Source organism: Trichocoleus sp. DQ-U1 (genome assembly GCF_039961925.1).
In the GTDB taxonomy this organism is placed as follows: Bacteria; Cyanobacteriota; Cyanobacteriia; order Cyanobacteriales; family FACHB-T130; genus FACHB-T130.
On the sequence record NZ_JAMPKB010000005.1, the window covers coordinates 57,672 to 115,342 of the forward strand.

The following is a 57,671-nucleotide window of genomic DNA, read 5'->3' on the forward strand; positions in this document are numbered from 1 at the left end:
TTCAAGTCCCGGATTGAGCGGAGAGTTCAGGATTTGGTCTAGCATTCACGCAAGCTTCAAACTGGAACTATCAAACTAAAAGCAAAAATTAACTGGCTAAATTGTGCCAAAATGATTGCTGTCTTAATTAAGCTTAACCTTTGTCGGGAAAAATTAGTCGAAAATTCCATTAAGCAAGCCAAACAATGGAGCTAGAATTTTTACGCGGCTGTGTTGCATCTTGTTACAAGATGTTTATATTGGGCATAATTTAGCCGAAATTGTTGAACTATAAACCTGAAATAAGGAGTTGGTAAACGATGTCGATATCCGATACCCAAGTGTATATTGCTTTAGTTGTGGCGCTGTTTGCTGGCATCATGGCATTCCGGCTATCAACGGAACTGTACAAGTAGATGTCACCCCTTGCTAGGGACTAGCCGCTGATGGCAAGAGAGAGTGAGGGAATGACAGGGCTTTAGTACACATCGGCTCCCCTTCTCCCGCTCCCTCTTCCCCTGGTTTCTAGTCCTTAGCATCCAATCCCTAGCTTCTTAATTCACTTGCAGCAACTCTAGGCAGGGGTACCTCCCTTAAAGCCTTTGACATCTATCGACAGACATAGTGGCGCTTGCGTCCAGAGTGGTATCCTGACACCATGAATGCTATTGAACCCTCACAACCTCATCAGCAACCGGCACCGAACAGCCGGATAGTTCCTCGGACGCGGCGACAACCGCGACGCCATCCTAACCGAGCGATTGCAATAGAAACGACAGCTAAATTAGCAGTAAATGTAGTGCTTTCATCGGCAGCGATCGCCGCTCTCGTGCAACTTTTGCCTTATCACCTGTCCCAGCAAGCAAAGCTAGGAGAAATCCGACAAGAAGTGAAGCGCACAGAAAAACGAGTCAATCGTTTAAGTAATAACTTCAGCCGCTACTTCGATCCCCAGCAAGCCAAAAGCGTGATGCAGGAACAAAGCCATCGAGTTGACCCTTCTCAGCGTCCAGTTGTGTGGCTGGATAACAATACGACTGATGAGTAAAAATTCAAAATATTTTGAATTTTGAATTTTTTTGAATTTTAAATGGTTCCTCAAGCGCTGATAGGTTTCAGCAGTTGGTTCATCCAATTTTCGACTTGCAAGCGCAAGCGTCCGGCAGAACCAAAAGGGGCAAGCACAGCCAAAGCGTTTTGATAATCAGCGATCGCGCAGTTCCAGTCGCCATGCAGATGATGGGTACGACCCCGCTCTGCGTAGATATTCCCTTGTAGCTGACCTAATCTCAGCACTAGGTCAAAATTCTCTAACGCCAAGTCGTAAAGTCCCAGATCCCGAAAGGTGATCCCTTGGTTGATCCAAGCCCGAACGTTGCCAGGGTTGAGATCCAGGGTCATCTCGTAGTCCGCAATCGCTTCTGCCAACTGTCCTAAAGAAGCGTAGTAGTTGGCGCGATTGTTGTAAACACTGTCCAAGTGGGGATCGAGTTCCAACGCCGTGTTATAGTCGGCGATCGCTTGCTCCTTTTGACCGTTCTGGAAATAAATCAACCCCCGGTTGTTATAGTCAGTGGCACTGCTGGGGTTCAGTTCGATGAGAGTCGTCAGGATAGCGATCGCGCCGTTGCGATCGCCATGCTGAGCTTTTTCCTTTGCTAAAGCTCGTAGGGAGCGCAGGGATTGGTTCTGGTGTCCTCCAGATACCGAGGTGACTAGATTAAAACGCCTTGGAACTGTGCCGGTGGTCAATGAAACCGGCGAACCGTTTTGGTGTTTTGCCTGGTCTTGAAAATTGATTGCGCGAGCGTTCATAATCATCCTCAAGGGTACCTTGGACTTCTCTGGAATCTACTTTAGCGGCTTCCTATTCGTTGCCGGGGTGTTCTGTGTCACTGCTTAAAGCGTCTTCCAGCACTGGAGCGATCTCCTATACCTTCAGTTCGGTTTGGATGTCCTTTAGGAAATCTACAGCCCCAATCCAGAGCATTACTGAAACTATCTGTAGAGACTCCCTAAATCTCGTATTTACCCGTCTAGGAGAACTGACGACTGTGAAGCTTGCAGGATTGGCATAGAAAAAAATTATGGATTTTGAGCGGGGGATGCGAGGGGTGAAAATCCTACAACCATGCAAAGGTACAAAAGAGCAGGGAAAATTGAAGCGATGCTCCCCATTACACCTCTCCCCACTGCCCCAACTGAATGGATGCTGGTAGAATGCAAGCGATACTTACGCGCTCCCGTCGGTGTTTGGCAATCGTTCCTTAAAACGGTCTTATGACAACTGCAACTTCTTATCCCAATGCTCCCGATCTCAGCGAAAATGACTACCTGCTACTTGGCTTAGCCACTTGTTTCTTCAAGGAAGATGGCGAAGTCCAAGAAGTCAACATTATTGAACCCATCCCCTCAGCTGCTCTGGAAGCACTTCTGAAAGGGATTCCGACCTCCTACAAGATGGCTGTTGCGACCACAATGGGTGCAGTGATCGTCGGCGATAACCTCTACAAGCCAGCAGATTTTCCAGAAGAGGCGCAATTTAGCGATGAGTTCACTTTTCGGGCGATCGCATCTGTTCGCACCTATAAGAACAAACCAGAGGCCAAATCTCATATTCCTCTGGGCACTACCCGCAATGACTTTAACTATTCCGTCGAACGCAAGCGAGTACTGAATGCTCAGCGCGTTGTCCGCAAAGAAGACAACGTGAAACAACACTCTCACACCCATAAAGTCCTTTAGGATATCTGCGATGTTGAAACTGTATGGCGGTGCCCGTAGTCGGGCATCCATTGTTAAGTGGTATCTTGAAGAGTTGGGCGTTCCTTACGAATTCGTCCAGCTCGATATGCAGGCAGGCGCTCATCTCCAACCAGAGTTTCTGGCAATTAACCCGATCGGAAAAGTCCCGGCAATTGTTGATGGAGATTTTAAACTCTGGGAGTCAGGGGCGATTCTGCTGTATCTCGCCCAAAAGTACGGCAAGATGCCAGCCACTCTGGAGGAACAAGCACAAACCACCCAATGGGTAATATTTGGCAATGCCACTTTGGGACCAGGGATTTTTGTGGAAGCAAGCCGGGAACGCGAAACGCCTAAGTTGCTGACACCGCTGAATGAAATTTTGGCAGGGCAACCATTTTTATTAGGCGAGGAATTAACGGTCGTCGATGTAGCAGTAGGGTCGATTCTGGCTTATATACCCATGATGCTGAAGCTCGACCTGAGCGAATATCCAGCAGTTGTTACCTATATCCAGCGACTCTCGGAACGTCCTGCCTTTCAGAAAGCAATGGGATCGCAGGGTTAAAAAAGTTTTAGGGATCGGCCTTGTGCCTACCCTGAATCATAAAAGGGCACCCATGTGGGTGCCCTTTCAATTTTTTGGCAGTTCAGGTTTAGCGGAAACCCACAGATGCTTGCCAAACGAAAGCCAACAACAAGAAGAACACGGGGATGATCGGGAGAACGTCTACCAGGGGGTCAAAGAAGGAATAAGCTTCCGGCAGTTTTGCCAACAGCAGTGCTGCTTCCATATTTAAAATCCACCTTTCCAACACAGTTTTAAGAATTGACAAGTATCTTAACATGACTCGGCTGTTAGCTGGACGCGATTTCAGCCTACATGGAAAATTTACTTTTACTAAACGGTGGCGATCGCTCTTGACGATCCTCGACCGCTAAAATTCCCCAAAATTGCGATCGCTATCTCTAAAAAAGCCAACTCGCTCCGAAAAACGTTTACGCTCATGCTTAAAGTTTTTTAATTTTTAATTATTCTGTTGGAGTGTCTAGCCAGTGACCAAATTCCGTGACAAACCGATCGCCTAAAATTGCTTCCCGGATTCGTTGGGTAAACCGAATCAATTCAGTAATGTTGTGAATTGAGAGTAAGGTGTAACCGAGGATTTCTCGCGTTCGCACTAAATGACACAAGTAAGCGCGACTGAAGTTCTGGCAGGTGTAGCAAGGACAACTCGCATCCAGGGAACTGAAATCTTCTCTGTACTGAGCGTTTTTCAAATTCCAGCGTTCTCCCTGTACCATCACAGTACCGTGACGCGCCCAGCGAGTGGGTATCACACAGTCAAATAAATCGATACCCGCAGCGATCGCTTGTGCCATTTCTCGATAAGTGCCCACACCCATCAGGTAACGAGGCTTTTCGGCGGGTAACACTGGCGCAGTCGCCCGCACAATCTGGTGAATCAGTTCCGCCGGTTCTCCCACGCTGACGCCGCCAATCGCGTATCCTGGCAAATTTAACTCCGCTAATGACTCAGCAGCCGCAACTCGCAAATCCAGGTAAACGCCACCTTGAACAATCCCAAACAAAGCTTGCTCATTCGGACGTTGGTTAGCATTTATACATCGTTCCAGCCACCGATAAGTCCGCTCTGTTGCCGCCATGACTTCTGAGCGCTCCGCTGGATAAGGCGGACACTCATCAAATGCCATAATGACATCTGCTCCCAGTTCGTTCTGAATTTGGATTGACCGCTCCGGCGTTAGATGAATCATCCGCCCATCGCGGGGAGAGCGAAAAGTTACACCCTCTTCAGTAATTTTCCGCAACTCGCTCAAGCTAAACACCTGGAAGCCGCCAGAATCTGTCAGCATCGGCTTCTTCCAGCCCATAAAGCGGTGCAGCCCACCTGCACCCGCCACACTTGCTTCTCCAGGTTGCAAGTGGAGGTGAAAGGTATTCGCCAAAACCATTTGGGCACCCGTTGCCTCCAGCTGATCGATTGTCACAGATTTGACAGTCGCCAGCGTCCCTACCGGCATAAACTTAGGTGTTTCTACTAAGCCATGTGGTGTCAAAAAAGTCCCGGCTCGTGCCTGCGTATGGCGACAACGCGCCTGACATTGAAACGAAAATCCCACTTACTTTAGCTGCGAGTCCTACTAACAATAGTCTTTAGTCTTTAGTTTTTAGATGATTAGTCGATTTTTATTGACTAATGACTGATGACTAACGACTTCCTAACTAAAGATTACTTAGAATAAGCAATCGTCGTCGTCAAGTTGGACATCCCACTTAGCAGACAGAACTTGTGTCACCATTGCTTCTAAAGCAGCGGCGTTAATGATCGGCGTGCTTTGCTCTTGGAGTGGGCTAGAAAGTGGTATCAAACGTAACTGACGATGATCTTGAATCAAGTCAAAATAAGATTCCTGTTCGCTCGACTGGTGCAGTTGCAGATAATCAAAACTATGGACGTTAAGATAGATTGCCTGGTTAGCAATCATCGTAGACCGCTGTGGTTCAGCAAATACGTCCAGTACGCATCCTTCGCCCTCGCTCTGAACTTTGCCATCGAGGGTGTGGATGTAGCGAACGCGACCTAGATCGGTCAACAGTCGTCGCATATCTTGTTTATTAACAATAATGCCGCTGTCAATAATACATGGAGCCGGTAAGTGGGGCGGAGATTGGTCATAAGTCATGGGAACAGCCTCTGGTTCAAACAAGCCCGATCTTGCCTGGTCGCTGCGTAGATGCAACAGAATAATGCGATATACACTACTTAGGGAAGTAGGTAGCTTTCGTAACCTAATGGTATACGCGCTTTGGGCAAGAATCCGAATCCTTACGGCATACGCATTCGACGGTTATGGCGAACGCGAACACTCAGCAAAGCGCGAGGAGCCTAACGGCATACGCCTATGGCAATCGGAACTGCTACGAGACAATCTTAGCCCAACATTTCTCCCCTGTTCATACGCTAATCTGCTGAATTTGTTATCGAAAAGTCATTAAGTTTGTTTGTGGTGCAAATTTTCTCATTTTGGAAAGGATTTCTGGGTGCGATCGCGTTTTACACCTGTATTCCGATTCCATCTGGATGGACATTAGAATTTCGCGGCATTGCGCGTTGGGCACCTTTGGTGGGTTTATTTATTGGAGGGTTACTCGCTCTTCTGGATACTTGTTTTCAACTGCTGGGTGTCCCAATGCTGACTTGCTCTGCAATGGTCGTTGTTGCTTGGATTGCCCTCACCGGGGGTCTGCATCTGGATGGGGCTATGGATACAGCAGATGGACTGGCAGTGCAGGATTTTTCTTCGGACAAGCTACGCGAACGGCAGCGGCGTTTAAAGGTGATGGCAGATAGCGTCACGGGTGCGTTTGGGGCGATGGCAGCGATCGCGCTGCTGTTATTAAAAACATCTGCTCTGAGTGATTTAGAATCTTATCGGTGGTCGGCGCTAATGGTAGCGGCTGGATGGGGGCGCTGGGGACAAGTGGTAGCGATCGCTTGCTATCCTTACCTCAAAGCGGAGGGTAAAGGTGCCTTCCATAAAGAATCCATTCGGACGCCTCAAGACATCCTGCTGGGATTGCTGGTGCTATTTGCCCTGATGGGATTACAGATCGTCCTATCGCCGACTCGGTGGCCCGCAGCGGTGGGAACAGCCGCCGCAGGATGCGCGATCGCGTTTTTAACAGGAGTCTGGTTTCACCGCCAGCTAGGCGGTCATACCGGCGATACCTACGGGGCAGTTGTAGAGTGGACAGAAGCTTTGTTATTGTGCGCGATCGCTAGCCTCTACTCTCACTTTTCGCCCTAGGTCTCTGTAGCAACTTGCCAACCCTCACATAGAAATTCCAATTTCAGCCAACCGCGTCACAAAGCTTGAATCCAAATTGAGGTTTTTTCGAGATTCCAAGTAGCCTTGTAAAAATTCCTGCCACTGCCTCAACTGCCCAAGCCACTGTAAATCGTTTCGTCAGATTGGATGATTTAGCCTTAACCACATCCCTAATTGTCAAAGCGACATTCATCTTCAACGATGACATTTAATAAGTGACTGTCTAGGAAAGCGGGTAATCGGACTCGAACCGACGACATTCACCTTGGGAAGGTGACGTTCTACCACTGAACTATACCCGCATTTCAGGTTAACCATCAGCAGACTGCGGAAACCTAACTTCTATTATACGACTTCTAGAGCGCCAGCATCCAGTAGTTGGAAAACTGGCGCGATACATCTTAGCGTTGAGTCGTGATTATGGAGCCTGGACTAGATAAGGTGAAGGAATCGCCTGAGCACGACCGGCATTCACCAGCGCCTGGTAGACAAAAGCGGCGACTTCAGCCCTAGTGGCGTCACGGCTGGGATTGAGCTGAGTCAGCGTCGGATAATTCACCACCAGCTGTTTCTGAGTTGCGCCAGCGATCGCTGTGCTGGCCCAGCTAGGAATCTGGGTGGCATCGTTGTAAACAGACAGCACATTTGTATCCTCAGAGCGCAACTTCAAACCACTCGCTAAAGAAACTAAAACCTGCACTCTGGGAATGCGCTGTTCGGCTCTAAAAACTTGACCCGGATACCCAGACAAAAAGCCTCCCCGGTAAGCGCTTTGAATCGCTTGATAAGCCCAATAATTAGTTTTGACATCGACAAAATTAATCCCAGGCTGTATCTGTGCTGGTGAAAAAGCCTTGTTGATAATCGCGGCAAACTGAGCGCGGGTGACAGGTTCGTTGGGGCGGAAAGTCCCATCAGGGAAACCAGCAATTACATCTTTAGCAACTAAAGCTTCGATATAGGCTTGCGCCCAGTTCCCTTGAACATCGGCAAAACCACCGCTAGGTATCGACGTCGCCACAAAATCCACGCGCCCGGAAATCTTCTTAGAATCAATATCGTTGCCGACCGCGATGATAGTATTCGTGCGCGTTAGGTTGGCAACATCGAAACGAACATTGTTGCGAATCCGATTTTGCCCAGGATTCTCTTGAGTCCCTAAATTGGGCTGGGCATCTCCGCTTGCTACGACTCCATACCGCGTGTTTGCCTCAATAATGTTGTTACGCAGGACTGGGGCAGCGGAGTTGGAGGCGACGATTCCATCAACGTTTTGGACAATACGGTTGTCTGCGAGCAAAGGCGATGCCGTCTCAGTTAAAACAATACCATTCCCCGTCTCTTGAAACAGATTGTTGCGGACTTCTCCTTGCGCTGTCTTAGCGACTGAAATGCCATTCCCCTTATTTCTGGTAAAGACGTTGCTTTCAATTTTGGGGGTAGCTGTCCCGGTGACGAAAACTCCTTCCCGGTCATTGCTCGAAAAGGTGTTGTTGCTGACTGTTGCATTGGTAGATTCAATCCACAGTCCAGTTCCCCGACGATTCGGGTTAGTGATGGTCAATCCTCTGACTTCACTGTCTTTCTCTGCTCGTATTGCAATGTTCTGACCGGAAAAGGTAGGACTAACATAGCCGCCGCCGCCAATAATCGCTACAGTCTGCCCTTTGCTTTGCTCGTCGCCGCGCAGAATGACGCCTTGTTTGACCAGGAGGGGGAAAACTTCACCCGTGTCAGCCGTGTAGGAACCTGGAGCTAATTGTACGACTGTGCCAGAGCGGGCTTGCTGGAGGGCGTAGGTGATAGTGCGATAGGGTGTGTTTTCACTGGTGCCAGCACTGGCAGTATCGTTGCCCGTGGATTGGTTGACGTAGACAACGTTCGCGCTTGCAGGAAGTTGAGCTATCTGCGTTGATGGCGGGGTAAGGGCAGCCGCAGGAAGTGCCATGACCCCGCCAGACCAAAGTAATAAAGCGCTTAGCAGGGACGCCCGGACGGGTACGACACCAGCGAAACGTTTGGCGAAACGGATGCTAGAAGAATGGGAGAAACGATCGGGAAAACCCTGGGGTGTCATACGTTTGATGCTTTTGATGTGCATTATTAACTGTACGATTTAGTAACTTAGAGACTCACCAATTGGGATATTTTTTTACGCTGGAAGCTATACATACTTGGTGTATGCACTTGCGTCGCTAATATTAATATTCACAATTACGTTTGATGACAAGTTGCGAATATTATCAGTTCCCAACATGGCAACTTGCCCCTGCAAAGAAAATTCAGGCGATGTAAACCCTGAAATGCTCATAGGGCTGAGGTTTTATAAATTTAAGAGCGTTTTGGCTTAGGCTAATCCAGGCGAGAGGGATGATTCAAAAGCAGTTGTTACTTGAGCAGGAGGATGCAACCCATCGGCATCCAGTATCGTCAAAGTAGAGATAGCACAGTTGTGCTATTTCTAAGCTGTTTTCAGGTTCCTTATGCGCTCTCTACTGCTGCGATCGCTACCTTTCGTGTTCTCTTTAGCCGCCGCTACGGGTATTTTGTTTAGCCCCTCTCGTGCGGATGCTGCCAATACAGTCGTGCTGAAGTACCGCTTTCTAAGGGAATCGGTATCTGTTCCCGAACTCACAACTTTTGCTGAAACGGGTGAAATTTCGCCAGCGCTACGTGCTTATTTGGCTATGGCAGGAAGAAAACCTGAGGATTTGCGAAAAACCCTAACGCAAGAAGTTAAGGTGAATGCCCTCATTTTAGATCGGGTACTCAATAACCAGATTGGGGAATTAGTCTTGGGTCAAGTCAGTGACGTGGTTCATACTCCCGGAAATGGCGCAAACATTCAGTCTTTGCGAGGAGCTGTGATGAGTTCAGCGCTTCCAGACAATCAGATTACCTTGATTGAAATTTTAGAAAATTACCCAACCTCAGAAGTTCATGTGGAGGGCGATCGCCTTGCTGAGGTTTTTGGCAAACTCAAGCGATTGGGACAGGGATTGCCCAATCTAAGTGATTTAATCAGGCTTGGTCAGTAGCGGTTGGTCATCAGTCATTCGTTCCTCACTACTAAACGAATGACTGATGCCAAATGAATGACTAATAAGCAAGGGTTTCTAGAGTTTCGCGCAGATATCGGCGAACCCGATAATCAAGATTGAACTCCTGAAGGCGGTCGTTATCCAACGGGTGTTCTATTTCCCAGCGCTGAAACCCAGAACTGGATGCGATCGCTTGCTTGAGGCTTTCCCAGATTTTGGTATTACCGGGGAATTGGCTGGTTGATGAAGCAGGAAACCTGATCATATGCACCTTAAATTAAGGGAACAAGGAGTTTTCAGCTATCAGCCTTCAGCAATTCTATTTTAGATTTTGATTTTAAATTGTGAATTTACAACCCACTCTAAAATCTAATCTCTAAATCTAATCTTTAAAATTGACTGCCCGCTGATGACTATTTAACAAATTTCTATGTCTATTCTTAGGATAACGCAGTTAGGTTGGCGGGATTTGTGCTGTCAGTAACATCTCGCTAGTCAACCAGCCAAAACTTTTTGGGGTACGCCAGTTGCTGAAAGCTTTTCTACATAGACACCCATGTGCTGAAAAACCAAGAACCTTGAAGAAAAATCTCTTTTTTAGATTAGTCGGAGGACGCTGGGGCTTCTATTCCTGCATTTATTAGTTCTACAGAGTTGGCTGATATCGCCGATGTCTCGGAAATTTCCGAAGGTAAGATTTGATTGACCTGTAGTCCCGGAATTGTAAATTGTTGCGGAATTTCTTCTGCTGAACAGGGTTGCGTAGCAGAAAATGCTGCTTCATTAGTCAAAAGGACTCGCGCCACGCTCAGTGGTATCTGCAAGAACAAATTGCTTGCCAGAAATGTCAATGCCGCTACTAGAAGTCCAGCGAACCGCCACTCCGGGGGAAGCGGTGTAACAGTTGCCACTAGCGGTGCTGCCTGATAGATTAGCCACAATACCCACAGCATGAAACCAGCTGCTAGAACGGCTACTAATTGGTTTGTAGGTGACTTGAACTGTGACAACAGGCGTCGCTGGTTAAGCGTCAGTTGACTTGGCTTCAGGGCCACTGCCAGGATGCTAAAAATGTTAAAAGGACGGCTCAACTGCATCCACAGTATGGGTGCAATACCTACAGTTGCAACCAAAAAAAGTTCCAACGACACCGGCAACACGGGATCGCCAACTGCCAAACCCAGCCAGCATAGTTCCAACCAAATGGGAACTGTCGCCAGACCAGCAAGATGAATCCACAAGAACGGTTCCAACCAAAAAGAGCGCATATTACAAGTAGTAAAAAGGCAAAAAGAAAAATAAAAGGCAAAAGTCAGAAGAAAGGCAAAGGAGATTATTTCCTTTTTTCTTTCTTTTGACTTCTGCCTTTTGACTTTTGCCTTAATTTGGCGAGAGAGTACGGCGCTTGCTTACCATTTGGTAGGCTTCGATAATGTCGCCTTCTACCCAGGCATTGAAACGATCGACTCCGATGCCGCATTCGTATCCAGCATTGACTTCCTTGGCATCTTCCTTCATCCGCTTGAGGGAATCTAAGACGCCATCATGAACTATCTGACTGTTGCGGCGTACCCGCACTCGGCAGTTACGAACCACTTTACCCGACAGCACATAGCAACCAGCGACGGAGCCACGACCGACTGGGAAGACAGCCCGGACTTCAACTTGACCCAGAGGCTCTTCCACCTGCTCCGGTTCTAGCAGACCTTCCATTGCGCCTTGAATATCATCTAACAGTTTGTAGATGATGTTGTATTCGCGCACATCGACTCCTGCTTGATCCGCTGCTTGCCGCGCACCACTGGCAAGGGTGGTATTAAATCCAACAATTACAGCGCCACTGGCAGCCGCTAAGTCAACGTCTGTCTCGGTGACTTCTCCAGGAGCCGCTAACAGCACCCGAACTTGTACCTCATTTTGTGGCAGCTGTCCGAGCGCGCCCAGAAGAGCTTCTACGGAACCTTGAACGTCTGCCTTCAGAATCAAGTTGAGTTCTTTGAGATCGCCTTCCTGCGCTTGAGCTGAGAGGGTATTCAAAGTGACTCGGCGGGATGCCATGACCTGTTGCAGGCGTGACTGGCGTTGCTCGTCGGCTCTGACACTTGCGATCGCGCGACCTTCTTTTTCGTTTGGATAGACCTCAAACTCATCGCCAGCCGCTGGGACATCACTCAAGCCCAACACTTCCACCGCGAACGATGGTGCCGCTGCCGTTACCCGATCTCCCCGGTCGTCGATCATCGCCCGGACTTTGCCCAATACTGAGCCAACTACCAGGACATCACCGACTCGCAATGTACCATTCTGCACCAGCAAAGTAGCAACTGGGCCTCTCGATTTATCTAGATTGGCTTCAATCACCGTACCCTTAGCTGCCCGGTCTGGATTAGCAGAGAGTTCTAAAACTTCCGCTTGGATCAAAATCATTTCCAGAAGGGTATCCAAGTTTTCCCCTTTGATGGCACTCACGGGAACCATGATGGTATCGCCGCCCCATTCTTCGGGTTGCAGACCGTACTGGGTCAACTCTTGCTTCACGCGGTCTTGCTGGGCATCCGGTTTATCAACTTTGTTGATCGCCACAACAATTGGCACCTCAGCGGCTTTCGCGTGGCTAATTGCTTCAATTGTCTGAGGTTGGACGCCATCATCGGCGGCAACTACCAGAATAGCGATGTCGGTGACTCGCGTTCCCCTCGCCCGCATTGCTGTAAAGGCTTCGTGACCGGGAGTGTCCAGGAACACAACTTGCTGAGTTTTTCCTTCATATTCCACATCCACATGGTAGGCACCAATGTGCTGAGTAATTCCCCCAGCTTCTCCCTGCGCTACCTTGGTTTTGCGGATGGAATCGAGCAGAGTTGTTTTCCCGTGGTCTACGTGACCCATAATCGTCACCACTGGCGGACGGCGTTGCAGGTGATCGAGGTCTTCCTCTGTCACCATCTCCGTTACTTTTGTCGCCGCAGCTTGTTCTTCTTGCGTCTCCACTTCTACGCCCAGTTCTTTCGCCACCATTGTGATGGTTGGGATATCTAGGGTTTGGGTGATATTGATCGCAAAGCCTTTAAAGAACAGAGTTTTGATAATCTCTGTTTCCTGAACTGCTAAGGCCGTAGCCAGTTCTTGAACGGTCATACTGCCCGTTAACACTAGATTTTCCGGACGTTCTGCTTTAGCAGCAGGTTCGCGACGGCGATCGCGATCGTTGCTTTGCCCTTCGCCGCGCTGCATTTGAGGCTTCCGCTTCTCTCTTTCCGCTGCCACCACGACTGGGCTGGCTGGACGAGCTTTCTGCTGCTTGGGAGGACGAGCTACAGATAGACTCACCTGTAATGCTGCTGGCAATTCCTCTAAATCCGTGTCAAAGTCTTCGTCATCATCAATGAGGGGTTGAACCCGACGCTTGGCTTTAGCACCTGCCTTGCCTGCTTTATCTGGGTTTTCTTCTTCCTCATCTTCCCACTCAGGTTTTCGCTTATTGGGACCAACGAGACGGGGGGGATTCGGTTTTCTTGCCTCTTCTCCCAGAGTATCGGGCGTTCCCAAACCTTCATCATTTTCGTCCCGTAGTAGCTTCGAGCGACTGGAACCAGGTTCTAGTTGCGTGTCACCAGCACCGCCTGGACGTCTACCAACAGGCATGGAAGGTCGCACCGGCCTTTGGGGAGGCGAGTGCAGTTCTGGAACTCGGGGTGGAGCCGGGGGGGCAGGTCGCTCCGTTCTGACGGGGGCAGGAGGAGCCGAGGCGTTAGTTCTTTCGGGTGCCCCGCTCGCTGGTCCTACTCTTTGGGGTGCGCTGACAGGCGAGCTAGTAGCTGTTTCTACCTTGGCACGTTTTAATACAGGCCGCTCCACATTACTTGGCGCAGGACGCTCCCCTGCTTGTCGCATGGGAGGTTCAACCAGATGGGGAGCTGGTTCAACAGCTTTCGGAGCTGGAATAGGAGGAGCCTCTACTGGGTCTACCTGTAGTTTTTCTGCTTCTACTACTTCTACTACAGGAGGATTATCCCGCTGGCTAGGACGCACTGGTTTATTCAGACTTGTCGGCTTCATGGGTGATGGCGTCTGCTGTCTTACTGGTGGTTGGGGAGGAATCGCGACCTGTTCTCCCGGCTGTTGTGGTGCGTTAGAACCAGACCCAGATTTATGCTGACGAATCTCCAGAATTTGCGGCTTGTTTTCTAGCCGGGGTCGCACCGATTGAGCGGCTGGCGGTGCTGTTTTACGTTGATCCATTGGAGCCCGCGCACGTGAAGCTGGTCGGGCTGCTGCCTGTTTTTCTGCCGCCGAGCGAATACTCTCCGCCTCCGATTCAGTTATTGTGCTGCTGTGGCTCTTGACTGCAATATTGAGCCGCTCACAAATTCCTAGAATATCCTTATTCTCCAAATCCAATTCCCGCGATAACTCGTAAATTCTTACTTTGCCGTTGTTCATCCAGTCTTTCCCCTCGAATCCTACCAGTTTTTACACCATAACCATCTGCTTGAACGACAACTTGTTGATCATTTGCTTACTGCCTAATGGGTGTGAAGCTTTAACTTGCTGCCTATACTTCTACTAATGATATCCAAGCTACTTATGGGAAGTCTGTTTATCACCAAGTAAATTCCCTATCCCTAAGGATAGTGAAACACTTCTATTTCTAATTTTGCACAAATCTTTACAATTTGGGGCACGTCGCTTTTTTTGGGCTTCTTTCCTACAATATCTCATTCGGACGGCTGTTTTAGGTCTGATGCGGATGGGAGGCAACGTTCTTGAGGGCTGGATTCGCTTCTTGACAAGGAGCGATCGCAGCCTTCAAGTTTAGTAGCTAGGCGCTGCCACAGGGTTTGGTACAGTGCTTCTGGAACAGGTACTTTGAGCACTCTGCCCAGCCTATTTTTTTTTTGAGCTGCTACCAGACAACTTTCTTGGGGACAAAGATAGGCAGATCGCCCCATCCCCCGATCTAATTGTAACTGCTGGGACGGATAGACTCTGACAATTCGCCAAAACGCCGATTTTGGCGCGACTTGGCGGCAACTCACACAACGGCGGTAGTTTGGTTCCATCTCAAGCAATGGGGAGTGTAGATTTTGGATTGAAGATTTAATCTCAAATCTAAACTTCCGTGGTTTCTACCTCATCTACCTCTACATCATCAAAATCATCACTGTCCTGCTGCCAGCTAGGAACGGCTGCGGATCTTTCCAGTTCTTCGAGTTCATCGTCTGCATCGTCATACTCAGCTTCCTCCTGGGCTTGCCGAGCGGCTGCGATCGCTGCCATGTTCCGAGATTCCGCTTCGTAATCGTACTTGGCAATATCTTTAATATCAATTTTCCAACCAGTCAGACGGGCTGCTAGACGGACATTCTGACCTTCTTTACCAATCGCCAAACTTAGTTGATCCTCCGCCACCAAAACATGAGCCTGACGAGCATCTGGGTTAATCAGACGCACCTCATCCACTCGTGCGGGCGAGAGAGCATTGGAAATATAAGTAGATGGGTCGGGCGACCAACGAATTACATCAATTTTTTCGCCACGTAATTCATTCACTACCACTTGAATCCGCGATCCTCTGGCACCAATACAAGCTCCGACGGGGTCCACATCGCGCTCCAGGGTATCGACCGCGATTTTAGTTCGCGGACCAACGTGACGAGACGGAGGATTTGCTTCCCGCGCCACTGCTACAATCCGCACCACCTCATCCTCAATCTCTGGGACTTCGTTGGCAAAGAGATAAACGACTAAACCTGCGGCAGCTCTAGACACTAGCAATTGTGGCCCCCGCGCTGGGCCTTCGCGTACTTTTTTGAGAAATACCTTGAAGGTTGCATTGGCACGGTAATTATCGTTGGGTAGCTGTTCCCGTTTCGGTAAGTCGGCTTCTACTTCTGGCTGACTAAACCCACTACTGACAGCTAAAATCACGGATTGCCGCTCAAATCTCAGTACCCGCGCCTGCAAAACGGTTCCTTCCAGTTCTTGGAACTCTTCTGCGACGAGTTTGCGCTGCTGATCTCGCAGTTTTTGCGATAGCACTTGCTTGGTCTGAATTGCTGCCATGCGACCGAACTCAGTTTGATCGGGGGTTACATCTAAAACCACCGTGTCGCCAATCGCTGCTTCAGGCGCGACTTTCTGCACTTCTTCTAGACCAATTTCATGATCGCCACTACTCACCTTTTCAACGATGGTCTTGGTCGCCAAAACGCGGAAGCCTTCTTCTCCTTCTTGTTCTAGGTCGAGTTCGACTTCAAAGTTTTGAAAGTACTCTTCATCAAAATGATGCTTGTCGAGGTTCTGGGTACGACGATATCGCTCGTATCCTTTCAATAAAGCTTCTCGTAGGGCTGCTTGTACGGCACTTTTGGGTAAATTGCGCTCTACACTAATTTTATCGATTAGCTCTTTAAGTCCGCGTAGACTAACCATTGACATAAAAAAACCTCGCTAATTGCTATTGGTAATTAGTAACTGGTAATTGGTAATCGGTCAGTGGTCAAGAGGCAACTTCCTTGCGAACCACTGAGGACTAACTACTAAGCTGACAGCTCAATTACCGTTTTTCATCCAGCTGCACTCGGCTGACCATTTGGCGGGGAATGGCGATCGCTCGACCTTTCTGGTTGAGGTAAACACCCTCTTCATCCCGACGAATCAGTTGCCCTGTCCACTCTTGCTGACCTTCGTAGGGTTCGGATGTGGTGACAATTACGGGAAATCCCTTGAAGGAGATGAATTCCCGATCTGTCGTCAACTGACGCGAAATACCGGGACTAGAAATTTCCAGGACATAGGCATCAGGAATGAAATCCGCTGCATCCAAAGCAGCCTCCAATGCCCGACTCATTCGTTCGCAGTCATCCAGCCCTGTGTCAGCGTTGCAATTCCGGATGTCCACGCGTAGCACGGGTGGGCGTTGGTTGGTGTGAAAAACCGCCCCGACTACTTCCAAGTCCAAGGCTTCTGCCACTGGCGCTGCTAAATCAATAATTTGTGGAATCAGGGGATGAGTCATTGGAAAACTCCAATAAAAAAAGTGGGTGCTGCCCCACTTCCTGCGAACACTATATTCCAAGAAGTCTCTGGACGAATCCTGATGGATTCGCCTTCCTAACTTTGAGTTTAACTCAAGCGGTATGCCAGTGGCGAGTCGTCAACCGAGCGCTGAGGGAAGATAAGAAAAAAGAGATAGGCACCGATGCTCGGTGCCTGAAGGGCTAGGAAAATTGGACTGAGGATTATTAACGTAGGCGCGTGCAAGCGCGGGATGAAGACTCTGTAGAAGAACAATTTTTCTTCTGGGTGGCGGCGCGATCGCGATCGGAAACTCTCTAGAAACATCTATGAAAGAATGCTAGAAATTGAGATTGGTAGAGAATGTCTGAAAAATTGGTTATGACACTCCTTATCTATCGGGAATTTGGCGTTTTTGCGACAATCTATCAAAATTTGTGGCAGGTAGTTTACTAAATAAATAATCCTTCCCAGATGCCAATACTACTGTTCAAACATCTTCGTATCCAAGCTCAACAGTCTCGGTCTTGTCCTAGCACAAGCCAAGACTAAATTTGAATCCTAAATAAGGAGTTCAAGTTAGAGATGGATATCAGCAATTGACATACAAATTCAAATTATTGCTTGACAATCTGACGGATCGCCCGTGTTTCTTCTAACACTTGCTCCAAATCTTGCTTGGACAAGCGTTGGACGTAGTTGAGTTTCATTTCCTCCAACATATCGAAAAGTAAAGATTGAATTTTCTGAGCAGTCTGCTGTCTTTGCACCTCCGATCCTAAGGCTTCAGTGAAGTGTTCTATCAGCTGTTTGGAAAGTTCTGCGCCAACCGGATCGTCTTCCAGAGAGGCGGTGAGGGTGTTGTAGGCTGCAAGAGAGATTTCTTTGACCAGTTTTTCAGTTATCTGCGTGGGGATGGTACCCACTCCAGGTACTTGCTGGAGTCCCCGATAGAAGGGAGATTGGCTGAGGATCTTTTCAATGTTGTGCTGTAGAATTGCCTCTAAATCTGGCTGAATTTTTGGTAACACTTGATTGACAGTTACTTTCATCAATAAGGTAGCGATCGCTTCCACTTCATTTACATTGTTGATGTCAACATAAGGACGAGCCTCCCGTCCTGATAACCACCGAGTCAGTTCTCCACCACGAATTGACCCTTGTAGCTGGTTGATTACCCGGATCACGATGACTTCTGCCAATTCTTCTGCAAAGTTTGCCGCAAATCCTCGGTTAATTTGCACTCGTATTGATTCTAAGTTTAATAATTGTGCTTGGTGTAGGCGCATGAAAACTGAAATGACGCGCAGCCACCGCCAAAAAGGTAGCAGCAAGAAAATATCATACCAGCGCCACATCATTGCTTCGAGCCAAGTGAGACTATGATGACGTCGGTGGATATAGTAGGTACGAAGCAGAAACTCAATGCCAAAGGGAATGATAAACCAGAGATCGATTTTCCAGAAGTAGTCAACGAAATTACCTGTTTCCCCAACTGGGCGAAAATAATTTCTTGCCATCAAAGGCTGAATTTCTTGGTTATAAAAGGTAATTTCTTTTTCCACGCCAGCTTGGGATAAATAAGGCAGACTCCAAAAGGTGCTAAAAGATTGTTTGGCAGAGACGTTGCCAACGCGCTGACGCATCCGATTTTTGATTTTTTCCAGAGTCCCTGTCTTATTCGCCTCTGCAAATGGGTTTGTCTCAATCATTTCCACACTTTGTTGGCGCAGTTCCTCCAGTAAAGTTGCCACCTCTGGCGACTGCAATCCTTCTGTCTGTTGCAGCTGTGCTTTGAGTTTTTCTACTGTCTCTAGGTACTGCTGGGTTTCTCGATGGGGTTCAATACCTTTGATGGGGTCATAGATTCGGGTAATGCTGCGAAATTCCCGCAGGTAGAAATCGCGCAGCGGAATGTAAGTTAAGTCGAACAGCGCTAAGCCCAAGTTAGCCACTGCCAAAAGTGCCATCACACGTTCAAACCACAAGTTCCGGCGGGATTGGGGAGTCTTTGCCAATTTTTGAGGTGACATGGAAAGGAAGATGAGGTAATTGGTAATCGGGAATTGGTAATGGAAAAAAAGGGAATGGCGAAAAAGCTGCTACCTACTACCTAGCTAGCATCCATCACAATTTTCAATTACCAATTATCAGCTTGACAGACCCTCTGAAGCTTCAGTCATATTTGATACCACTAATTGTTCACCAATTGCTGATGTTGCCTTCAAAATAGAAGGATTCTATTGGATATCAGCACGCTGAAAGGTCGAACCCGGTAGTGCACGCGACGCGATCGCGATTGGCGGTTGTAGCGATCGCTTGCGAAAAATAAACGGTAGAATGCCCAATTCAGCTTAAACTGTAACTGTTCAAATCGCTATCGCGCTTAATCAGTGAGTGAGTGAGGAGATTGAGCTATGTGGAATAGGTTTGGAATGCCTTTAGCTGCGGTGATAACCATAACCGCCAGCTTAGTTAGTTATCAAGTAGCTATAGCCGAACGCAGCCGCGATTACACGCCAAGGGAATTTCGTTCCTTGTTGCGCGGCTTTGGGTATAACGTCACGATTGGAGATACTCTGACGGATGAAGCCACGATAAGGGCTATCCGCGAGTTTCAGCAGGGATATAAGCTAACACCTGTTGATGCTACAGCGGGGCCGAAGACACAGGATTATGCCGCAAATATCGTTAGAATTCTTCAGGCAAACTTGAATCTTGTCGTTAAGCCAAATCCGCCCCTTCCCCGTAACCAGTTTTATGGTCCGCGCACTGAAGATGCTATCAGGCAGTTTCAGAGACAATTTAATTTGCCGGTAACTGGCATTGCTACGTTACCAGTTCGTCAGAGACTCGACCAAGAAGCAAGAAGAATCCTCGGATTTGAACAGCAATCGCCAGCGCCAGCGACAACACCAACACCCCAATCAGCGCCAGAACCAACACTAGCGCCATCGCCATCACCGAGTCCCGCGCCAACGCCCCGCGCCACCCCAACGCCGAGTCCGAGTCCATCGCCATCCCCAAGACCGGCTCCGAGTCCTAGCCCATCGCCAAGACCAACGCCGAGTCCGAGTCCATCCCCGGCTCCCAGCCCAAGTCCATCGCCTTCAAGCTGATAAATCTTTAAGGTGCTGTGGGTCTAAATCGCATAGCGATCGCGCTGAGTTGGGAATAGATAATGGATCGCTAGTGAGCAGTCATTATTTAAACGGTTAATGACTGCTCACTACTGACAATTATCCAGACTCAACTTCTGGGAAAATTCAATCTCAGGGCAGCTTAAGACTTTGCATTCTCTGGGATCGGTCTGCCCTTTGGCTCTGGGGGTAAAATTGGGGGACGTTCGTAGGGCATGGGAATGTACTGCACACTTGGACGTCCTCCTTGGGGCTGCGGATAGAAATCCATCAAGTTATAGATTGACATCGGCAGCCCTACCGTGATCGGCATACCGAGTTCTGTAGCTTCCTCGACTGTAATCGGATAGTCATGGGTGACGCGCCCTGTAGTGATAGCGTCCACAATCCGTTCGATGTTTTCGGGAGCAATTTTCGGTTGGGGAATATTGTCTTTCAAGAGGGTTCGGACAAAGCGCTGCACCTGATCCATCGCTTTGCGCGAGAGGTCTGCCATGATGATCGTGTTGTCGTCGATTTCGCTAATTGGCTTCTGTTCGATGACTTTGAGGACACTCGCCGCTGCCATATTTCCCAACTGGGGATCGACTGGACCTAAGACAGCGTTGGCATCCATGACGATTTCATCAGATGCTAAAGCTAACATGGTGCCGCCACTCATGGCGTAGTGGGGTACAAACACGGTGACTTTGGAAGGGTGGCGAATTAACGCTCGAGCAATCTGCTCGGTTGCTAGCACCAAACCACCTGGGGTATGCAAGATTAGATCGATGGGAACTTCGGGAGGTGTGAGGCGAATTGCCCGTAGCACCTGTTCTGAATCTTCAATGCTAATGTAGCGCGAGATGGGAATTCCTAAGAAACTAATCGATTCTTGCCGGTGAATTAGCAAAATCACTCGACTATTGCGCGATCGCTCGAAATTCCGCAAGGCTTGCACTCGCTGAAAAGCCAAGCGGCGTTGTTGGAAGGCGGGCAAGATCGAGCTGACAGCCAGAAATACCCAGAAGAGGTCAAAGAAACTAAAGCTCATTATTCCCTAGCAAGAACGCAGTATTCCCCCTTATTCTTCCAATATCTAGAAAATTGAAACTCTATCTGTAGAGCAAACTATTTCAAAGATGAAAATGGGGAGTCGATTGTTGGTCGCTTCCCCGCTTTCCAGTTCCAGACGCGATAGATTGCGCCTGGAACCAGCTGCTTTTCTCGCTTAATGGCGGGCGATGCCCTCTTGACGGGCGGCGGCTTGCACGGCACCAGCGACGGCATTGACAACGCGCGGGTCGAACACAGAGGGAATGATGTTTTCCCGGTCGAGGTCGGAGGGTTTGACTAAAGAAGCGATCGCGTAAGCGGCTTCTAGATACATCGTGGTGGTAATGGTCTGTGCACGACAATCGAGCGCCCCGCGAAAAACGCCAGGGAAGGCGAGGACGTTGTTAATTTGATTCGGGTAGTCGCTGCGTCCGGTTGCCATGACCGCGACATCTTCTGTGACTAATTCCGGCTGAATTTCAGGAATAGGATTCGCCATTGCAAAGACAATCGGATCTTTTGCCATCGAACGCACCATTTCCGGCGTTACAACTCCAGGCGCACTGACGCCTAAAAAGACATCCGATCCCTGCATCGCATCTGCCAAGTTACCGCTGGCTTCGACAGCAAATTCTTGCTTTTCCGGGGTGAGGTCGGTACGTTGGCTGGAGAGAATGCCTTTGGAATCGCACATCCAGATGGATTGTGCGCCCGCTTTCTTGAGCAAACGAGCGATCGCTACCCCAGCAGCACCCGCCCCATTAATCACAATTCGGACATCCGCTAAGGATTTTTTCACTAACTTGAGGGCGTTAATCAATGCGGCAAGGCTAACAATTGCGGTGCCATGTTGATCGTCGTGAAACACCGGAATATCGAGTTCCTGCCGCAGTCGCGCTTCAATCTCGAAACAACGAGGGGCAGCAATATCTTCCAGGTTAACGCCGCCGAAGACTGGGGCAAGATTTTTTACCGTGCGGATAATTTCATCCGTGTCTTGGGTATCCAGGCAAATCGGAAAGGCATCAATCCCGGCAAATTCTTTAAACAACATCGCTTTGCCTTCCATTACCGGCAACGATGCGGCTGCGCCCAAGTTGCCCAATCCCAGTACGGCGCTACCATCGGTAACAATCGCAACCGTGTTTTGTTTAATCGTGAGAGTGTGAACCTGTTCCGGGTCAGATGCGATCGCCATACAGATGCGACCGACGCCGGGAGTGTAAGCCATTGCTAAATCGGCTTGACTTTTCAGCGGAATCTTACTCTGCATCGCGATTTTGCCGCCGCGGTGCAAGTTAAAGGTGCAATCGTAGACATCGATTACCTTGACATCTGGCAATCCTTTCACGGCTTGCACAATTTGTTCGGTGTGTTCCGTGCTGGCAGCATCGACGGTGATTTCTCGCACCACGATATTGCGAGTCCGCTCGATTAAACTAATTTGACCGATGTTACCGCCGACACTAGCGATCGCGGTGGTGATGCTTGCTAACATCCCAGTGCGATTGGGAATCTGGAGGCGAATCGTTAAACTGAAGCTAGAGTTGGGTGTTAGGTTGACCATGCTGACTAAGGATTTTAGATTTAAGATGATAGATTTTGGATTGGGAATCTAAAATCCTTTCCTCCAAAATCCAAAATTGTTCGCTCCTAGCCTAAAGGAGCTGCAAGTTTCCAATTGTACCCAGTTACACTACCGGATTAGCTGCCGCGATAATGGCGAGTCTCTATACCGAAATTGAAATTAATGCTCCTAAGCAGGAAGTTTGGCAGGTTCTGTTGAAAAAAGAAAAGTGGTACAAGTGGAACACTTTTTTATTTGACCTCGACCCAACGGTGCCATTTAAGCAGGGGGAAGAAGTTTTACTCTCTGTGCGGCGCGTACCGGGTGAGGAGGAAACAGAGTTTCAGCCGTTGATTACTAGAGTGCAGTCTGGACTATGCCTCGCTTGGGTTTCCTCGATTCCTGGCTTTAAGAATGAGTATGTCTTTGAGTTGCAAGAGATTGGTATTGGACGGACTAAATACTTCCACCGCAACACGTTCTCAGGGGTGCTGACTCGTGTATTTATGCCCTTCATTCGGGATGATGAGCAGCAAGGCATCAAGCGGATGGCGCGGGAGTTGAAGCGCTATGTGGAACGGATGTAAATTCTGGGGACACCTTGCCTTGGCAATTAAAAATCGCGGTTATATAAAATCAGTCCCCCGTCGCGGACTGATGAAATTAAAACCCGCGCACCATCTGGGTTTTGTCTATATAGCCGCGATTGCTACCCGCTAAGGAAATTCGGTTACAAAAACTGTTACCAGCCCTTTTCTATAAGTTGCTGCCGAATAAGATTGTTTTAAGATAAGACTCCTTCAGAAGCCGTGGAACTCCAACTCCCACGGTTTTTTACTTTATATAAGGTGCGGACTTCTCGAAAGCAAAGAAGTAGGGCTAGATTAGGCAAGCAATTGTCTAGCTTGCTTGTGGAGCCGTCTACCCATGCACCCCGATCTGAAGTCACGTAGAGACGCCATTTATCGCGTTTAGCTATTCAACTGGCAAAAGTTGTAGTTGATAGCGATAAAGTGCAACGGGTCGATCGACAGCTTTGAAATAGTCTGGATCTTGAGGCGAGAGGTAAATTGCTGTTACTTGATCGGCTTCAATGGATGAGTGAATCCATTGATAAGCAGTTGTGGTTTCTACAATATTGAAATACGGCTGAGGCGTGCCGCGAAAGACTTGCTGAGACACTTCTGTGGCAATAAATCGATCTGGGGCGAGTGTTTCGGTGCCTCGACTCGTGACAATTGAGACTAGCTGGCGATCGCCTCGCAGTAAAGTCACCTGACGATTGGGAGAATTGGGATCGACTTTGACCGATAAGATCGCGCGATCGCCTAAATATGCCTTCCCGATACTCAACCCGTTAAACGCCCGATCTGCCACTACCGGCTGATTTTTGCCTTTTGTTGAGACAGTTATCGCGTCTTGATTTTTGAATCGCACGGGGAAACTAACGGGCTGATTCAGCTGGCGACGATTGCTTTCAAACCCAGGCGTCACAATTTCTGGCGCTAAGGGTGCCACTAAATCCACTAACGTACTGGTAACGTTCCAAGTACCTTCCATCCAGTCAGGATAAACTAAGTCGCCCTTCGCGGCGCTGACGGGTGGTTTGCTGTCCCAGTGAGGAAACTGCGCCAAACGGTCAGCCAAACCCCCCGCCTGCGCTTCCCCTCCCCACAGCAGCAACCCCAAAATTAGGAAACAACCCCAAAAGACTCGTCGCATCAAGGTAAGCGAGGGTTTGTTTGTAGGTTTAGATAGCTCTTAAACACAGAAAGATCCTCAATTTACCGAGTTTTCAAACATTTCGACTACACCGAATCAACGGGTACTGGTTCCCAAACTTCTCCATATTTCTCCTGAAGAGACTGCCATGCTTCTACTTGTCCTGGTTCGTATTCTCCTGGTTTTCCCCACTGGAGAAATGCGCTCAAGGCGGGTTCATTTTTTTCATCCAAAAAGCGAATAGCATAGGTAGTAAAGTTACCGCGTTTTGATTCGCCTGTCTCAAATTTTACCTGCTTGATAGCATCCATATTCAGATGAAACTCGAATATGTCGGCGTGCATATTAGCGTACTTACCTTTAGGTAATTCTGCATAAAACACCTTTTTCAGCGGACTGCGTACTTCCAAAACAGCAGCACTGCTGGTCACAATCAGACGCAGTGTTCCTAAATTTTCGCAGGATTCTAAAAATTCTTTCAGATTAGCTTTCATGGTAAATTTGAATGTTGGGAAAGTAAATCTTTGCTAACATTAATGTGACATTAGGATGACTAATTTTCTAATTAATCCTAAGGTTTTTGTTGAAAAAATCATTTTAGATGAATCAATTCTCCCTCCTTTTAAAGTATACAAAATCATCCACGCATCAAATTAGCTATCTATTGAAACTCCGAACAAAGCCAACAAGGAACTAAAACTTAGCACAATTGTTTTCGGTTTTCTTTCTTCCCTTGTTCTAGCTTTTGCATGGGAATGCTTTTGCATTCAGCGCAGCGGCACAGGCACAGTCGATTGTCTCTGCGACCGATGGCACTGGCATCCATATTATACAGAAGGGCGATGTCTTAAAAGACGATTTCCGGTTCACTTCGACATCACTAGCGGAACTCTTTCAGGCGAAAAGACGAATCTCTTTCATAGCTTCAGCCAATTCGGTTTTAGCCAGAACCAAATTGCCAACATTCTCTCTAATCCGTCTATTTATCTTTTGACTAACACAACTTAAACCTCTCCATCTAAATTCCCGTTGTTGTACTCTTTGAGCGCAAATCCCTTTTTTTAATAGGTCATCTATTCAGGAAAACACGGTAATGATAAACTATTTTATAGGAGCTATCCATCCCACATTTTGTATTACAATCTACCTTTCCCTAGAAGTTTAGGGTGTATTTTCCCTAGGGCAAGTTGTAGATCGCGTATACTGTAGGCAAGCGCTACCTTTGAGTTTAAAAACTGTGAGCCAGCCTGGTCATTTTCTCTGGGTGACTGGTACGATTTTCCTTTTATGGTTAAATAATTCTAGCTGCACCTTAGCACAAATTATTCCGGATGCTACGCTGCCAAATAATACTATTACTATCCCAGAAGGGAACGCCATCCGAATTGAGGGTGGCACGCAAGTAGGCGGCAATCTATTTCATAGCTTTACAGAATTTTCTATTCCTATAAATACTGAAGCTTTCTTCAACAATGCCCTAGACACTCAAAACATCTTCAGTCGCATTACAGGTAGCAATCTTTCTCATATTGATGGATTGATTCGAGCGAACGGCACAGCTAATTTGTTTTTTATCAATCCCAACGGCATTACTTTTGGCTCAAATGCCAAACTCAATATAGGTGGTTCCTTTCTCGCCTCGACTGCTAACAGCATTCAATTTAGCAATGGAACTGAGTTTAGCGCTACCAAGCCTAGCGCCCCCCCATTGCTAATGATAAATGTTCCGATAGGCTTACAATTTAACGATTCAAACGCAGGAGTTATTCGCGTTCAAGGATCGGGACACAATTTCAGGTTCGGACAAACAGGCGGACTAGAGCCGAATACGAAAACCGAGGGTCTAGCGGTGCAACCTGGGAAAACTTTAGCTTTAGTCGGGGGAGAAATCGCCTTAGAGGGCGGTAATTTAAAAGCTGAGTCGGGAGCAATTGAGCTTTGGTCAGTTACTCGTGGCTCATTGCCAATGCAAGTCAGCAGCGAACAAATCAACTTCAACAATGAACAACAACTTGCAGAATTAAGAAGTATTAATTTATCGGGTGCTGCTTCAGTGGATAGCAGCGGCGCACAGGGAGGTTCGTTTCAGATACAAAGCCGAAATCTGAAACTAGAACAAGGTTCGCTCATCGTATCCCTCACAGAAGGATCTCAACCGGGGAGAAGCGCCACCATCAATGTTTTGGATACTGTAGAACTGATTGGTAGAACAGCCGATGGCAGAATCGGTAGCGGCTTTTTTGTTCAGACGAATGGTGAGGGAAAAGGCGGCAATTTAACAATTACAACAGATCGGTTGCTACTAAGAGATGGAGCATCCATTGGTATGGGGACTAACGCTTCAGGGAATTCTGGTACCTTACGAGTGCAAGCGAGGAATGTTCTCTTGGGCGGTCTTTCAGCAAATGGATCGCGTCTGACGGGTATTTTTTCTAATCCTACTTTTGCCTCAACTGGAGTTGGCGGTGATGTGATTATTGATGCTAAACAACTATCTCTTGAAAATGGAGCGGTGATCTCTGTGTCTACCTTTGGCGCAGGTCAAAGTGGCAACATAACAGTTCGAGCCAATGACGTACAAATACGAGGAACTTCTGCAACTGGGGGAATTGGTAGCGGTTTTTATGCTAGGACTAGCTTAAGCAATATTGCGAGTTCTCCACCGCCGTTGACGGGAAATTCTGGCAACGTAACAGTAATTGCTAACAGATTGAGCTTTCGGGAGCGGGCAACAATTAATGTTGCTAATTTTGGGAAAGGCAATGCTGGTAATATTAATATTCGCGCTGCCATAGTTGAGCTAGATAATAACTCGATTATTAGAGCGACTCAGCGACAGGCGGAACAGGGAAATATTACGATTGAATCTCAAGATTTGCGATTGTGGCGCAACAGCCTAATTACGACTGATGCCAGTAACATCATCCTGTTTGATACGGGTCAGACAATTGCAAATAATGATATCAGTACCAATGGTGGCAACATCATTATTAATACAAAAACGTTAGTCGCGTTAGAAAATAGCGATATTACTGCCAATGCTCAACAAAGCTTTGGGGGTCAAGTAAGAATCAATGCTAGCGGCATCTTTAAAACTTCAAATAGCGATATCACCGCCACTTCTAGTCGAGGAACTCAGTTCAGTGGGATTGTCCAAATTAATACTGCTGATGTGAACCCTTCTTCTGGCTTAGTTGCACTACCAGAAAATTTTACTGACATTAGCAAACAAATTTCCCAAGGTTGTTTGGCTTCTAGGGGGAATAGTTTTGTTGTCACTGGACGCGGCGGTTTGCCAGCAGATCCCAATGAAACTTTGTTAGGAAGTACAGTATGGCGGGATTTGCGCCTCCCTAGGGGTAATACCTCCTTACCTGTCCCCGTTTCCAAGACTGCCTCTGCACGTACTCCAATGGTGGAGGCAACTGGATGGGTAAAAAATTCTAATGGTGAGGTAGAGTTGGTTTCCAAATCTATCAATGGTGTGGCTCAAAGTTCCTGGGATGAAATTGCTAGTTGCAGTGTTTCTAAGTAATATAACAATCTTCAATTATTCATGGAATCTTCCGTCTCTTTTCTTTAGTGTCCTTTGCGGTTTATTAAATTTTAAAACTAACTTTAGATTGCTAGAGAATTATTGCAAAAGAATTTTTATCTTTTGAACCGCAGATAAAAACAGAGAAATATGAATAACCCTTTAATTTTGCAAAAACTTTTATGCTAAAAATAAGGTGGCTTATAAAAAGTATTCATTATCGGATTTTGCTAAGCTTGTTGACACTTTTTTTGGTGATAGCATTTTTACCGGCACTAGCGCAGACTAATCTTAAATTTTCTTATTTTGATTCACAATTGGTATCAATTGTTAAAAATATTCCGGATTCTGATGCTCCTTCAGAATCTAAACAGAATGATGCCTTTGTACTAGAACAAGGCAGAACCCTGTATGAAGCAGGACGATTTGATGAAGCGATCGCATTCTGGCAACAAGCGCTCGAAAACCTTGAGGCGCAGGGCAATCGCCTCCACGCTGCCCTCGTTTTAAGCTATCTATCGAACGCTTATCAAGAATTGGGTCAATGGGAGCAAGCGAAAAACGCGATCGCTCAAAGTCTCAATTTATTGCAAACCCAACCCGATGCAGCCGCTCTTGCCCAAGTTTTGAATACTCAAGGAAGTCTCCAGCTAGCAATGGGGCAAACTGAAGCGGCTTTAGATACATGGAAACAAGCTGAAAAAGCTTACGCTTCAGCAGGCGACGACGTTGGGAAATTAGGCAGTTTGATAAACCAAGCTCAAGCTTTGCAAGCATTAGGACTCTACCGACAAGCTAAAACAAACTTAGAACAATTAAATACTCAGTTGCAAAACTTGCCAGATTCCTCGCTTAAAGTATCAGGATTGCGAAGTCTGGGAGTTACCTTACAAGTAGTCGGAGATTTAACTCAGTCCCAGCAGGTTTTAGAACAAAGTTTGTCACTCGCCCAAAGGCTAAACTTTCCCTTAGAGATTAATGCCAGTTTATTTAGTTTGGGAAATACTCTTAGAGCTTTACAAAAACCGAGAGAAGCGCTGGAAATCTACCGAAAGATAGTAGAGAGTTCTCCCAATTTTTTAGTTTTAGAAGTCCAACTGAACCGATTAAGCCTTTTAGTAGAAACTGGACAACCAGCCGCAGCCCAAGCATTATTACCCCAAATCCAGTCTCAATTAGAAAGTATCTTACCTAGTCGCGCTGCTGTTTACAGTCGAGTGAACTTGGCTAGAACTCTCATAAAATTGGGAAATCGGGAAGAGCGATCGCAGATGGTCAATTCTCAAGAGATTGCTCAGATATTAGCAAAAGCTGTCGAACAAGCTCGAATGCTTAAAGACTCGCGTGCTGAATCTTACGCGCTGGGTCAACTCGGATACCTGTACGAACAAATGCAGCAATGGAAACCAGCAGAAGATCTGACGAGACAAGCACTCGCGATCGCGCAAGAAATTAATGCTTTTAGTATTGTGGCTCGTTGGGAAGGACAACTCGGCAAACTTCTCAAACAGCAAGGCGATATTCCGAATGCGATCGCGGCTTACACCAAAGCTGTTAATACCTTACAATCCCTCCGCAGCGACTTGATCGCGCTGAATCCCGACGTTCAACTTTCCTTTCGCGAAAACGTCGAACCCATTTATCGTGAGTTAGTAGAGTTACTGTTAGAATTTAATCCCAGCCAAACCAATATTAAACAAGCTCGCGAAGTCATTGAAGCGCTACATCTAGCAGAATTAGATAACTTTTTTCGAGAAGCTTGTTTAGATGTTCAACCCCAGCAAATCGATCAACTCGATCCTCAAGCAGCAGTCATCTACCCCATTATTTTGTCAAATCGTTTAGAGGTAATCTTATCTTTACCCGGAAAACCTCTCAGCCATTACTCGACTAGGCTAGTGAAAAATGATATTGAAGAAACGCTGGAGCAGTTATTAGAATCTCTTAATCCATTTTTTTCAAGTGAAGCTCGTTTGCGTCTGTCTCAGCAAGTTTATCGCTGGTTAATCCAACCTGTTGAAACAGAATTAACCAAAAGTAATATCGCCACTTTAGTATTTGTGCTAGACGGTTCGTTGCGAAGTTTACCAATGGCAGCGCTGTACGACGGTAAACAATATCTCATTGAAAAATACAATATAGTAGTAGCTCCGGGTTTACAGTTGGTTGCACCACGAGTGGGAAGTGCGTCGTTAAGCCAGTTACTTGCCCAAAAGCGAAACAAAATTTTAGCAGGCGGAATTACCGAAGCTCGACAAGGTTTTCCAGCATTGCCAGGAGTAGGAGCTGAAGTCAGCCAAATCGCGTCGGAAGTTCCTTCCAAAGTATTTATAAATGAGGATTTTACCGAAGTAAACTTACAAAACTATCTGAATAAAAATTCTTTTACGGTTGTTCATTTAGCTACTCACGGGCAGTTTAGCTCTAGCTCAGATTCTACATTTATTCTGACGTGGAATGGTAGGATAAATGTCAAAGAATTCGAGAATTTATTACGTTCTAGAGAGCCGAGTACTTTTAATCCGATTGAACTATTAGTTCTGAGTGCTTGCCAAACTGCAACTGGTGATAAGCGAGCGGTATTAGGATTAGCAGGAGTAGCCGTGCGGTCTGGCGCACGCAGTACTTTAGCAACTCTCTGGTCAGTGCAAGATGAATCCACTGCTAAGCTTATGGGCGAATTTTATCAGCAACTCTTACAAGGAGAAAGCAAAGTTAAAGCCCTTCGTCAGGCACAGATAGCTCTGCTAAAACAGCCAAAATATGCTCATCCTTTTTACTGGTCATCTTTTATTTTAGTAGGAAGTTGGCTTTGAATAGGTAGGAGTTTTCAGTCCACTTACTTCGCAATTTTTGGAGGTTCTGTTTCTAGGAGGCTAACAGAGAGTTACCCCCAGGTAACATAGCAATCGCAAAACGGTTCGGATAAGATGATTCCTTAAAGAGCAATAGATTAAAAAGCCTCTATAACCCTTGTTCCTAGGCAGCGAAAATTATTGCATATTTCTACTAATCGAACCGTATTGATGGCAATCCTATTGGAGTTATGAGCTAGCGGTTCAGATTCCGAACTTCTTAACCAAGTCGGGAATCTCGCATTCACGAACCCTTTATCTGCCTATTTTTAGCCTTAACTTTCGATAGAAACTCTAAAAGTCCATAAACATGATTACTGTTCGCTGGGGAACTTCTTACAACAACCAAGTATTTCTACTGAAGAAATCTACGTGTTATTACAGTAATAATTAGGTGTAAATTCAGTACAATATTTTTTTTGAGGTAAGAAAATGGTACAGCACAAATCTTTTACCACTCAAACGCTAGTTGCATTTTTTTTATCACTAGGACTGATTATTGCTCCTAGCTTTTTGACTAAAGCGATCGCCCAATCCGAGTCGGTTAACCAATCTCAAACTCTAGCGGGTACTTCGATAGGTCGCGTAACCTTTGAACCTCCAGGAAGTGGACAACCAGATGACACCGCAGGAGGTGCATCTCGTGGTGATGAATGTCCTCAAGCAGTAATCGCTACAGGCGAGTGCGTGACTCCGCTGGTGCCAATAGCTACAAGCAAGTTGACAGTAGCAGAGCATCCAACATTCTTGGTTTATGTACCTCCAACTTCTGCTAAGGAAATATTTTTTGGATTAGTAGACGAAAATAACAATTTTCATTACCAAGCAAAAATTCCGATTTCGAGTCAAGAAGGCATTCTTAGTTTCAAACTTCCAGATAATGCGCCACCTCTAGAAATTGACAAGAAGTATCGGTGGACTTTTATCATCATTGGCGAACAAGGACTCAGACCCGGTAGTCCTGGGGTACAAGGAGAAATTCGACGAGTTAAACTCACTTCCGAGGTAATGAGCCAGCTTCAGAATCAACCTCTACTAGAGCGTGCTGCTCTGTATGGAAAACACGGGATTTGGTTCGATACCGTAGCAAGTTTAGCTGAAGCTAGACGCTTAGAGCCGAGTGAAGCAACTTTGGCTTCAACATGGCAGGAATTGTTAAACTCGATTGGGCTACAAGCGATCGCTACCAAGCCACTTTTAAACTAGGCTATGGGAAAATCTAAAGTTTTGAGGATTTAAGAGTAGGGCAGAAAAGGATTGAATTAGTTCAGTAAATATACGTAGGACGGAAAGCAGGCGAGTTGAGTCGGATGCTGCCAAATCAAATTCAAGCATCAATCAATTGCCAAAATCGATAAGGGGAATAGGGAAAGAAGAAGCATTTTCCTTTTCCCCTTCCTCTTATTTTTGATGCTCATAAATTAATGGTACAAAAACTTAAAAACCAAGTTCGGCAATGGCGCGGGCTACTGATTACAGCTCCGATTGTGGCTTGCACAGTCATCGCTACAAGTTCTTTAGGCGTACTGCAAATATTTGACTTGGCGATATTGGATCAATTTTTTCGCTGGCGACCTCGCGAACCAATCGATCCCCGTATTGTAATTATTACTATCAATGAATCAGATATTGAAAAAGTCGGACGATGGCCTATTTCTGATGCTCTGTTAGCTGAAGCGATCGCAAAACTGAAAGTTCAGCAACCCAGAGCCATTGGCTTGGATATTTATCGAGATTTGCCAGTCCCTCCTGGTCATCAAGCACTGGTGAAAGTATTTGAATCTACGCCTAATCTAGTGGGTGTCGAAAAAGCGGTAGGAAATCCGGTTGCTCCACCCCCAGCGTTAAATCGTCTGAACCAAGTGGGACTCGCGGATTTGGTGTTAGATGCAGATGGCAAAGTCCGTCGAGGGTTGCTGTCTATTAGAACATCTGATGGTAAAACCCATCTGAGCTTAGGCGCAAAGCTGGCTTTAATGTATCTGGAAAAAGAAAAGATTAGCCTCCAGAGCATTGGTGCTAATAAATTGCGATTAGGGAACGCTGTATTTACCCCATTTACGGGAAATGAAGGCGGTTACGTTCGTGCTAATTCCGGTGGCTACCAGATTTTGTTGAACTACCGGGGGATGTTAGAAAATTTCTCCACGGTATCGATGACGGATGTTCTAGAGAACCGCATCCCGCCCAATCTTTTACGCGATCGCATTGTCTTAATCGGCGCAATCGGCTCTAGCTTCAATGACCTTTCCTTCACCCCTTATAGTAGTAGTCTCTTTGCGACTCCCAAACGATTACCGGGCGTCGTCATTCATGCCAATTTAATCAGTCAAATTTTGAGTGGTGCTTTAGAGGGTCGTCCTTTGATCCAGGTTTGGTCTCAACCAAAAGAAGCCTTATGGATTTTGATCTGGTGTTTCATTGGTGGTGGAGTGAGTTGGACGTTACTTCGCTTCAACCCCTTTAAACAAAATGTTGCTGCCAGATGGATCGTCTCTGGGGTTAGCATTTGCTTAATCGGGGGAATTCTGACGGGTGGCAGTTACCTAGCTTTTTTAGCCAGCTGGTGGCTCCCTGTCGTTGCCCCGCTAATCGGCATGACTGGCTCTGCGGTTGCGCTTATCGCTTATCGCAGTCTGGAAGACCAGCACATAGCAAACCTGGAGCGCAAACAAGCAGAAGCCGCGCTGCGGGAAAGCGAAGCGAAGTTTCGCCATCTCGCGGAAAATGTACCGGGCGTAATTTTCCGGTACATCCTCCATCCAAACGGCAGCCATGAGTTTACTTACATGAGTTCTGGCGCTCGTGATATCTATGGATATGAACCAGAAGCGATCGTCCAAAATCCTCAGATTGCCTGGAATGCAGTGCATCCCGATGACCTGCTTTTGCTAAATGAAACCATCCTAGTTTCTGCTAGAGACTTGCAGCCTTGGTACTGGGAAGGTCGCATTACCTCGCTTTCTGGTCACTTGAAATGGGTGCAAGCCACTTCTCGCCCGGAACAGCAAGCCAATGGTGACATTATTTGGGATGGCTTGCTCGTTGACATCACCTCGCGCAAGCAAGCAGAACATCTGCTAGCCGACTACAACCGTACTTTAGAAAGCCAAGTACAAGAGCGCACTGCTAAACTAGCCCAAACCAATGCCCAGCTAGAGCAGGAGATTGTCGAACGAAAGCAGGTAGAAGCAGCCTTGCACCAGAATGAAGAACGAATGCAGGCGCTTTTGAGCGCGATTCCCGATGCAATGTTCCGGCACCGGATAGACGGCACTTATTTAGACGTAAAAGCAGGCGAAGAAGCCTTTCAGATGCTGCCTGAAGCTTTAATTGGCAGAAATTTATGGGATTTACCGTTGCCCGAACAGGTTAAAAATGACCTGCTAGAGTATTTTCGGGTAGCAGTTGAAACCGGAGAGCGACAAACCTACGAACACGAGGTGGAAAAACCCGATGGCATTCACAACTACGAGACACGCATCGTCAAAAGTGGTGCTGATGAAGTGGTTTGTATCGTGCGGGATATCACAGAACGCCAGCGTTTCACGGCTGCTTTAGAGGAAAGCGAAGAACGCTATCGTTCAGTCGTGACAACGATGGCAGAAGGCATTGTTTTGCAGGATGCCAACGGTGTTATCCATACCTGTAATGCCAGTGCTAACAGAATTCTCGGCTTGTCTCGCGAGCAAATGATGGGGCGAACTTCCCTCGATCCCAGCTGGCGAGCCATTCGTGAAGATGGTTCGCCTTTCCCAGGAGAGGCACACCCAGCAATGGTGACGCTACGAACTGGCGAACCTTGCTCTGATGTAGTGATGGGAGTTTACAAGCCAGATGGTAGCTTAACCTGGATTTCTATTAACGCCCAACCTCTATTTCGGGCTGGCGAATCTCTGCCGTATGCAGTGGTATCTTCATTCGCGAATATTACGGCTCGCAAACAGGCAGAACTGGCATTAAAAGAAAGCGAAGCCCGTTTTCATGGGTTCATGGATAACAGTCCGGCGGCTTCTTGGATCACGGATGAAAATGGGCGAATTGTTTTCTCTAGCAAAACCTACCGCCAGATACTCCAAATCCCAGAAGGCTATGTAGTTGGAAAAACTGTTACAGAGCTTTATAGTGATGAATTCGCGCAACAGTATCTGGAAAACATTCGGAAAGTCATCCAAACGAATCAGTCAGTAGAGGCGATCGAACAAGCTCCCAGAAAGGACGGCACAATCGGGGATTTTCTGGTATACAAGTTTCCGCTGGCGAACCTCTCTGGAGAACGCCTTGTTGGAGGTGTGGCGATTGACATCACCGAGCGCAAACGGGCAGAGCAAGCGCTCAAAGAGAGCAACGAACGTTTTGAGCTAGCGGCATCGGCAATTAAAGGATATGTTTACGACTGGGATCTGAAGCAGAATATTGTTCTGCGGACGCAGGGACTCTATGAAACGAGTGGATACCGTCCCGAAGAAGCCGGACTCACAGGTCAGTGGTGGGTTGATCGCGTCCATCCGGAGGATTTGCCGCAGGTTTCGCGAACGTTTTCCCAGGCGATCGCTCATCAAAATGAGTATATGCTTGAATATCGGTTCCGTCACCGAGAAGATCGCTACACTCACATGGTGGATTATGGGGTGGTTGTGCGAGGCGCAGACGGACAGGCACTTCGAGTTGTCGGTCATGCTATCGATATTAGCGATCGCAAACGAATAGAAGAAGCTTTACGGGAGAACGAAGCTCGCTTGCGAAGCCTTGCCGATAACCTTCCCGGTGCGGTTTTCACCTACACTTACTGTGCTGACGGCAGACATTTTCTAGACTACATCAGTGAAGGGTGTGGCGAACTTTTAGGGATTTCCGCTCACGAGGCGATGGAAAATTTCTCTGCCATATTAGCTCGATATCACTCAGAAGACCTCCCTGGTTATAACGCCGCTTTAAAAATCAGCCTCGACAATTTAATGCCTTTCTATTATGAGTGGCGGTATCTACACCCAGATGGGAGCGCTCGTTGGCTGGCAGCTAGCTCTCGTCCGGAATCCCAAGCTGATGGCAGCATAATTTGGCGGGGGGTACTTCTAGATATTAGCGATCGCAAAATTGCTGAAGAAGCTCTTCGGCAGCAACAAGAATTCCTGCGAAAGGTAATTGATAATGACCCCAACACCATTTTTGTAAAAGACTGGGAAGGACGCTTTGTGCTGCTTAACAAAGCTGCTGCCAAGCTCTACAACACGACTGTCGAAGAACTGGTGGGTAAACGGGATGTAGACTTCCATCCATTCTTAGAGGATGTTGAGCATTTCCTCCAAGAAACCCGCTCTATCATTGAAACGGGTCAAGCCTTATTTATTCCCGAAGAAAAAGTGACAGGCGCAAATAACCAAGATAAGTGGTTTCAGTGGCAAAAGATTCCTCTGCATCCACCTGCAAGTGATAAAATCTGCGTTTTAGGAATCGGAGTCGATATTACCACTCGTAAAATAGTAGAAGCTGAACTTGAACGAGCCAAAGAAGCTGCTGAGGCTGCTAACCGCGCCAAAAGCATCTTTCTCGCCAACATGAGTCACGAACTCCGAACCCCCCTCAACGCCATCTTAGGCTTTTCCCACCTCATGAGTCGTGCCCCCAATCTTTCAACAGAACAGCAAGAAAATCTCACTATCATTCGCCGCAGTGGAGAACATCTGCTGACACTGATTAACCAAGTCCTTGACCTGTCCAAAATTGAAGCTGGACGCATGACGCTGAGTGAAAATAACTTCGATCTTTACAGCTTGCTAAATGATGTCGAAGCGATGTTTTCTTTGAAAGCTACAGAAAAGAGCTTAAACCTAAAATTTGATTGTGATATTGATGTTCCCCGATACCTCCGCACAGATGAAGTCAAGTTGCGTCAAGTGTTGATTAACCTACTAAGTAACGCCGTTAAATTTACCGATTCCGGAACAGTCTTAGTTAAAGTGAAATTAGGGACAACAAATTCCGAATTTCCTTCTTTCTCTCCCCTTTCCTCAATTATTTTTGAAGTTTCCGATACGGGAGCCGGTATTGCTTCCGACGAACTTGACAAAGTATTCAAACCTTTCGAGCAAACAGCCGCCGGTCAACAAGTACAAGAAGGAACTGGCTTAGGATTGACAATTAGCCGTCAATTTATCCATTTAATGGGAGGTGAAATCACCCTCATTAGTGGTGGCAAAGTTTTCACTCCTGGAACCCCCATCAGGGAATTTAGTGACGATACAAGTGCTTTATTTGCAAAGGGAACAACGTTTAAATTTAACATTCAAGCAAATATTATTGCTACCAGCGAGATTGCAATCCCCCTCCAAAACCGCCGCGTTATTGCACTCGCACCCCAGCAACCTCGCTATCAAATACTAATCGCAGATGATAGCGATTTTAATCGCCAACTGCTGCTTAAACTCCTCCAGCCTCTTGGCTTTGAATTACTAGAAGCCTCTAATGGCAAAGAAGCATTAGAAATCTGGGAACGTAGTTCACCCCATCTAATTTGGATGGATATACGAATGCCGATAATGGATGGCTATGAAGCCACTAAACAGATTAGAAAACGAGAGAATCAGAAACCTTCAGTTCAAAAGACATTAACCAATTCTCGTACCGCGATTATTGCCCTGACTGCCAGCGCCTTAAATGAAGATCAAGCATCTGTTATTGAAGCTGGCTGTGATGATTTTATTCGCAAACCTTTTCGAGAAGAAGATATTTTTAATGCTCTCCACAAGCATTTAGATGTCTCTTTTACTTATGAGGAAATGGCTGCTACATCTGAGAAAAAAATACTGGAACTGCCAGTCTTAAATACTGCCGACTTGGCTGATTTACCTAAAAATTGGTTAGAAGATTTCTATCAGGCTCTTGTTGAGGGAGATTTAGAAATTATCGCTACACTGATTGAGGAAGTGCATCCCAAAAATGATGTTTTGTCAAAAGCTTTAATGACATTAGTTAATCAATACCAATTCGACCAATTGTTGATATTGATTCAATCTGTGAAAGACTTATAATCCAATGGAAATATCTATCGCTAGACCTAATATCCTAGTAGTTGATGATAATCCTGTAAATTTAAAACTTCTCTTCCACATATTATCTGAAAAATCTTACAAAGTGCGAGTTGCACCTAGCGGTCAACTCGCACTCAACGCTTGCAAATCAAATCCTCCTGATTTGATTTTGCTTGATATCAATATGCCAGAAATGAATGGATATGAAGTTTGTCAACGTCTAAAAGCTTCTGAGAAAACTCGCGACATTCCAGTTATTTTCATTAGTGCTTTAGATGATACGAATAACAAAGTGAACGCCTTTACAGTTGGTGGTATTGACTATATAACCAAACCTTTTAAACATTTAGAAGTATTAGCCAGAATCGAGAATCAGCTACGCATTCGAGAGCTAAAAATGCAACTAATAGAGCAAAATAAGTTATTGCAAGAACACCTAGATTCACGGCGAAAAGCAGAAGTTGAACTTCGTCTTTTACTCGCAACAACTCAAGCGATTAGTCGCAAAAATAATGTTCCTTCCGTGTTACAAGCTGTACTGCGCTTAGTTGGGATAACAATTCAATGGGATTATGGTGAAGCTTGGTTGCCCACCGAAGATAATAATATTTTAGAATGCAGTCAAAATTGGTATTCTAGCCACGCTAGTTTCTGGGATTTTAAAAAACAAAATAGAACAGCTACCTTGGCTTCTAATCAAGGGCTGCCAGGTAAAATATTTGTTTCTAAAAAACCAGAATGGGTAGAAAAGATTCTAAATTCCGGAGATTTGCCGATTTTAGGCGAGGAAATAGGAAATGCTAGTTTAGCATCTGCTTTTGGAGTTCCTATTATACTAAACGAACGAGTATTAGCTATTCTGGTTTTCTATAAAAAAGGTTCGGTTCCGATTAATTTACATACCATTAATTTAGTAACCGCAGTAGCTACACAATTAAGTCCTTTAATCTATCACAAGCAAACTGAAGAAATTCTCAGAATTACTCAAGAACGCTATCACAGTATTGTTGAAAATGCAGTAGAAGGAATTTATCAAACAACACCTTGCGGGCGTTATTTGAGCGCTAACTTAGCACTGGCGAAAATTTATGGGTATGAATCTCCAGAAGAATTAATAAACAGTAGTCAAAATGTTGAAGAACAACTTTATGTTAACTCGAATCGACGGCGTGAATTTATAGAAGAAATGAATTCTAATCATGCTGTCAGGGGATTTGAGTCTCAAGTTTATCGCCGAGATGGGACAATCATTTGGATTTCTGAAAACGCGCGTTCAGTCTGCGATTCAAAAGAAAAACTTCTCTATTATGAGGGAACTGTTTCTGATATCACAGAGCGAAAATTGGCTCAAAAGCAAACAGAAAAACTTTTATTAAATATATTACCTAAACCAATTGCCGAGCGGTTACAACAAAAGCAACAAGTTATTGCCGATAGTTTTTCTGATGTTAGTGTTTTGTTTGCTGATTTAGTAGGGTTTACTAACTTTGCATCCACAAAGACTCCAACTGAACTCGTAGAAATTCTCAATCAAATTTTTATTGAATTTGACTTATTGTCTAATCGACATGGATTAGAAAAAATAAAAACAATTGGAGATGCATATATGGTAGTAGGAGGACTACCAATACCGAAAGCGGATCATGCTTCATCAATTGCCAAAATAGCGCTAGATATGCAAAATTTTATTGCTAGATTCAATACCCAAATTAATGAAAAGTTCAGTCTTCGTATAGGAATTAATATTGGACCTGTAGTTGCTGGAGTAATTGGTTTAACAAAATTCAGCTATGACTTATGGGGAGATACCGTGAATGTGGCTTCCCGGATGGAGTCAAGTGGGATTCCTGGTCAAACTCAGGTAACGGCTGCCGTTTACGAACGCTTAAAAGAACAGTTCCTTTTCCAAGAACGAGGGACTATTTCAATAAAAGGGAAGGGGGAGATGATGACTTATCTGCTGATTGGTCAAAAATAACGATAAAAACACTTTATGGATCAGGGTCAAGATTTAAAATCAAAAGAGAAAATACTGGTAGTAGACGATACTCCAGCAAATGTTAGTTTGCTAACTAAAATTTTGTCAAATCATGGATATAAAGTGCGTGTTGCTCTGAGTGGTAAGCTAGCGCTGCAATCAGTTCAGGCAAGCCCTGCCGATTTGATTTTGCTCGATATCAAAATGCCGGATATGGATGGGTATGAAGTTTGCCGACAGTTGAAAGCCTCAGAGCAAACCTGTAGTATCCCAGTTATTTTCATCAGTGCTTTAGATGCAACCTTTGATAAGGTGAATGCTTTTACATTAGGGGCAGTAGATTACGTCACCAAACCGATTGAGCCAATTGAGGTTTTAGTACGAATTGAACATCAATTACGGCTGCGTCGGTTTCAGTTACAGATGCAAACTCAGAATACACAATTACAACTTTTACTGACTACAACTCAAGCAATTAGTTCTGCTGCTGATGTAGAAGAAGCATTAGAAGTCATTTTAATCAATCTTTGTCAAAATCTCGGTTGGGATATTGGGGAAGTATGGATGCCTTCCTCGAAGGGGACTGTACTTGAATATTGTCGATGTTGGTACCAGGATATCCGTTTTGATGAATTTCGACGCCAGAGTGAGGCGTTTCGTTTTTCTCTTGGGGAGGGATTGCCAGGACGAGTGTGGCTGTCCCAACAAGTGGAATGGATCGCAGACATAACGCAGGACAACTCGACCCTTTTTCTGCGGAGTCAAATTGCCATGCAAGCGGGACTTAAAGGAGTCTTAGGAATTCCAATCGCCTTCGACCATCAAGTGCTGGCAGTTTTGATATTTTTTCATGAGCAGGAAATCACGCCGGATGAGCGATCGCTCCAACTCGTCAATGCAGTCGCGACCCAATTAGGCTCAATGATTCAGCGCAAGAAAGCGGAGGAAGTGTTGCGACAACAAGCAGCACGAGAACGGCTAATTGCTGAAGTTACTCAACAAATTCGCCAATCGCTGAATTTAGACGAGATTCTGGATGCGACAGTCAACAGCATTCGACAGTGTTTGCTTTCGGATCGGGTGGCTATCTACCAGTTCGCCGCTAACAATAACGGCACCTTTGTAGCAGAATCAGTTGGTAAAAACTACCCTCAAATGTTAGGACAGACTGTGAATCCATCCTGGATTCAAGAATGTTTTAGCACCTTTTCTCAGGGATTCCCAATCGTTTTGGACAACATTGAAAAGTTTAATTTTACAGGTGATGGGATTGAGTTTTTCCAACGCTATCAGGTCAAAGCTGTTGTAGCAATGCCGGTTTTGAAAGAAGAGCATCTGTGGGGGTTACTGATTGCTCACCAGTGTGCTGCTCCTCGTGACTGGCAGCCATTTGAAGTGGATTTGTTGTCTCAGTTGGCAAATCAGGTAGCGATCGCAATTCATCAATCCCAACTCTACCAATATGTGCAGTCTGCCAATCGGGAACTCCGGCAACTCGCTAACCTAGACGGCTTAACTCAAATTGCGAATCGTCGCCGATTTGATGAGTGTCTGAATACTGACTGGAAGCGACTAAGACGGGAACAAGCACCGCTGTCTTTGATTTTGTTAGATGTGGATTTTTTCAAACGCTACAACGATGCTTACGGTCATCTGGCAGGGGATGATTGTTTGCGACAGGTAGCTGGTGCGATTAAAAGTGTTGTCCGGCGTCCCGCGGATTTAGTGGCGCGATATGGTGGAGAAGAATTTGCCGTAATTCTTCCCAACACTGATATTGAAGGAGCGGTTTTCGTAGCAGAGGCGATTCGACAGGCAGTTAGTAACTTGGCGCTTCCCCACAGTCAGTCTAAAGTGTGCGGCTATGTAACCGTCAGTTTAGGCGTGGCGAGTAGTGTACCCAATTTAGAACTGTTGCCGCAACATCTAATTAATGCGGCTGATGCGGCACTTTATGCAGCCAAAAAAGAGGGGCGCGATCGCGTAGCGCGAGTGTAACCACTCGGTTTTTCCTTTCTATGTATGCAACTCCTGACTCAAAATCTCTAGAGAAGATGTCAGCGCAAACAACTGTTCTGAGAGACTTTTTCTAGCTCGACGAGCAATTCTTCCTCAATGGGTGCGATCTCTAACAGGGGATGTTTCAAGTCTCCCCATTTCTTGCCAGCTCGCATCCCATACAGGGTGAGGATTTCCGGGATTTGTCTTGAGACCAGCACCCGCGCTGGAGCCAGCTGTCCTAAAAGTCGAGCTTGTCGATAGTGGTGCGATCGCATCAAAGCATCATCTAATCGTTGCGCGATCGCATCGGGTGACTCTTCGGCGGTATCGAGCAAAAGAATATAACGATCTACTGGCTTTCTAGAAGGCACCAAACTCTTAAAATACGTTTTTTCTAGCGCCAAATCCTCAATGACAGAACGCACGAATTCAGAATGCAGCTTCTCACCCACGAGATCGCTTGTTGCTTGATTTCTCCCCAAAAATTCCAGACACGGCGTTCCTTGATAAAAGTGGCTGACGCGCACGCGATCGCCAATTCGGTAGCGGTACAATCCCCCTTTCTGAGAAATAATTATCTCGTAGTCAATCCCCGCCACAATCTCGTGAAGTCGGTGGATTTTCCCCTCTCCATCCTCAAACTCAAAGAACACCTGATCGAGCATCGGGACGCATCCCTTTGCCTCAATTAGGGGAATTGTCATCGGTGCTTCGGTGGCGAGGAGTCCTTTTCCCTGCACCATGACACCCGGAAACAGCGATCGCAAAAACCCTGCACCATCCGCAGCATTCGCGCTATTCCAGCAGGAAATAAGCTTCAATTCTTGCCAAAGCAGCTTCCACGGAATCTCTGGCTCCAAGAGGAGTTTAGAGCGCTTTGCTGACATTTTGTTTTTGAGTTCTTTCCACAGTCGTACTCGATGCGTCTGGATGTAGTCGAGTTGTACGCGAAGGAAACTTGGACTCCAAATCGAGATAACTTCCAGATTTTCTTCGAGTAGGAGTGCGTGGGCAAGTTTCTCCTTGAATTCCTCTGCGTTGCGAAGGCGATTCAATCCGGGAGGAGAAACCAGAAAAGGACGAAGAAATAACATTAACCATTCGTCCAGATATTCCGAATCATCCTCCAATGCGACGGGAATGCTATTTGGGCTTGCCGTATCAAGCCGGGGAGAGATGCAGAAGTATATCTTACCCGTAGAAAATCCTGGGCCATGCTGAATCAGATCATGTGCCCAAACACAGAACATCTGGTTAAAGGTAGCTCGAAGAGATTTGGTGTAAGGAATGGATTTTGCCGAGCCACTACTTCCGGAAGTCTTTTCGTAAAAGAGAATCGATTCTGGTGTCAAGATTGGCTGCTGGGTTGTTTTTTGCCGCTCGATCCACTCTTTGAGATCGTCGTAGTTAACAATCGGAATGCGATGCCAATCTGCAACCGATCGGATACCTAAAAATTTGCCATATTCACTCTTGGCAAGATTGTCTACAATTTCCTCCTGAACAGATTGCTGCGTTCTTTCGGGATTTTCTAGTGCTTGCAAAAAGCCCTTGGCGTAGGGGGAGAGAAGTTGTCCGAAAAGCTTGACAATAGGGCGCATCATATCAAATTTGTTTGGGGGATTAATTTGGAACCTCATCCCCAGCCCCTCTCCGTCAACGGAGAGAAGAGCCGGAAGTTAAGAGGGGAGCCGGAAGCTCACATCTTGCGCCAAGTCCTCAGAATAGAATTCTGGAGCGATCGCATTCCCCGTCAGAAAAGCGCGGACTAACGGAAAATAAAGGCTTCTGTAACCTGCGTAGGCAGGTTTCGTTTGTGTAGCTGCGGTTTCAACCGCCAGGTGCAAGATGTCAGGGAAGGATATCACTTGAATTTCTTGTTGGGATAAATGTGGGTCGCAACCGGAACGTAGGTTCCTTCCTCAACTACAACTCCAGGGCCAATGTGATTCCAGGCTCCTAGGAAGACGTTGCTGCCGATTTTCACCTTCTTGACATACAGCATCAAGTCCTGTTTTCTAGGTTTGATGATGTGGGAGTAGATGCCAACTCCGTGACCGAAAACTGCGCGATCGCCTACCTCAATCAGTCCGCGATCGGCAATTTCTAACTGTGGCGTCCAGTAAACGCTTTTACCAATCTTGGCTCCCCACAGTCTCAGCCATAGAGAAAAAGCACCGGGAATCAGGCGTAGCAGAGTTTCCAGCGCTGGAAACGCAATGTAGATAACTTGGATTTGGTGACTTCCCCACCAGGGTGAATACTCTTTGCTGCCTAGATAGCTGATCCCTTCCTTGACTGGGTAAAAACGCTCGTGGAGGCGATACACCAACAGGGGAAACCCGTACAGAGAAAGGAAAAGAGCCGAGATGCTGAAGATTCCTGGAAAGAAGCAGATCCCCAGAAAAGACGCGATCGCAATCAGGATAACTAAGGCGGGAAAACAGGAGAGGATTGTGCCGAGGAAAGTCATAGTGAAATTAAAAATGCTTGCATTAAAAATGAAATGAAGAACTCAATCTTTTAATTTTTAATTGCTAATTCTTCCAAGGCCACAGTAGCTTCTGAGTTAAGGTGAGGTTGATTTTGACCCCCAAAGAATCCGGCACGCGATCGCTTTTATAATACGTTCCGTGCATCCGATCCCAAAGCTTAAAGTTGGCTCCGTAGTTCCCACAAACTGAGCTGCTGGCGTGGTGCCAAGCATGATCTTGGGGTACTATCAGCAAAGGCGATAGCCAGCGATACAGCGAAGAGTTTGGTGTTGGAGTTATGGTGCTGTGACGCCACAAGTCTAAAGCTGAGCTAAGACTGACACCGGCGATGTACCAAGTGGGATCTTGCAGCAGATAAATAAATAGAGCGTGAACCCATAAGTAGACGATCAAAAAGCTCGTCCACAGAGTATTTCTAGAAGTAGACAAGACATTCATTTCGGTGCTGGTATGATGAACCGCGTGGAGAGACCAGAGCCACCGACTATGAAGCAAGCGATGGTTCCAGTAGTAGATGTAATCCACAAACACGAAGCTCAGCAAGAATGCTGCGACTGGAGGCAGAGCAAGCAAGGCGCGATCGCTGGGTAGAAGATAGTGGTACAGATGGTAAACTACTGTGAGCTGAAGAATTGGGATGAGAACACCCTGAAAAAACAGACCAACAGCATCTAAAATCCAGTCCTCATAGGTTCTCATTCGCAAGGCGGTAAAACTGCGCTGATTCGCCACAGTCAGCGTCATTAAGACCGCAAAAGTAAAGAATACTCCCATCGCTAATCACTCAATTTAGGGAATGTTGCCTGATATTGAATCGTCATCATTTGGAAGCTCATCCCCAACCTCTCTCCGTTAACGGAGAGGGTGCCAGAGTGTGGGGAGAGGTTTGTCTATTCCTGGGTCATTTCCCTCGTGAACAAAGGGAAATTAGGATTTCTTTCTCCCCGTTAACGGGGAGGGTTGGGGTAGGGTTACAAAACCCGCCTCATTTCCCTCGCTAAGGAGGGGAAGTACAATTTCTCCCTCCTCGTTAACGGGGAGGGTTGGGGTGGGGTTCCGGATTCCCAGTGATTGATAAGCATTGATAGACTCCCACCGATTAAACCCAAAAGGTTACTTGAACAGACTTATCCAAGAGAGTTCTAGGATCTTCTCCTGCTTCAATCTTGCTCCGAATCGATTCAACTAGGACGTGGATTGTGTCAGCTGGCGTATTGGCAAACTGGGTGCCGTACTTTTCGATTACCTCTTGCTGAATACCAAGCGCTTCCACATCCTGACGGATAATATATTGGGCAGTCCAGCGAACAAACGGACGCGCAATCTTGTTCCAAATGCCGTAGTTAAAAGTTACGTCTGTATAAACGAGAGTTGAATCCTCCGCTTCCGGAATCGACTGGCTGGTAATAAACAGCCTTCTTTTCGGTGCCATATCATATTCCACGCTGGTAACGTTTGGCATATGGAAGCTATCCGTGTGCCGAATCTCGTAACCTTTGCGATTCAGAAAGCGCGTGTACCAACCGAGGTTAGTCGTTTCGTTGCGGTATTCTGCGAAAACTGAGCCATCTCGCCTCTCTACCGTCATTTCCAGCTTTTGCTTGCGAGAAGTGCGGAATACGCCAGGGTGAACCGAGGCGGTGTGAGGAATATCGATAAAATTTTCCGCACAGTTGGTAACGTTGTTCCGAAAACGGTTAATAACCCGTACCGTCTCCCATCCAGGCTTTCCGTAGTAAGGCATTTGAAAAGGCTCAAACTCCTCACTCGGCTTTTGTGCCAGCCTCACATAGACGTATCCATCCTGCTCTCTAGTGTCATAATGCTGAGTGCGACGAGCATGAGTCACCTTAAAATCTTCTCCCTCTGCGGGGACAGCGACTACCTTCCCAGTTTTGTCGTAAACCCAGCCGTGGTAGGGACATTGGAGCATTCCCTGACAGACTTTTCCTTTAGAGAGACGGCTATTTCTGTGCATACAGCGATCGCGCAACGCCACCGGCTTTCCGTCATCTCCTCGAAAAACTGCCAGCCATTCCCCCAAAACCGTGCGTTCTAGCACAGTATTCGGCTTTAGTTGTTCGCTGAGTGCCACAACATACCAGAAATCTTCAAATTTCACTAATCCTCCACAATAAATTAAAAACTAACAATAAGAAATAGAAGATTTTTTGGCTTCATTCTTTATTATCAAAAGCAAAGATTTCAAGGTCACTGCTGAGATCCAACTGACAAGCCAACCTTACTTGATTATTTCCTGGCGCTAGAGTTTCCAACACCTCCTTTTCATCTTCACTTGGAGCAGGAATCTTCCCTTTTATAACTACAAGGCACGTCCCACAAATCCCGGTACGACATCCAAAGAGTACCGGAGAATTTTGCACCGTCAGATGCTCCGAAAGATTAGAGTGCTTCTCCAAGGTTAGGGGAGAATAATCTGTCCCTGGAAAGCGGATGATACAGCATTTCTCATTCATATTTAATTCAAGATTTGGAATTAAAGCTTAATTTTCTAACAATAAAAATAATAACTAACCTCTTCTTTCTCTTCTTCTTCCTTCGCGTACTTCGCGTCCTTGGCGGTTCGTAAACAAAATGTTGTTGTAGCCAACAAAGTTACTATATTTAAAACCGTTTATTTTGTAATATTAAAATCTTTAGACCATAGAGAAACTTTAAGTTGATTCACATAATGCATATACTTAACCAATGGCGTATCAATACTCAGAAGTGCGTTGGGATTATAACGAATATTGTCATAAATTTGCCCATCTTCCCCTTTCAAGGCATAGTATGCTAGACGTGTGAATAAGAGTAATAGTTGCGTCACCAACCACCCAAACATTCCTTTTCTTTTCTCTGCTACATAAATCGGTTGAATGCGGGTTCTTCCAGGCGCAACTGGAGTATAGGCATAGATCATGTGCAGTGAAGGAAAAAGCCGAACATTCTTCATCATCGTCAAAAGTCCGATGCAGCCATCGGCATATCTCATAGAATATTCATAAGTATCGCCGACAATTTTTCGTCCCAGCCGTTCTCTCCGAGTCGTTTTAGGAAACTCCCCTTGAAGGGTAAAATCTATCACATTGCCAGATTGATTCTGATGCAAGGATAGATTCATATTGATATCTACTTTGTGAACAGTTTGTAAATGTTGAGCATCAATGCCATTCATCATACAAATGTGATGATGACAATTCCGCTCAAATGCTTTGTCGTATACTGTTACAATTGACTTGCCTTTAAGTTCATCAAATTCTGCTACACCTTCTGGTGCTTTTGAATCTGGATACACCCAAATCAAACCGTATTTTTCATCAGTAGCATAAGATTGCAGGCGAGCTTTTTCGGGGATTGACGATTGACAGGGGATATCTTGACACTTTCCTTCTCCATCAAATGCCCAATGATGGAAAAAACAACGAATCGAATTTCCATCAACTCGCCCAATTCCTAAATCGGTTCCCAGGTGAGGACAATAGGCATCTAAAGCACGAACTTTTCCATCTTGTCCGCGAAAGACAACAATTTTTTGTCCGCATATTTCCAAGGATTTTGCCTTGCCTGGATGAAGTTCTCGGCTAGGGCAAGCAATATACCAGCCTTTAGCAACAACATCCCAATTGTTAAATATTTTCATTTTCAAAAGGGGTTGCGTGTTTAGATTTTGAGACTCGTTCATATGAAAAAGTAGGAAATATGCACGGTTATTTGTCAAGTCGGTAATGGGTAAAATTTTTCCTAAGCCCAATTACCAATTACCAATTGCCTTCTTTTGAGTAGCAAGGTACTGGGGAATAGAATTAGCAGCCATGATGGACATCTCCCGGTTACTTGCCCAAGCGTAGTCAACTTTTTCGAGGTAAACTTTGTAGGAATCCATCGCTTCTGTACGGGTTTTGTAGCTGAGGTGCAGCCCTTCAGATTCCTCTGTGAAGCACAATCGCATCATTTCTTTGGCTTCTGGGTCGCTCATTCCAAAAATAGGCGAGCGCAACACCTCGTAAATTGCCGAATAGAGGGCGGGGTCGTACCAAAAGATACCGTTAATCGCGGCGGAAAAATGATAGTGATCTCGCTGACAGCCGCGTATCCCCAGATTAGCGACTAACTTCTCGAAAGCAGTTGGTGGCTTGAGACACTTCACCACGTCATGGGAGAGAATCGTAGAGCTGTTAAAGTGAAAGCTCTCATCCATGAAGTGATAAAAGGAAATTTTCGAGGGAATGGGAGCGTTTTCTGAGTTGGGATGTTTTTGGTAGTAGTTGCTGAGCTTATGCTGCACCAGCTTACCGTTTAACGTCCGGATACCCCGAACGGTGAAGTATTGGCAAGCGAGGAAAGTATTGCCTGCTGAGAGCATTCCAAAGCTTTGCAACTGGAGTTTTTTCCACCACGTCTTGAGAGCGTTGGTGTCAGCAAAAATCATTGTCTCTGCAAACGGCCCGCGCATAGGATAGCTGAAGACGCGCTTGCCAAAAAGCTGTGTTTCCACCTCGCTAGAGATTTTTCGGAAGGCGCTGATATGTGCCCTTTCCTGAGCAGATTCTAAGTCGAGCGTATCGCAAACTAGGCGGAAGTCCTCCTGGGCGTAAAGTCCGGCGGCGCTAGTCTGATTAAAGTAAATCGTGGCAATTTCTGCGGAAACGATCTGCGAATAGTAAGCCACCCAATAAAGTTGGTTTAAGATTATCCTTTGGCTTACGCTCGCTTGTTCCCACAGTGGAGTTCCGTAGAGTAAGGAATATTCTTCCGGATTCCAATACTCATCTTTGCAGTCTTCATATCGGAAAGATGCTGCGGCTTCGTCGAGCAGTTGGGTATGATCCTGCTGTTTATTGCGCGTGTGGTTGATCTGAAGCTTGCGATAGACTTTTGAGTTCTCTAGAAGGGTGTTCCCTTTGGTTTCGTTAATCTGAAGTTGCTGGTCAACCTTTGGGTCTTCTAGAAGCATGTTGTCTTTGGGTTCGTTTAGTGTTTTATTCATACGCATTTTTCTGCGGGGAAAGGCTGGAACGCCCCCCGATTCTCTAGTTCTTGAACGATAATTCCCGCCTCTTCTCCCCGCATCAGGGAACGCAGGAGATTGAGACGGATTCCGCTATGAGTCTCTGTGTCGAGTTCCTGGAAGATATTCAGCTTTTGTTGGCGGGACAAATGACCCTTCACTTGCTCAATGGCAGTGACGACGCTTTGAGGCCCTACCCGAACCATCTGCAAAAATAGGGCTAGGGTTTCGATGATGGTTGCTTGACTTGCTTGGGAGACGGATATCTGGTTGAACAGAGTGACTCCGGTGCCGTGGTGACGGCTCTCGTCTTGCAAAAATCCCTCGAATATTGCAGCCATTTGAGGATTTACACAGTCTTTGGCGAGGCTTCTGTAATGGCTCAAACCCCACCCCTCCAGCACTACCTGAAGCACAAATAGCAGGACTGTTTTATCCTGGGTTTCCACCAAATCTGCCAGGAAGCGTAAGAAGGGGTCGTCTGTCCCCACGAGGTCTTTTTCCGGCAAAAAGCGACTAATCTGGGCAAGGTGAGTCACTTCGTCGGAGCTGAAGAGTGCGTAGAGCATTCGCTCCTCGGTGGTTTCTGCCAGCAGCACCATTTTTGCCATGTAACCGACTCCGGCTTTTTCGATGAAATAGGCTTCTTCTAGAAGCCCGCCACTACATCGCCGCAGGATTTCTGATTGCTCTTTTTGGCTGGAATTTTGGAAAATCTGGACTTTCTCAAGACCAAAGTGAGCGGCGTCCCAGTAGGAATTGCTCATAAATTCTGGGGAAATCGGATCGGCACCCAGCCGACTCTTCAAGGCTGAGGAGAGTACGCGACGCAGCTTGTCGTCAAAGGAGATGTGGGGCAAATCGAAGCCTGCTGTTTTTTGGTATTGATTCATCGGCTTTGTCTCCCCATAAATAGCCGTCGATAAATCATTTTTGATAACGGTAGGCGCACCCTATCTGGCAAGATTTGTTGATAAATATGGGTAAAATTGGCATCCCAGCCGACTCGACAGCGGAGTTGGCGATCGCTTCCTTCGGCAATATCAGCAACCCGTTTGGCGACCAGATGCGTATTATCCTGAGCCGTTGAGATAACTCGCTGATTCAGCCTCCGGTAGTTTTCCGTCTGGATTCGATAAGTTTCAGCGTTTCCTTCCCCCCAACTCATATTCTTGCCATTATTCGTCGTCTTGCTGGCTCCAGGTTCTACCAAGGCGACACGAACCCCGTGGGACTCAAGCTCGTAATAAAGACTCTCTGCTAAGCCTTCCAGAGCATACTTGCTGGCGCAATGAGCCGAGGTCAAGGGAAAGCCGGTAAAGCCGAAGGTGGAGGAGATAAAAATTAGGGTTCCCTGCGCTTCCCGAATCAACGGAAGCAAAGCGCGAGTCAGGAACACCCCACCGAAGAAATTCACCTCAAATTGACGGCGGATTTGCTCCTCGCTCAAATCCTCCAAAGCGCCGTAGAACCTGTAGCCTGCATTATTTACCAAACAATCCAGCCGACCTGTTTGGCGAACTGCCTCAACTACGGCATCTCGTTGGCTGGGTTCGGTGATTTCTAGACTGAGAATCGTCAAGCGATCGCTATATCTTTCTAACGATTCTGCGAGGATTTCCCGTCGCTGCGGTGCGTTCCGCATCGTACCAATGACGTGCCAACCCCGCCGAAGAAACTCATCAACCATAGCCCGACCAAAGCCGGACGAACAGCCTGTAATCAATACAGAACTCATCTCGCCTCCGGGGTTAGGGAGAGAGGAGGAAGGACTGAGTGCTGAGGACTGAGTGCTGAGGAGGGAGGACTGAGGACTGAGGAAGAATTCTCCTTTACCTCTCGGCTTCCCTGACCTTCGGCTGCGAGAATTGGGGAGTCTTGCACCTCCTTCCCTTGCAGGGAAGGGGGTTGGGAGGTTAGGTCTGCCTTATTCAAATCATATTGCCGATGCTCCTCCTCCGGCAAAGCCGCCTCCCAAGTTCCCCACGCGATCGCTTTCTGTTTCTCGACGTGCTGGATGAACTGGATAATCGACTTGTCCTCTTTCGTCGGAGTCTGAAAGTCAAACTTAATCGTTTGGAAAACTTGGGTGTCTCCTTTGGCAAAGTAATTCCCCACCATCTTCGTCAGCCAAAGTACGATTCGGTTAAAGATCCAACCGAGTACACCCAGACGCTTCTTAGTAATTAATAAAGTCTGTCCTTCAGTTTTTCCGGCTTCGGTGAGGCGAAGGGCAAACATGATGTAGAAATGGAGGAAGTCTGGCCCAAGTGTCACAGTGCCAGTGCTGCCGTACCAGTAGCACATACTATAAGTAACTTCATTTTTATATAAGGGGCGGATTAGTTTTACAAACAGAGATTCGTCCCCTCCCCGCGTGGTGTTACTGAAGGCGATCGCGTTTTCGTCTTCCTGCTTCTCAAACACAATTTTCAGTGGCAGGTTGTGAACGGTATTGAAGTGTTGGGCGTCGATAGCGTTGATCATCACCACATTGGGGTGACAGTTCTTCACGAAGCGAGACGCGATAGCTGCATCGCATTCTTCGTCTTTGAGTTCCGGAGGGCACGGTAAAGGCTGTCGTGGCGTTTCCCCCGTCCAAACCCATACCATTCCGTACTTTTCCGCCGTAGGCCAACTTTGCACCTTCGCTGGAAGCGGCTTTTCCAAGCACGGAATATGGATACACTTTCCCGCTTGGTCATACTTCCAGTTGTGGAAAAAACAGCGAATCCCGTTCCCTTCAACTTTTCCTTCGGCAAGATGTGCGCCCATGTGGGGACAGTACGCATCGAGAGCGATCGCTTTCCCGTCCTCGCCCCGATATATCGCCAGTTCCCTCCCCAAAAGGGTTACAGGCTTTACTTCACCCACTTTGAGATTTCGAGAGGGAATAGCCCAATACCATCCCTCAATAAAGCGATCGGAATTGTTAAAAGTTTGGGTTTTGCGAAGAGCATTAGACGCTTGCAAATTAAAATTCATCATAATTTATATAGTAATAACGTTCAAAACTTCACGCCTGCGTGAATGTGCCGATCCAGAAAGCTTGACATAGGGAAGTTTCCCGCATCCATCTAACCCTAAAATCAGTTTGGGGTTCATATTTCTTTATTACACTAAGGATTTGCTAAGCTCTGGAATTTATGACTTAACTTAGTAAACTTTTGTTTCAACTTAATTTGATTCATTCAATATTTCATTAAGCAATATATAGAATTTGTTTAATTTTAGTTTGTCTTATAGTAGTCTGCGTTTAGCGTTAGAAATTTAAGACTTATTTATAGACTCTTCTTGTCTTCCCTCTCTTTCCTTCGTGTCCTTCGTGCCTTCGCGGTTCGTAAAAAAAGAAAACTTTACAAGTTCTTTAGCACTACTTATGAAATTTAAACCATTCATGAAAAACTCTTTAGGGTCGGAAAGATTAGCCGAAAGAGTGTATCAACGTGCCCAACGAGGTGTACCCGCTTACAAACAGTTTTTAGAAACTCAAGGAATTAAAGCACGAGTTCCATTTAACCAACTACCTTTGTTAGATAAAAAATATTATGCTTTAGCTTATCCATTTGAGGAATTGCTAGCAGATAATGCTGATAAAATTTATGCGATAGCTCGTTCTTCTGGATCATCCGGAAACTCATTTTATTGGCCTATTCTAAAATCAAATAGCCGTTTTGTCAGTCTTAAAACCCGGATATTTCTGGAACGAACCTTTGCTGTACACAAGAAAAAAACGCTGGCAATTGTTGGACTTAGCTTAGGAAGTTCTCTCGGAGGAGTATCGTTTTTCTGGGCGTTAAATAATATGGCAGCGAATACGCCTTATCCTTTCTGGGTATTCTGTCCAGGTATCCAGCAAGATGATATTATTGAAATGATCTGCAAGATGAACCCATTGGTAGATCAGATTATTCTATTGATTGTACCATCTGCGATCGCGCATCTTCATCTAAAGGCAAGTGAGGGAAAGCGATCGCTTCCATTAGAAAAATTAAGATACATCGTAATTGGCGAACCTTTTCCAGAAAGTATCCGCACTTCTTTGCAAAATCGTGCGAAAATAGCAGAAGATATTCCATTTATGTTTTCCATGTACGCCAGCGCCGATACTGGGGGGCTGGGAACTGAATCTCTCGCTTCGATCGCTTTGCGAAAACTACTGTATCGTAACCAGAAACTTGCTAATTCGCTAGGTCTAGAATCTCCCATTCCTCACTTCTTTCATTTCATTGCTTCCGACACTTTTGTGGAACTTGTTGATGGTCACTTTTGCGTGACTCGTTGGCAAGGAATTCCGCTAGTGCGCTACATTCTCTACGACCGTGTTGCGTTATATAGTTGGAGCAAATTAAGAAAAGCAATTCTTACTTCGGACAAGCTAGATTCTCAGGATGAAGCTTTAGTTAAGATTATTGCAAAATCTAGCCCTTGGCTTCCAAATATTTTAGCAGTCACGGGTCGCTCAGATAGTTGTTTAATTCTTTTAGGGACTAATCTTACCGAATATATGTTGGATGCGGCGGTAAAATCCGAAGAACTAAACGATATTCTCACCGGACTATACCGCGCCCGGATTCTTTACCAAGAAGACCAACAGTATCTAGAGTTCAATTTGGAACTTCGGCAAGGCATCACCTCCGATGAAGCAGTCAGCGATCGCGTCTATCACTCTTTAGTAAAAACATTAGGGCAAGTTCAACCCGAATTCCTTGATGATTGGAAGCGCGTTTTTAGCGCTTGGGACAACGTTCCGAATAAACGTATTCTCCGGCTGATTTTTTTACCTTGGCCTGATTTATCTCAGAACACAGAGAACACTATCAAACAAAGAGGAATTGTTAATCAATAATTATAAAGGCTAAAAAAATTTACCCTCATCTTTACTTACGAAAATTCTTTCAATTCTCTCATAAACGAGAAAGAAGCATATTTCCTCCTCCCCGTTCACGGGGAGGGCTGGGGTGGGGTTCCGAATTACAAGTAAGGGTTTAAGAAAAAATATTATCAACCATGTAAGCCTTTATCATATTGCACTTTCCCATAATCCAACTTCACAATCCTATCGGCAACTTCAAAATAGCGGTCATCGTGACTAACAACCAGAACCGTTTTACCTCTACTTTTTAACTCTGGCAACAGTTGCGTGTAAAAAACTTCCTTGAAGACTGGGTCTTGATCTGACGCCCATTCGTCAAATATATAAATAGCACGATCTTCCAAATACGCCGTTAATAAAGCAAGACGCTTGCGCTGTCCTTGGGATAAGGCAGTAGTGGAAAGGATACCGTCTTTTACCTGCACTTTACGATCTAATTCCAGCTTTTCTAAATACTTTTGGGTTTGGTTAGTTAGTGATGGAGTGTCTAATCCTAGAAGACGGTTGAAGAGATAGAAGTCAGAGAAAACAACTGAAAACTGTTGGCGATACCACTCGCGATTTTTATCTGTAATCGCTTTACCGTCAAATTGAATTTCTCCTGATTCCGGAATATAGAGTCCAACTAGCAGCTTCACAAGAGTAGATTTGCCACTCCCGTTCCCACCCACAATAAACACTAATTCTCCACGATGAAAAGTTACGTCGAGTGGTCCCAAAATGAAGCGATGTTCTTCCCGTTCGCCACGGTAAGCATGAGTCACTCCCACTAATTTTAAAGAACTCCACTCAATCTGTGAATCTAGCGTCGTTGTCAGATGCTCCTCAGTTCTCTGGGCTACCAACGATAAGCCAAGCGATTCAATCTTATCTAAAGCAACATTCGCTCTACTTAAATCGGGAAGAGTGTTTAAAATCCCCCGCAACGGAGTAATCATAAATACGATTGTTAAGGCGTAGCCGGATAGAACAGAAACAGGAATATTTCTTAGTAAAGGTAAACCAAAAATCAGCAACCCAATGGGAACGAAGAACAACAGTAGCCCCCAACTTCCAGCAAAAGCGAAAATACTCATTGCCGCAACTCGGTAATGGCGCGAAGATGCAGCGGCAGCCTGGAGGTCTTGAGAGAGAAACGCTTGGCGTCTAGAGTGGTGCAGCTTGAGTTCCTTCGTCCCCTCCGTGGTAGTCCGAAAATGCTCGTATAACCTATCTCGCACTTCGCGGGAAAGCTTGAAAGAATCCCTACCCTTCGTCACCAGTAGAGTATGACTCAAGATTCCTAACGCCATGAAACCTAGGATGAAAAAGAAAAGAGGTACAGATAGCCAGATCAAATAGAGCAGGCACCCCACTAAAATGGCGAGATTTACAAATAGTCCGGAAACGGAAATAGAGGCACTAGAAATTACCTCAATATCTTCTGTGAGGGTCGCGAGAAGCCGGGAGGAACCAATTTCTTCTAAGTGACGCAAGGGACAAGCCAGAATGCGTTGATTTAAGAGCATTCGCAGATTGAAGATGACCTCCTCTGCTAATCGGGCAATCAGGACTTGGGACGCAGTCATCGTCACAAACAGAAGAAAGCACAAACTAACAAAGCTCCAAGCTAGGGTCGTTGTTGGTAGTTGAATATCTCTTAAGGTGAGGTTAATCAGGGCTATTAGACCCGCACTACTCCCACCACTGAGAAGACCTGTCAATGCAGCCAAAATGACTGTTACCCAAGAATTTTTGAGGAGAAGGCGGATCAGCTTCATGGCATAACACCCCAGTACATTAAGACCAGCACTATCCTGTCAGATGCTAGTCCAATTGTCGTTAGCGTCGGCAAATTGTCCCGATCCGGAAAGAAGGAGCAGTTGCTACCAAGTCACGCGATCGCTTAATTTTTCGAGCAAGCTGGGGCCAACTCCTGGCACTTTGTCAAGGTCTTGTAACGAGGTAAAAGATTTCTGCTGACGCGCCTCAATAATGCGTTGCGCTAATTTTGGCCCAACTCCAGGCAATGCCTCGATTTCTTCTTGAGTTGCAGTATTGAGGTTGACCAGATAGGGATCGGGCTTAGGGCTAGGGACAGAGGATTGAGGAGAATTAGAGAGACTTTTCGGTGGTTGCGCCTTTTGGATCGGAAGTTTGGCTTTTGGATTGGCATCTGGAGTGGTTTGGGAGGGTTGAGAAGCTGTTGTTTGCTGGGAACATTGTTTCTGTTGTGCTTGTATTTTCTGCCCAATCCCATCAGGAACACCTAACACAGCATTCTTATAAAGGCGGTCAAATTCGCGCTCATAATGGGCAGCAACAGTCGGACTTTCAATGACTAACACCGTCTCATCATTGCCGCTATTGGCGGCTTCTGACCAGTTGTGGGAGCCAGTGATGACGTTTTTTTTATCCACTACCCCAAATTTGTGATGCAACAAATCGCCCTTTGGCAGTAATGGCACGCCAACTGTGGTAATCGGTTCTTGCCAGGGGCGGTTATCAACCTCATACTTGCATTGATTGCTTAGGGCTTGCCCCATCATGTCCAAAGCTTCACTGTAGGGGCGATAGACAAAATCGGGATCGATTAAAGCCCGTACCTGCACCCCATTTTGATGGTCGGTTTCTAAAATATTCGCTAAATGCTGATCGGAGAAGACAAACAACGCCATATCAACACTTTGGGCGGCGGTACTTAAGGTTTTGCCAATTAAGCCGTTACTGGTTTGATTCCAGGGTTGAGTGGTCGAAGTTGGAGAAAACTGGACAGTGACGGTGGTATTGACCAACTTGACTTGCTGTGGGGGTCGATAGGGCTTTTTGATGCCAAATTTACTATCAGGGTTGCCTCCTGGCCCATCGCCCCACATCACGTTAAACTCTTGGGTGAAAAGGGTTGCCAACTCCGGACTATCGATTTTCAGCAAGTTATTGGCATTGCCCAAACTGCTAGGCTTGGCAAAATCACCGTGAATATCCGACGTTGTAAAGTTAGCGGAAGTCACGATAAGTTTTGCGTTATCGACAATCACAAATTTGTGATGCATCAGGCTGCTGCCTTTGGAACCGTCAGCGGTATCGTCAATTGTCGGAATACCCGCATTGCGTAACATGACCAAGGCATCTCCTTGGTTAATTTCCGCTGGACTGAGCTGATTATCGCCGTTGCGGTCTACTAATTTGAGAAATTCTTGATAGCGTTGCTGTTCTCGTTGCGGCAGTTTTGCTAACTCTGCTGAAGCGATCGCACTGAGAGGAGGACTGTAGGTATTTTCTAAAATTACCCGAACTTTTACCCCAGCCTTTTTGCGATCCACTAGCGCTGTTGCAATCTTCGGTAAGCGCAACTCCTGCACCGCCACATCAACGCTGGATTTCGCAGACGCGATCGCATCGACAATTTGTTGCTCTAAATCATCTCCCTGTCGTCGTTGCTGGCGATACGGCTCAGTATATTCTGCCGTTTGGGCGTGGTTGAAATATACCTGAACAAAAGGATCTTGCGGCAGAGGCGTGAGACGGGAATTCTGCGACTGCACTCGCTGACACGCGCCGAGAGTTAGCGCCAGCAGTAACGTGAAGCCCAGACGGATTGTCGGCGGGGAAAAAAGAAGATGCACGGGAAGTTGGATTCGCTGATAGATAAGAGAGGATAGGCGAACTCGCCATCCCTTTTTTACGTCATCGAAGCATAAATTTCTTTCATCACCCACACGATAACCTGACGGATTCGTGGTGTCATCACCGATTTTTCGTCAGCAAGCGAAAACGATTCTCAAAGACTTGCCCCTCTTGCATTA

At 46.3% G+C, this 57,671-nt stretch carries 46 protein-coding genes and 1 tRNA gene (1 of these 47 only partly in view); 15 read left to right on the forward strand and 32 right to left on the reverse strand.

Features of this window, described 5'->3' with window-relative positions; genetic code table 11:
- A protein-coding gene (locus NDI34_RS03485; protein ID WP_190413317.1) for a TerC family protein crosses the window boundary here: on the reverse strand, positions 1-45 show its 5' portion. The gene continues 675 nt to the left of window position 1, outside the view; only the first 45 of its 720 coding nucleotides appear in the window; the start codon lies at positions 43-45; its stop codon lies beyond the left edge, outside the window.
- 254 nt (positions 46-299) lie between these two features.
- Here NDI34_RS03485 and psaM point away from each other — a divergent pair, with 254 nt between their 5' ends.
- Entirely contained in the window at positions 300-395 is a 96-nt protein-coding gene (psaM, locus tag NDI34_RS03490) for a photosystem I reaction center subunit XII (protein ID WP_190413318.1), read from the forward strand.
- 242 nt (positions 396-637) lie between these two features.
- On the forward strand, positions 638-1,027 hold the full coding sequence (locus tag NDI34_RS03495; RefSeq protein ID WP_190413320.1) for a hypothetical protein: 390 nt from the start codon (positions 638-640) through the stop codon (positions 1,025-1,027).
- A gap of 50 nt (positions 1,028-1,077) precedes the next feature.
- Here NDI34_RS03495 and NDI34_RS03500 read toward each other — a convergent pair whose 3' ends face one another.
- Positions 1,078-1,794: a tetratricopeptide repeat protein gene (locus tag NDI34_RS03500; RefSeq protein ID WP_190413322.1), complete on the reverse strand. Its 717-nt coding sequence runs from the start codon at positions 1,792-1,794 to the stop codon at positions 1,078-1,080.
- Positions 1,795-2,259: 465 nt separating this feature from the next.
- Here NDI34_RS03500 and NDI34_RS03505 point away from each other — a divergent pair, with 465 nt between their 5' ends.
- Together NDI34_RS03505 and NDI34_RS03510 are read left to right on the forward strand one after the other, a co-directional pair.
- Positions 2,260-2,724 carry a hypothetical protein gene (locus NDI34_RS03505; protein ID WP_190413324.1) on the forward strand — a complete coding sequence of 155 codons (465 nt, stop codon included), beginning with the start codon at positions 2,260-2,262 and terminating at the stop codon, positions 2,722-2,724.
- A 10-nt stretch (positions 2,725-2,734) separates the two neighbouring features.
- Positions 2,735-3,292 carry a glutathione S-transferase family protein gene (locus tag NDI34_RS03510; RefSeq protein ID WP_190426881.1) on the forward strand — a complete coding sequence of 186 codons (558 nt, stop codon included), beginning with the start codon at positions 2,735-2,737 and terminating at the stop codon, positions 3,290-3,292.
- 88 nt (positions 3,293-3,380) lie between these two features.
- On the opposite strand, the gene NDI34_RS03515 is transcribed toward NDI34_RS03510, so the two are convergent.
- From NDI34_RS03515 to NDI34_RS03525, 3 genes are all read right to left on the reverse strand, one after another.
- Positions 3,381-3,518 carry a photosystem II reaction center protein K gene (locus NDI34_RS03515; RefSeq protein WP_190413748.1) on the reverse strand — a complete coding sequence of 46 codons (138 nt, stop codon included), beginning with the start codon at positions 3,516-3,518 and terminating at the stop codon, positions 3,381-3,383.
- Between the two features lie 238 nt (positions 3,519-3,756).
- Positions 3,757-4,869, reverse strand: coding sequence for a tRNA guanosine(34) transglycosylase Tgt (tgt, locus tag NDI34_RS03520; protein WP_348231864.1), 1,113 nt, complete (start codon positions 4,867-4,869; stop codon positions 3,757-3,759).
- A 114-nt stretch (positions 4,870-4,983) separates the two neighbouring features.
- Complete coding sequence (locus tag NDI34_RS03525; protein ID WP_190432259.1) at positions 4,984-5,433, reverse strand: hypothetical protein; 450 nt, start codon at positions 5,431-5,433, stop codon at positions 4,984-4,986.
- Positions 5,434-5,754: 321 nt separating this feature from the next.
- Here NDI34_RS03525 and cobS point away from each other — a divergent pair, with 321 nt between their 5' ends.
- Entirely contained in the window at positions 5,755-6,558 is an 804-nt protein-coding gene (cobS, locus tag NDI34_RS03530; RefSeq protein WP_348231865.1) for an adenosylcobinamide-GDP ribazoletransferase, read from the forward strand.
- 251 nt (positions 6,559-6,809) lie between these two features.
- On the opposite strand, the gene NDI34_RS03535 is transcribed toward cobS, so the two are convergent.
- Positions 6,810-6,881: transfer RNA gene (locus NDI34_RS03535), tRNA-Gly, on the reverse strand.
- A 116-nt stretch (positions 6,882-6,997) separates the two neighbouring features.
- Positions 6,998-8,656 carry a DUF1565 domain-containing protein gene (locus NDI34_RS03540; protein WP_348231866.1) on the reverse strand — a complete coding sequence of 553 codons (1,659 nt, stop codon included), beginning with the start codon at positions 8,654-8,656 and terminating at the stop codon, positions 6,998-7,000.
- A gap of 406 nt (positions 8,657-9,062) precedes the next feature.
- On the opposite strand from NDI34_RS03540, the gene NDI34_RS03545 reads away from it, so the two are divergent.
- On the forward strand, positions 9,063-9,617 hold the full coding sequence (locus tag NDI34_RS03545) for an alpha/beta hydrolase (protein ID WP_348231867.1): 555 nt from the start codon (positions 9,063-9,065) through the stop codon (positions 9,615-9,617).
- Positions 9,618-9,678: 61 nt separating this feature from the next.
- Here NDI34_RS03545 and NDI34_RS03550 read toward each other — a convergent pair whose 3' ends face one another.
- From NDI34_RS03550 to NDI34_RS03585, 8 genes are all read right to left on the reverse strand, one after another.
- Positions 9,679-9,885, reverse strand: coding sequence for a hypothetical protein (locus NDI34_RS03550; protein ID WP_348231868.1), 207 nt, complete (start codon positions 9,883-9,885; stop codon positions 9,679-9,681).
- 337 nt (positions 9,886-10,222) lie between these two features.
- Entirely contained in the window at positions 10,223-10,888 is a 666-nt protein-coding gene (locus NDI34_RS03555) for a low-complexity tail membrane protein (RefSeq protein WP_190673926.1), read from the reverse strand.
- A 112-nt stretch (positions 10,889-11,000) separates the two neighbouring features.
- A complete protein-coding gene (infB, locus tag NDI34_RS03560) occupies positions 11,001-14,063 on the reverse strand; it encodes a translation initiation factor IF-2 (protein ID WP_190413340.1) in 3,063 nt (1,020 codons plus the stop codon).
- Between the two features lie 275 nt (positions 14,064-14,338).
- Entirely contained in the window at positions 14,339-14,683 is a 345-nt protein-coding gene (locus NDI34_RS03565) for a YlxR family protein (RefSeq protein ID WP_190427456.1), read from the reverse strand.
- 49 nt (positions 14,684-14,732) lie between these two features.
- Positions 14,733-16,061, reverse strand: a complete 1,329-nt coding sequence (gene nusA / locus NDI34_RS03570) for a transcription termination factor NusA (protein WP_190984523.1) — start codon at positions 16,059-16,061, stop codon at positions 14,733-14,735.
- 118 nt (positions 16,062-16,179) lie between these two features.
- The gene (gene rimP, locus NDI34_RS03575; protein ID WP_190413346.1) at positions 16,180-16,641 is read right to left on the reverse strand and encodes a ribosome maturation factor RimP; all 462 of its coding nucleotides are present in this window, start codon (positions 16,639-16,641) and stop codon (positions 16,180-16,182) included.
- A 107-nt stretch (positions 16,642-16,748) separates the two neighbouring features.
- On the reverse strand, positions 16,749-16,967 hold the full coding sequence (locus NDI34_RS03580; protein ID WP_190413348.1) for a hypothetical protein: 219 nt from the start codon (positions 16,965-16,967) through the stop codon (positions 16,749-16,751).
- A 290-nt stretch (positions 16,968-17,257) separates the two neighbouring features.
- Positions 17,258-18,673 (reverse strand): hypothetical protein, encoded by a 1,416-nt coding sequence (locus tag NDI34_RS03585; protein WP_348231869.1) that lies wholly within the window; start codon positions 18,671-18,673, stop codon positions 17,258-17,260.
- Between the two features lie 384 nt (positions 18,674-19,057).
- Here NDI34_RS03585 and NDI34_RS03590 point away from each other — a divergent pair, with 384 nt between their 5' ends.
- Positions 19,058-19,759, forward strand: a complete 702-nt coding sequence (locus NDI34_RS03590; RefSeq protein ID WP_348231871.1) for a peptidoglycan-binding domain-containing protein — start codon at positions 19,058-19,060, stop codon at positions 19,757-19,759.
- 163 nt (positions 19,760-19,922) lie between these two features.
- Here the strand turns inward: NDI34_RS03590 and NDI34_RS03595 are convergent, their stop codons facing one another.
- The gene (locus NDI34_RS03595) at positions 19,923-20,813 is read right to left on the reverse strand and encodes a hypothetical protein (RefSeq protein ID WP_348231872.1); all 891 of its coding nucleotides are present in this window, start codon (positions 20,811-20,813) and stop codon (positions 19,923-19,925) included.
- 177 nt (positions 20,814-20,990) lie between these two features.
- Positions 20,991-22,382: a malic enzyme-like NAD(P)-binding protein gene (locus NDI34_RS03600; RefSeq protein ID WP_348231873.1), complete on the reverse strand. Its 1,392-nt coding sequence runs from the start codon at positions 22,380-22,382 to the stop codon at positions 20,991-20,993.
- A 152-nt stretch (positions 22,383-22,534) separates the two neighbouring features.
- Between NDI34_RS03600 and NDI34_RS03605 the strand changes: the two genes are divergently transcribed.
- The gene (locus tag NDI34_RS03605) at positions 22,535-22,969 is read left to right on the forward strand and encodes an SRPBCC domain-containing protein (RefSeq protein ID WP_190413358.1); all 435 of its coding nucleotides are present in this window, start codon (positions 22,535-22,537) and stop codon (positions 22,967-22,969) included.
- A gap of 388 nt (positions 22,970-23,357) precedes the next feature.
- Here the strand turns inward: NDI34_RS03605 and NDI34_RS03610 are convergent, their stop codons facing one another.
- Positions 23,358-24,104, reverse strand: coding sequence for a DUF6816 family protein (locus NDI34_RS03610; RefSeq protein ID WP_348231874.1), 747 nt, complete (start codon positions 24,102-24,104; stop codon positions 23,358-23,360).
- Positions 24,105-24,190: 86 nt separating this feature from the next.
- The gene (locus NDI34_RS03615) at positions 24,191-24,598 is read right to left on the reverse strand and encodes a ChuX/HutX family heme-like substrate-binding protein (protein ID WP_190984526.1); all 408 of its coding nucleotides are present in this window, start codon (positions 24,596-24,598) and stop codon (positions 24,191-24,193) included.
- A 743-nt stretch (positions 24,599-25,341) separates the two neighbouring features.
- Between NDI34_RS03615 and NDI34_RS03620 the strand changes: the two genes are divergently transcribed.
- The 6 genes from NDI34_RS03620 to NDI34_RS03645 all read left to right on the forward strand — a co-directional run bounded on the left by NDI34_RS03620 (position 25,342) and on the right by NDI34_RS03645 (position 41,501).
- Complete coding sequence (locus NDI34_RS03620) at positions 25,342-27,639, forward strand: filamentous hemagglutinin N-terminal domain-containing protein (RefSeq protein WP_348231875.1); 2,298 nt, start codon at positions 25,342-25,344, stop codon at positions 27,637-27,639.
- A gap of 317 nt (positions 27,640-27,956) precedes the next feature.
- Positions 27,957-30,455 (forward strand): CHAT domain-containing protein, encoded by a 2,499-nt coding sequence (locus NDI34_RS03625; RefSeq protein ID WP_348231877.1) that lies wholly within the window; start codon positions 27,957-27,959, stop codon positions 30,453-30,455.
- A 471-nt stretch (positions 30,456-30,926) separates the two neighbouring features.
- Positions 30,927-31,700 carry a DUF928 domain-containing protein gene (locus NDI34_RS03630; RefSeq protein WP_190413370.1) on the forward strand — a complete coding sequence of 258 codons (774 nt, stop codon included), beginning with the start codon at positions 30,927-30,929 and terminating at the stop codon, positions 31,698-31,700.
- 218 nt (positions 31,701-31,918) lie between these two features.
- Complete coding sequence (locus tag NDI34_RS03635; protein WP_348231878.1) at positions 31,919-37,525, forward strand: PAS domain S-box protein; 5,607 nt, start codon at positions 31,919-31,921, stop codon at positions 37,523-37,525.
- Between the two features lie 4 nt (positions 37,526-37,529).
- On the forward strand, positions 37,530-39,503 hold the full coding sequence (locus NDI34_RS03640) for an adenylate/guanylate cyclase domain-containing protein (protein ID WP_348231879.1): 1,974 nt from the start codon (positions 37,530-37,532) through the stop codon (positions 39,501-39,503).
- A 15-nt stretch (positions 39,504-39,518) separates the two neighbouring features.
- Entirely contained in the window at positions 39,519-41,501 is a 1,983-nt protein-coding gene (locus NDI34_RS03645) for a diguanylate cyclase (RefSeq protein WP_348231880.1), read from the forward strand.
- A gap of 59 nt (positions 41,502-41,560) precedes the next feature.
- On the opposite strand, the gene NDI34_RS03650 is transcribed toward NDI34_RS03645, so the two are convergent.
- The 11 genes from NDI34_RS03650 to NDI34_RS03700 form a co-directional block, all read right to left on the reverse strand.
- Entirely contained in the window at positions 41,561-43,105 is a 1,545-nt protein-coding gene (locus NDI34_RS03650) for a GH3 auxin-responsive promoter family protein (protein WP_348231914.1), read from the reverse strand.
- A 78-nt stretch (positions 43,106-43,183) separates the two neighbouring features.
- A complete protein-coding gene (locus NDI34_RS03655) occupies positions 43,184-43,372 on the reverse strand; it encodes a hypothetical protein (RefSeq protein WP_190673877.1) in 189 nt (62 codons plus the stop codon).
- Positions 43,369-43,977, reverse strand: a complete 609-nt coding sequence (locus tag NDI34_RS03660) for an acyl transferase (protein WP_348231881.1) — start codon at positions 43,975-43,977, stop codon at positions 43,369-43,371. The genes NDI34_RS03655 and NDI34_RS03660 overlap by 4 nt, the downstream gene beginning before the upstream one ends.
- A gap of 64 nt (positions 43,978-44,041) precedes the next feature.
- Positions 44,042-44,773 (reverse strand): sterol desaturase family protein, encoded by a 732-nt coding sequence (locus NDI34_RS03665; RefSeq protein WP_348231882.1) that lies wholly within the window; start codon positions 44,771-44,773, stop codon positions 44,042-44,044.
- A 325-nt stretch (positions 44,774-45,098) separates the two neighbouring features.
- A complete protein-coding gene (locus tag NDI34_RS03670) occupies positions 45,099-46,121 on the reverse strand; it encodes an aromatic ring-hydroxylating dioxygenase subunit alpha (protein ID WP_348231883.1) in 1,023 nt (340 codons plus the stop codon).
- 55 nt (positions 46,122-46,176) lie between these two features.
- Positions 46,177-46,476: a 2Fe-2S iron-sulfur cluster-binding protein gene (locus NDI34_RS03675; RefSeq protein ID WP_190667743.1), complete on the reverse strand. Its 300-nt coding sequence runs from the start codon at positions 46,474-46,476 to the stop codon at positions 46,177-46,179.
- 158 nt (positions 46,477-46,634) lie between these two features.
- Positions 46,635-47,642 carry an aromatic ring-hydroxylating dioxygenase subunit alpha gene (locus tag NDI34_RS03680; protein WP_348231885.1) on the reverse strand — a complete coding sequence of 336 codons (1,008 nt, stop codon included), beginning with the start codon at positions 47,640-47,642 and terminating at the stop codon, positions 46,635-46,637.
- A gap of 111 nt (positions 47,643-47,753) precedes the next feature.
- The gene (locus NDI34_RS03685; RefSeq protein WP_348231915.1) at positions 47,754-48,956 is read right to left on the reverse strand and encodes a P-aminobenzoate N-oxygenase AurF; all 1,203 of its coding nucleotides are present in this window, start codon (positions 48,954-48,956) and stop codon (positions 47,754-47,756) included.
- Positions 48,957-48,985: 29 nt separating this feature from the next.
- Entirely contained in the window at positions 48,986-49,903 is a 918-nt protein-coding gene (locus NDI34_RS03690) for a ferritin-like domain-containing protein (protein WP_348231886.1), read from the reverse strand.
- Positions 49,900-50,748 carry an SDR family oxidoreductase gene (locus tag NDI34_RS03695; RefSeq protein WP_348231887.1) on the reverse strand — a complete coding sequence of 283 codons (849 nt, stop codon included), beginning with the start codon at positions 50,746-50,748 and terminating at the stop codon, positions 49,900-49,902. Before NDI34_RS03695 ends, NDI34_RS03690 begins: the two co-directional genes overlap by 4 nt.
- The gene (locus NDI34_RS03700; protein ID WP_348231888.1) at positions 50,745-51,998 is read right to left on the reverse strand and encodes an aromatic ring-hydroxylating dioxygenase subunit alpha; all 1,254 of its coding nucleotides are present in this window, start codon (positions 51,996-51,998) and stop codon (positions 50,745-50,747) included. Before NDI34_RS03700 ends, NDI34_RS03695 begins: the two co-directional genes overlap by 4 nt.
- Positions 51,999-52,407: 409 nt before the next feature.
- Between NDI34_RS03700 and NDI34_RS03705 the strand changes: the two genes are divergently transcribed.
- Positions 52,408-53,859 carry a hypothetical protein gene (locus NDI34_RS03705; RefSeq protein ID WP_348231889.1) on the forward strand — a complete coding sequence of 484 codons (1,452 nt, stop codon included), beginning with the start codon at positions 52,408-52,410 and terminating at the stop codon, positions 53,857-53,859.
- A gap of 155 nt (positions 53,860-54,014) precedes the next feature.
- Here NDI34_RS03705 and NDI34_RS03710 read toward each other — a convergent pair whose 3' ends face one another.
- Both NDI34_RS03710 and NDI34_RS03715 read right to left on the reverse strand, forming a co-directional pair.
- A complete protein-coding gene (locus NDI34_RS03710) occupies positions 54,015-55,646 on the reverse strand; it encodes a cyclic peptide export ABC transporter (RefSeq protein ID WP_348231890.1) in 1,632 nt (543 codons plus the stop codon).
- 105 nt (positions 55,647-55,751) lie between these two features.
- Complete coding sequence (locus tag NDI34_RS03715) at positions 55,752-57,464, reverse strand: phospholipase D-like domain-containing protein (protein WP_348231916.1); 1,713 nt, start codon at positions 57,462-57,464, stop codon at positions 55,752-55,754.
- Positions 57,465-57,671: the final 207 nt, after the last annotated feature.

Excerpts from the sequence above, each read along its gene's own strand:
- psaM (WP_190413318.1), top strand. The coding sequence starts at position 300 with ATGTCGATATCCGATACCCAAGTGTATATTGCTTTAGTTGTGGCGCTG.
- NDI34_RS03495 (WP_190413320.1), top strand. The coding sequence starts at position 638 with ATGAATGCTATTGAACCCTCACAACCTCATCAGCAACCGGCACCGAAC.
- NDI34_RS03500 (WP_190413322.1), bottom strand. The coding sequence starts at position 1,794 with ATGAACGCTCGCGCAATCAATTTTCAAGACCAGGCAAAACACCAAAAC.
- NDI34_RS03505 (WP_190413324.1), top strand. The coding sequence starts at position 2,260 with ATGACAACTGCAACTTCTTATCCCAATGCTCCCGATCTCAGCGAAAAT.
- NDI34_RS03510 (WP_190426881.1), top strand. The coding sequence starts at position 2,735 with ATGTTGAAACTGTATGGCGGTGCCCGTAGTCGGGCATCCATTGTTAAG.
- NDI34_RS03515 (WP_190413748.1), bottom strand. The coding sequence starts at position 3,518 with ATGGAAGCAGCACTGCTGTTGGCAAAACTGCCGGAAGCTTATTCCTTC.
- NDI34_RS03525 (WP_190432259.1), bottom strand. The coding sequence starts at position 5,433 with ATGACTTATGACCAATCTCCGCCCCACTTACCGGCTCCATGTATTATT.
- NDI34_RS03540 (WP_348231866.1), bottom strand. The coding sequence starts at position 8,656 with ATGACACCCCAGGGTTTTCCCGATCGTTTCTCCCATTCTTCTAGCATC.
- NDI34_RS03545 (WP_348231867.1), top strand. The coding sequence starts at position 9,063 with ATGCGCTCTCTACTGCTGCGATCGCTACCTTTCGTGTTCTCTTTAGCC.
- NDI34_RS03550 (WP_348231868.1), bottom strand. The coding sequence starts at position 9,885 with ATGATCAGGTTTCCTGCTTCATCAACCAGCCAATTCCCCGGTAATACC.
- NDI34_RS03555 (WP_190673926.1), bottom strand. The coding sequence starts at position 10,888 with ATGCGCTCTTTTTGGTTGGAACCGTTCTTGTGGATTCATCTTGCTGGT.
- infB (WP_190413340.1), bottom strand. The coding sequence starts at position 14,063 with ATGAACAACGGCAAAGTAAGAATTTACGAGTTATCGCGGGAATTGGAT.
- NDI34_RS03565 (WP_190427456.1), bottom strand. The coding sequence starts at position 14,683 with ATGGAACCAAACTACCGCCGTTGTGTGAGTTGCCGCCAAGTCGCGCCA.
- nusA (WP_190984523.1), bottom strand. The coding sequence starts at position 16,061 with ATGTCAATGGTTAGTCTACGCGGACTTAAAGAGCTAATCGATAAAATT.
- rimP (WP_190413346.1), bottom strand. The coding sequence starts at position 16,641 with ATGACTCATCCCCTGATTCCACAAATTATTGATTTAGCAGCGCCAGTG.
- NDI34_RS03580 (WP_190413348.1), bottom strand. The coding sequence starts at position 16,967 with ATGTTTCTAGAGAGTTTCCGATCGCGATCGCGCCGCCACCCAGAAGAA.
- NDI34_RS03585 (WP_348231869.1), bottom strand. The coding sequence starts at position 18,673 with ATGTCACCTCAAAAATTGGCAAAGACTCCCCAATCCCGCCGGAACTTG.
- NDI34_RS03590 (WP_348231871.1), top strand. The coding sequence starts at position 19,058 with ATGTGGAATAGGTTTGGAATGCCTTTAGCTGCGGTGATAACCATAACC.
- NDI34_RS03595 (WP_348231872.1), bottom strand. The coding sequence starts at position 20,813 with ATGAGCTTTAGTTTCTTTGACCTCTTCTGGGTATTTCTGGCTGTCAGC.
- NDI34_RS03600 (WP_348231873.1), bottom strand. The coding sequence starts at position 22,382 with ATGGTCAACCTAACACCCAACTCTAGCTTCAGTTTAACGATTCGCCTC.
- NDI34_RS03605 (WP_190413358.1), top strand. The coding sequence starts at position 22,535 with ATGGCGAGTCTCTATACCGAAATTGAAATTAATGCTCCTAAGCAGGAA.
- NDI34_RS03610 (WP_348231874.1), bottom strand. The coding sequence starts at position 24,104 with ATGCGACGAGTCTTTTGGGGTTGTTTCCTAATTTTGGGGTTGCTGCTG.
- NDI34_RS03615 (WP_190984526.1), bottom strand. The coding sequence starts at position 24,598 with ATGAAAGCTAATCTGAAAGAATTTTTAGAATCCTGCGAAAATTTAGGA.
- NDI34_RS03630 (WP_190413370.1), top strand. The coding sequence starts at position 30,927 with ATGGTACAGCACAAATCTTTTACCACTCAAACGCTAGTTGCATTTTTT.
- NDI34_RS03635 (WP_348231878.1), top strand. The coding sequence starts at position 31,919 with ATGGTACAAAAACTTAAAAACCAAGTTCGGCAATGGCGCGGGCTACTG.
- NDI34_RS03640 (WP_348231879.1), top strand. The coding sequence starts at position 37,530 with ATGGAAATATCTATCGCTAGACCTAATATCCTAGTAGTTGATGATAAT.
- NDI34_RS03645 (WP_348231880.1), top strand. The coding sequence starts at position 39,519 with ATGGATCAGGGTCAAGATTTAAAATCAAAAGAGAAAATACTGGTAGTA.
- NDI34_RS03650 (WP_348231914.1), bottom strand. The coding sequence starts at position 43,105 with ATGCGCCCTATTGTCAAGCTTTTCGGACAACTTCTCTCCCCCTACGCC.
- NDI34_RS03660 (WP_348231881.1), bottom strand. The coding sequence starts at position 43,977 with ATGACTTTCCTCGGCACAATCCTCTCCTGTTTTCCCGCCTTAGTTATC.
- NDI34_RS03665 (WP_348231882.1), bottom strand. The coding sequence starts at position 44,773 with ATGGGAGTATTCTTTACTTTTGCGGTCTTAATGACGCTGACTGTGGCG.
- NDI34_RS03675 (WP_190667743.1), bottom strand. The coding sequence starts at position 46,476 with ATGAATGAGAAATGCTGTATCATCCGCTTTCCAGGGACAGATTATTCT.
- NDI34_RS03680 (WP_348231885.1), bottom strand. The coding sequence starts at position 47,642 with ATGAAAATATTTAACAATTGGGATGTTGTTGCTAAAGGCTGGTATATT.
- NDI34_RS03685 (WP_348231915.1), bottom strand. The coding sequence starts at position 48,956 with ATGCTTCTAGAAGACCCAAAGGTTGACCAGCAACTTCAGATTAACGAA.
- NDI34_RS03690 (WP_348231886.1), bottom strand. The coding sequence starts at position 49,903 with ATGAATCAATACCAAAAAACAGCAGGCTTCGATTTGCCCCACATCTCC.
- NDI34_RS03695 (WP_348231887.1), bottom strand. The coding sequence starts at position 50,748 with ATGAGTTCTGTATTGATTACAGGCTGTTCGTCCGGCTTTGGTCGGGCT.
- NDI34_RS03700 (WP_348231888.1), bottom strand. The coding sequence starts at position 51,998 with ATGATGAATTTTAATTTGCAAGCGTCTAATGCTCTTCGCAAAACCCAA.
- NDI34_RS03705 (WP_348231889.1), top strand. The coding sequence starts at position 52,408 with ATGAAAAACTCTTTAGGGTCGGAAAGATTAGCCGAAAGAGTGTATCAA.
- NDI34_RS03710 (WP_348231890.1), bottom strand. The coding sequence starts at position 55,646 with ATGAAGCTGATCCGCCTTCTCCTCAAAAATTCTTGGGTAACAGTCATT.